Raw genomic sequence first — 55315 nt, 5'->3', positions numbered from 1 at the left:
GTCATCATCAGTTCCATGAGCCGTTTGGATTTGGGCATGCTGTCCTCCTGAACAAAATAAAATGATAATGGTGACAAAATCTGTCACTATTATACGTTACACTTCCTCCTATAGCGGACTTTTTCAGACATAGACATTGATGTAAAAATACGATTACCGATGGGAGGAAGAAAAATGAACGCAGTGAACGAGATCAAGGGACTGTTATTCGAGGAATTGGAGCTGATCGTCAGAACGACTTCAAATCTCATCCGCCGCATCGAACAAGATCAATGGGAGTACAAGCCAACTGATCAGATGAGGACATTAAGGGAGCTGGTTGAACATCTGGTAGCGATCCCCTCTGTCGATCTGCTCATTCTCAAAGAAAATCCCCAAGAAGTTATTCGCCAGCTGGAATCGGAAATATCCGCGCTTTCTGCTCCTGAAGAGCTGATTGAACAAATGACGAGCGGCTTGGATGATCTGAAGGATTACATGCAAGGGCTGTCAGACGAGGATTTTTTGCAGAAAAAGACGACGCCGTTTTACCTGGAGCACGGCTCTGTTCAAGCAAAATGGCTGATTGAAATTGCAACTCACGCACAACACCATCGAAGTCAGCTATTCACTTATCTGAAGCTGCTTGGACATGACGTCAATATGTTTGACTTGTACTAACCGGATCGACGGGCTAATAATCGCCCTTCGTGTGCTCCGCTGATTGAAATAAACAGCCCATGACGACTCATAGTGACTGGATATTGGGATTGGTCGAGGTTGAACAAAAGGCTTGATATATGGACATAGAAAAAGACCGGGGCATAATGAATATGCACTCCGGTCTTTTCGTGTTTGTTTCTGAGTATGTTACTTTTTGGTTGCTGCTTCAATATCCTTGTATGCCCAATGAGTTGGAGGTACATCTGGCCAGCTTTGTCCACTTACGGCGCTTAATTGTGTACCGTTCACCAAGCGATTGATGATAGTAACCGTTTCTGCTCGCGTCAAGGTCTTTTCAGGATGGAATGTACCATCTGGGTACCCCGTCATCAAACCTGCTTTGCTTACCGCAGCGATGATCTGTGTAGCCCAGTGATCTGCCGAAACATCCATGGCTGGGTCGAATTTTCCGATTGGAAAGCCTTTCAGTAGCCTGTGCGGTCGCCAGTTACTTCACCCTTGGTCGGGCTGGTTGGCTCGCTAGGCTTTACTTCCGTTTGACCGGAGTTGCTACCCGTGAAGAAGCCGAAGTGACCTTCATCCGTTTTATCACGGCCATTATCGCGGTCTTTATCACGGTCTCCGCCGCGTTTTGTAACAATTCCCAAATATTTACTGACTCTTTTCAGATCAAGCCGTTTTACTAATAAAAAAGCATAAAACAGCCATTGCGACCATTTTATGCTTTCCTTCTATAACAATCGATCCATCGACCGATTCAAAGTCATTATTAAGGCGGAGAGAGTGGGATTCGAACCCACGCACGCCTCACGACGCCTAACGCATTTCGAGTGCGTCCCCTTATGACCACTTGGGTATCTCTCCACTATGTCAGGAAACAAAAATAAATATAGCAGAAATTTTTTTGTTGTGCAAGAGTAAATCATTGGCACCCCTTGATTTGCTGAGGTCATTGGGCCAATATAAGAAAAGCACAGTTGATCACGAACAGAAACGGGGAATTCGCATGAAGCGAGAACGTTTAGATAAGGTACTGGCCAACATGGGCATTGGTACCCGCAAGGAAGTCAAGCAATTGGTCAAACAAAAGCTCGTTGTCGTCGACGGCACCGTTGCGACCGATCCCGGCATGCATGTCGTACCGGAGGAACAGGAGATCATCGTAGACGGCGAACCCATCAACTACAAGCGTTGGCTCTACATCATGCTGAACAAGCCGCCAGGCGTCGTCTCCGCAACGGAAGACAATCTGCATGAGACGGTTGTCGATCTGCTTCCTTATGAATGGGCGATCAAGGTTTTCCCGGTAGGCCGTCTGGACATCGATACGGAAGGCTTGCTGCTGCTTACCAACGACGGGCAGCTCTCTCATAATCTGCTCTCGCCGAAAAAGAAGGTGGACAAGGAGTACTTTGCCCGCATCCAAGGACGTGTGACCGAGACCCATGTCCAGGAATTCGCCCGCGGTGTAGATCTGGAGGATTTTACGACCCTTCCCGCCAAGCTGGAGGTGCTCTCCTCCGGGGAAATTTCCGAAATCCGCGTCACGATCATGGAGGGAAAATTCCATCAGGTGAAACGGATGTTTGCCGCCTTTGACCTGGAGGTTATTTACCTGCAGCGCATTCGCATGGGCCCCATCCGGCTGGATGAATCACTCAAGCCAGGCGAGTACCGCGAATTAACCGATGAGGAAATGGAATTCCTGAAAGCCTATACACAAAAAGAGGGGCCCGCTCAATCCTGAGGGAGCCCCCTTTTTTTGCGCAATCCACGGAAAAAGCTCTTGAGCATTTGGCCGCACTCCTCAGCCAGTACTCCTTCAATCACAGGCACCTGATGGTTGAACCTTTGCTCGTCGAGGAGGTTCATCAACGTCCCCGCGCAGCCCGCTTTGGGGTCCCTTGCTCCGTATACGACCTGCTCGATCCGGCTTTGGACAATCGCTCCCGCACACATCGGGCACGGCTCCAGCGTGACGTACAGCGTACATCCGATAAGCCGCCATCCTCCCAAGCGGGCACTCGCCTCCCGGATCGCGATCATCTCAGCGTGAAGTGTCGGGTCCTTTTTGGTCTCGCGCAAATTAAAGCCCCGTCCGACAATTTCTCCATCCCGGACGATGACCGCCCCGATTGGCACCTCTCCCAGTGCTGCCGCTTTCTCCGCTTCTTGCATTGCGGCTCTCATGTATTTTTCATGATCGCCTTCGTGTATGCTTTGCTCTTTATTCACTTTTCTTCAAATACTCCTTCAAATACGGTTTGCGACAGTTCCCGGCGGCCAGACGGCTTTTCCCGCTCCTGCAGCTGCTCAGGCAGCGCTTCTTTTTCCCCCTGATACCCGATGGCGATCACGGCATGAAGCTCGTAGTCATCCGGAACTCCCAGTACCTCTTTCGCTTTTTCCGGGTCAAAGCCGCCCATGGCATGGGTGATCAGGCCTAGTTTGGTTGCTTGCAGCGCCAGATAGCCCCAGGCTGCTCCCGCATCGAAAGCATGGGCGCGATTGAAAGTACCCCGTCCGCTTACAGTCTTGGACAGAATCAAAGCCAATACAGGAGCCTTTTCGCACCAGATGCGGTTCCCTTCGGCGATGAACGGATAAAACCGCTGTTTGTCTTCCGCTGTCCGGGCAACGATAAATCGCCACGGCTGCTCATTGCTCGCGGACGGTGCCCAGCGCGCTGCTTCAAACAGGCTGAACAAAACGTCATCCGGCACCTGATCTTCCTTGAAAGACCGCGGAGACCATCTGTTAAGGAAAACAGGGTCAATTTCATACGCCGCACTTCGGTTTTCGGCGACCTCAGGGAAATGAGATTTCGTCATTTTCTGTCCCTCCATACTTTATTTTTGATGATCCATGACAGTTTGGTCTTCCTCACTCACATACTCTCCGCATGATTACATACATTAACAGTGTAAGCGAACGAATGTAATCATACCTCTACCGAGGGGGGATGTGAGTGGGATTAACCTATGAAAGCCCCGTTCTGTTTGACCGATTTCACAGTCCATCGCGGGGGCTTCTGGACAAGGCTGACGTGTTTTCCAACATCGAGCAAACCGTATCCACAAATAGCGGAACCTACGAATTGATTGTCGGAGCGGACTCCCAGTTGCGCAGCCGGGGGACGTTTTTTGCGATTGTCATTACGCTGATTCAACAAGGGCGCGGCGGCATGTTTTTTTACCACAAATTTCAGGAGCGACGGTATACGTCACTGCAGCAGCGCATTTTTCAGGAAGCGATGTACGCGGTAAACCTCGCCTCCGAGCTGCGCCAATACTTGCGTGAGCACGAAATCGACTTACCGATTCGCCTCCATTTTGACATTGGAAAAAACGGCCCTACCCGAAAGTTTATCCAACAACTGCTAAGCCTAGCGGAAACCAATCACTTCCGGGCCGAAATCAAGCCGTACTCGTTTTGCGCCTCAACGATTGCCGACAAGTTTACCAAGTAGGATGAGCTACTCAATCTCCATGCGGTTCGCTCTGATGCGTTCCGCTTTTTTTACGGAAAGAATGAGGCCCTCCCTGTTTGACATATTCGTTTATCCGCCCATTCATTCCTGCCGCGGCTCCTTTCCCGGAGCGCATTTGCAAATGAATTGACATTCGTTTTTTCGTGCATTATGATAATGATTAATTGAAGCGTTTTCAAAAGGCGTGTTACTGGTCATGCAGGCATGAGCCGAGAAGATCTTTTTTACACAAAAAGGTTTTTTCGGCTCTTTTTTGTCTTATAAGGTAGGTGGTGGATGTTGACCCGTGAACAGGAAAAACCTCATACAATCACGCGCGTTTTGAATCATAACGTCGTGCTTGCCGAAGAGCCTGTTTCCAGACAGGAAATTGTCTTGTTCGGCAAAGGGATCGGATTTGGCGCCAAACCCGGGAACACCATTCTTCCCCATGACGCACGTGTGGAAAAACGCTTCCGCTTGGAAAATGAAAGTCACCAGCAGCAATACCATACGGTGCTGAGTCAGGTAGACCCGGCTGTCGTCGGCATTGCCGAAGAAATCATCGCGCTGATCGCCAAGGAAATTACTCCGAAGCTGAACGAGCATATCCATGTCGCCTTGCCCGACCACATCCAGTTTGCCATCTACCGCCTGCGCAACGGCATGGAAATCGTCAACCCGTTTTTATTTGAAATCCAAACGCTATACAGCAAAGAGTTTGCGCTGGCCAAAAGGGCAGCCGACATGATCAAATCCTCCTTCTCGCTGGATATTCCCGAGAGCGAGATCGGCTTTTTGGCCTTGCACATTCACTCTGCGATCAGTTATATGCCGGTTAATAAAGCCGTCCAGTTTACCAATCTGATTACGGAGCTCGTCGGCATTATCGAAGAGCGTACGGGAAAAACGATTGAGCGAAGTACAGTGGATTACGTCCGCTTGATCACACATCTGCGTTATGCTTGTGAACGCATCCGCCAGCAAAAATCCATTCAAAACCCCCTGCTGGATCGGGTCAAAGCCACCATTCCCGATTCCTACGAGCTGGCGGAAGAGCTGGCCCGGCACATTGCTTCCCGGTTGGATTCCCCCGTGCCGGATGACGAAGTGGGGTACATGGCCATGCATGTATTCCGGCTGACCAATCAGCCGACCGAATAAGCCTTCGTCTTTAAGAAAAGCAAAATAGCATGAAAAACCAGCGTGTTACTAGTTCGACTAGGCATGAGCGGTGATATCGTACGGCATAGTAAGGATGCCGTATGTTTCCCGACTCATGCCTTTTTTCGTACTCTCAGACGCAAAAGGAGGAGCTTATGTTACGCGGTTTGTTCTCTCGTAAAAAACAGCAGCAGGAAGTGACGCTACTGGCCCCCTTGACTGGCGAGGTCGTTGCTTTGACCGAAGTGCCCGATCCCGTTTTTGCCCAGAAGGTGGTGGGTGACGGTGCAGCCATTATTCCGACTGAAGGCGTGTTGGTATCGCCTTTGGCAGGAAGTGTCACTCACTTGTTCCCGACTCATCATGCCATCGCGCTGACAAGCGAAAGCGGCTTGGAAATTTTGCTTCATATCGGCATCGATACCGTCAAGCTGAAAGGAGAGGGATTTACTCCCCATGTCAAAGCCGGAGATCAGGTAAAACCGGGCGACAAGCTGATCAGCTTTGACCTGGATGTCCTCCAGAAAGCGGGCTGCCTGATCGTTACTCCGGTCGTGATTACCAACGGCGATCTGGTCGCCGAGAAAAAAGTCGTGTCAACCGGTAGCGTGCGGGCAGGCCAGGAGCCTCTCATGCAGGTGATCGTCAAAGGAGGAGCATCATGATTCGTTTTGACGTACATGTCACAGCCGCGGGTGGCCTGCACGCTCGTCCTGCAGCCCTCTTGGTCAACAAAGCAGGACAGTTTCAATCCAAAGTCACGGTGATCAAAGATCAAAAGAAGGCGGACGGGAAAAGCATTCTCGGCATCATGACGTTGGGTGCTTCCCTGGGAGACCGGCTGACATTTGAAATTGAAGGTGCGGACGAAAAGCAAGCCGCTGCCGCGCTCAAGGAACTGTTCGATAAGCAATTCGAAAGCTAATTGATGAGCCAGGACGGTGAACCATTATGTTTAAAGGAATCCCGGTCTCGGCCGGCATCTCGATAGCTCCGATCGCCAAACTGACGGCCCAGTCTACGGTCGCGACAAACGATGAAAAAATTGATTCAAACCGTAAAACGGAAGAATTGCAATGCCTAGAGCAAAGTATCGAGCTGGCCAAAGAACAGCTTTCCCAGCTGAAGGAAAAAGCGTTGGATCAGCTGGGGCCTGAGAAGGCGGAGATCCTGTCAGCCCATATCGCCTTCTTGGATGATCCGTCATTTACAGGCGAAATGAAAGCTCGCATCGAGAACCAACTCTGTTCGGCCCAGGCCGCAGTCCAGCAGGTCGCCGGGGAGTTTGTCGCTTTGTTTGAGGGCATGGACAACGACTATATGAAAGAACGGGCGGATGACATTCGCGACGTCAGCCGCCGCCTGCTGAAAAACTTGTCGGGCGGTGACAGCCATTCCATCGGTTATCCTGAAGAACCGTTCATCCTGGTTGCCGAGGATGTCACCCCTTCGGAAACGCTTCAGCTCCCGCTCAGCCTTGTCAAAGGCATCGCCACTGCAAAAGGCGGCCCCACTTCTCACGCCGCGATCCTGGCCCGCTCGCTTGGCATTCCTGCCGTAATGGGCGGCGGAGAGGCATTTTTGACTGCTGCGGAAACAGGCAAGCTGATGATTCTCGACGGCGCTACAGGGGAGTTGTTTCTCGATCCCGATGAGGGACAGCTCGCCTCTTTCCGGGAAAGGGCGGAACAGGAAGCGGCCGACCGGGAAACGCTGGAGGCATTGAAGGATTTGCCGGCTGTCACACTGGACGGTCATCGCGTGCATGTCGTGGCCAACATGGCGGTTCCCGAGGAAACAGAGGCACTGGTCGCGTCCGGTCTCGATGGTGTCGGACTGTTCCGCTCCGAGTTCCTGTTTATGGACCGGTCCAATCTGCCGGATGAAGAAGAGCAATTTACCGCTTATCAGCGCGTGGTCTCCGCGTTTCAAGGAAAGCCTGTCATTATTCGGACGCTGGATGTAGGGGGAGACAAACATCTGCCTGCACTGGCTCTGCCCCGGGAGGACAATCCTTTTCTCGGTTTCCGGGCTATCCGCATCTCGCTTGCTCGGCCGGAGCTGTTCCGCACCCAGCTAAGAGCCTTGCTTCGGGCGAGCGCGTACGGCCGCCTCCTGATCATGTTCCCGATGATTTCTCATCTGGAACAGCTTCGCGAAGCCAAGCGGCTCCTGGAGGAGGTCAAAGCAGAACTGCGGACGAGTGGAACCCCGTTTGACGAGGAGATCGCCATCGGGATGATGATGGAAATTCCCGGCGCTTGCCTTCAGGCGGACGCCTTTGCCAAAGAGGTGCAGTTTTTCAGTATCGGAACCAATGATCTTGTCCAATACACACTGGCTGTAGACCGCATGAATGAGAACATCGCCCACCTGTACAGCTACTACCATCCGGCGGTTCTGAGACTGATCTCACACGTCATCAACGCCTCCCACCGGGCAGGGATCTGGACCGGGCTTTGCGGGGAAATGGCCAGTGATCCGCTGGCAACCGAGCTGTTGTTGGGAATGGGGCTGAATGAGTTTAGTGGAGCAGCAGCCGTCATGCCGAAGGTAAAGGCGCGCATCCGCAGCACCACGATGGATCAGGCTAAACAGGTAGCACGGCACGTACTCTCGCTTTCCAGCACAGAGGAGGTCTACTCCTATCTACGCGACAAAACAGAATAACCTGTTTTGTCCCTGTCTCTTGTAAGCGCTTGCAGTCATATGCATTTTCCTGTAGCTGTCTTTTTAGTCTCGTCAGGCAGTCCGATTCTCCGGTACGCCCTGCTTTTGTCCATCCATTATCACTTTCTCACCGGAGAACGGCTTTCTGATATACAACATTCAACAAGGAGGTATTATTATGCTAGCTTTTCTGCAACGGATTGGGAAAGCGCTCATGCTCCCAGTCGCGGCATTGCCGGCGGCCGCACTTCTGGTTTCCTTCGGGCTTCTCGACTACGAGAAGAACATTCCGCTCGGTGCGACGGTGGGAGGCTTCCTCAATCAATACGTAGCTCCGTTTCTCCATGCGGGAGGTTTGGCCATCCTCGACAACCTGGCCCTGATATTCGCTGTGGGTGTCGCCATCGGTCTGGCAGGCGATGCGGTCGCGGCATTGGCGGCGGTCATGGCCTATCAGGTGCTGGTCGGCATTTTGGCTAAAGTGCCGGCTGCGATGCCTTTCATCGACGATAACGTCGTGCTGAAAATGGGCGTTCTCGGCGGTATTTTGGCCGGTGCGATTGCGGCATTCTTCTACAACAGGTATCACGACATCAAGATGCCGGATTGGCTCGGGTTTTTCAGCGGCAAACGCTTTGTGCCAATCATCACCTCGCTCAGCATGGTCGTGATCGGCCTCGTTCTCGGGATGATCTGGGCTCCGATCCAGAACGTTCTCGATATGTTTGGAAACTGGGTGGTCAGTCTGGGTGCGATCGGGTCCGGAATCTTCATGTTCTTCAACCGCCTGCTTATCCCGTTTGGCCTGCATCACGTACTCAACGCGATTGCCTGGTTCCAGATCGGCTCGTTTACCGATGCGGCCGGCAACGTGGCTCACGGGGACTTGCACCGCTATTTTGCCGGTGACAAAACAGCCGGGATGTTTATGGCCGGTTTCTTTCCGATCATGATGTTTGCTCTTCCCGGCGCAGCATTTGCCATTATTCATACGGCTAAAAAAGAGAAGCGCAAAATGATCGCCTCGGTTTTCATGAGTGCGGCGCTCGCTTCTTTTCTCACAGGAATCACGGAACCGCTTGAATTTGCTTTCATGTTCGCGGCACCATTGCTGTACCTGGTGCATGCTGTTTTGACCGGACTCTCCGGTTTCATCGTGACGTCTCTGGGCATCAAGCACGGATTCGGCTTCTCGGCCGGTCTCATTGACTATCTGGTCAATTTCCACTTCTCTACAAACGCGTGGCTGATCATCCCGATCGGTCTTGCCTTTGCGGTCGTCTACTACTTCCTGTTCCGCTTCATCATCGTCAAATTCAACCTGAAAACGCCGGGACGGGAAGATGATGAGGAAGAGACTGAGAAAAAGGCGGGGAATACGTCCATGCATGAGAAAGCCCAGGCCGTTCTCTCTCTGATCGGCGGCAAGGAAAACGTAGTCAGCGTCGACGCGTGCATAACACGTCTGCGTCTGGTGCTGAAGGATGACAAGATCGTCAATGAAAAGGGATTGAAGGATCTGGGGGCTGCCGGTGTCATGAAGCTGGGACAGGGCAGCGTGCAAGTGGTTTTTGGCACTCAGTCCGAGGTGCTGAAGGACGAAATCAAGAAACTGTAAAACAGATGAAGGGCTGGAAGAATGCCAATGAAACGTTTGTTGGATTGCACGGCGTCCGACTTTGCGCGGATGTCGGGACAGGATTTGAAGCAGTCGATCAAAGCCTCTGAAGGCCGTGTCCTGGTAGCCGAGGTCATTTCCGCCTTCACTCCGCTGTATCCGAGCGTGAGCAATGCTGAGCTGGCAGCTTCTTTTGGGGCCGACATGATCCTGCTCAATTTCTTTGACGTCTTTTCTCCTCATGTCGAGGGATTGACAAGCGCAAAGCCTGAAGAAATAGTCCAGGACCTCAAGCGGCTGATCGGAAGGCCTGTGGGGCTGAATCTGGAGCCGGTCGACCCAGACGCCAGACAAGCGGAGCAGCTCCACTCCCTGCCTCCTGGCAGACTTGCTTCTGCCAAAACGTTTGCCGCTGCCAAAGATCTCGGTTTTGACTTCATCTGCTTGACCGGAAACCCCAAGACAGGGGTTACCAACCGGGAAATCCGGGAGGCAATTCAAACAGCCCGGACAGTGATGGGAGCAGAGATGCTGATTATCGCGGGAAAAATGCATGGAGCCGGCGTGGAAGGGGAAGCTGGCGGTGATTTGGTCGCAAAGCAGACGATCATCGATTTTATCGAAGCAGGAGCGGACATTATCCTGCTGCCTTCCCCCGGCACAATTCCCGGCATCACTCTCGACTCGGCAAAGGCCATGGTCGATACAGTTCATGCCCACGGAGCTTTGGCTCTGCTCGCGACAGGAACCAGCCAGGAAGGCTCCGATGAGGCCACGATCCGGCAGATCGCGCTTGCCAGCAAGATGGCAGGTGCCGACCTATACCATATCGGGGATGCCGGGTACAACGGAATCGCCATCCCGGAAAATATCATGCACTACTCGATTACCGTGCGCGGCAAGCGCCACACTTACGTCCGTATGGCTTCTTCTGTATTGCGGTAACTCGGCTTTCGGCTAAACGATATGGGCCCAGCGTATGAAAGCTTGCTAAAAACAGATGCAAGACGACAGGCAGCGATTGATCACGCCGAAGCATGCCGAAGCGGTTCTTTCACGGGGAGAACCGCTTTTTTCTGTAAACTGACATCCATTCTATGTTCGGATACACTCTCTTTTCCGCTCGATGTTTGGACAATCTGCAGGTCCTCCTGTTATCTGCTTTTCAAACCGCTCCAGACGGCTTAGAAATTCTCCGCAGGCAGATTCACTCCTCGGTGCCATCATGGCCAGCTCATACGCAATTGTTCGTTTCCATATATCCAGCTGCTTCCGATTCGCTTCGTGAACGTCCACCTCTCCCACCCCTCGCTACATCGTTAACGAAATCTCTTTCCTGCAATCGCCACTCCATTTTGCTATAACAGCAAAGTCAGACAGATAAATAAATCTCGCAGCTGGCATTTCAACATACGTGTCAGCACGGGAAGGTGATTGGCTTTAAAATCGTACTCCCCCTTTTCGTACTTGAGGTACGTAGACGCATTCTTGAACCCTAAAGCGGCAGCCATTTCCTTTAGGGTAATGCCGATTTCCATCCTTCTTCGTGCAATGAAATTCAGGTTTATCCTCTCCAACGGTAAACCCCCTTTTTTTGCCAAATAAGCAAAATGTTATTATCCATATCTTACCTTTTCATTTTCAGCAAAGTCAAGCATATCCTTGTCATTTCAACAAACCGCTATTTTCCATTATGGAAAATTGGTAGAATAGTATTGCTATGATGGAAAGGTTGTGACACTATGTCAATCGTCGGTCAACGGATCAGATACCTTCGGGAAAAACATAAATGGTCCCAAATCCAATTGGCCGAAAAATTGGGCATTCACAATACCGTTCTTTCCCGCATCGAATCGGGCGAGAAAAAAAGCGTGGATAATCACCTGATATCCAAGGCTGCTGACGTATTTTCGGTTACGACTGATTTTCTGCTCGGAAAAACGGAAAACCCTACTCGCAATGGGACATCGCAAACAACCGGGTCAGATGAGCACATCTCCTTTTTTGACCTGGAGGGGCTATCCGAAACGGAAATTGATGAAGTGAAGAAGCATATCGAGTACCTCAGGTGGAAGGCGCTGCACGGTAACAAAGGAACAAACAAGTAGCAGGTCATCCACAATTGTCCTGCTCTGCTCGAATATAAAGCTGGAAAAAGCCGCAAGCATTTTTCGTTGTGATGGCCGCCTTATTTCTGTGCCAGGCAACATTGCACCCTGCGGCATTTTTTACACCATAAAAAGGAACATACGTTCTCTGTTGTTTCGGAAGGGGGAATCACCACATGCTCTCTCATTACCGGCAAACGGATTTGGAACGCTGGTTGACCCAAATATATGCGGATGTTGGCATCAGTCATTGTGGCGACCTGCAAGAAAGGCCGCTGGCCGAGATGCTTGGCATCGAATTGTACTACCGTCCCTGCCCCTCGATGCGTTATGAATCCGGCAATTACCGCAGCATTACGGTCAATTCAACCCTGCCAAGGCCTGTTCAGCGCGAACATTTTTTTCATGAGCTGGGCCATATTTTACGGGGGCATACCGGGAAGCAGCACCAGATGAATCCCGCTTTTCGTCAGTTGCAGGAGGCGCAAGCCGAGCAATTTGTTCTCTATGCGGCCATGCCTTTCTTTCTCCTGGCGCCCCTGCTTCTCGCCTACCGTGAATGGGTACCGTCCTCGGTCTTGTCGATGGAATTTGGCGTGACAAGGGAACTGGCTGACAAGCGTATTGCCCAGATTAAACGGCGAATTATTTCTGAGGGAATACGAAGGGGAGGAAAAACGAGGAAAAGGAAAAGTGCTCAATGAGAAACCGCGATGTATGCAAACAAATAAAAAGTGCCGGAGAAAATAATCCGACACTTTTTTTATGTTAATTCGATCCAGGCCTGCGACCATTTCTCGATCCCCAGTATGACCGGTTCCAAAGCAAGCCCTTTTTCCGTTAGCGAATATTCCACCCGTACCGGGGCAGAATCTGTATACACGTGACGATGTACCAAGCCTTCTTTCTCCAAATCCTTCAGCCGCTCAGACAAAAGCCTTCCGCTGATCGGAAGCGCCTCTTCGATGGCACAGAATCGCTGCGGTCCGGAAAGCAACTGATACAAGATCAAACCAGTCCACCGCTTGCCCAAGAGCTGCATTCCTTTTTCAAACTTCGGACAGAGAGAGGACTGCTTCATAGTAATCACCTCGATTCAATTCCAGTATAACGCTCTTTTGAAAATCCTTCAAAGTGTTGACGTGTTATAATTATTAATTTATACTTACTAACGAAATGTAACCTAATTACTATATTCAATAACCGTAGGAGGTCACTTTATGGAAAGACAATTTGATCAACGTACCGAGTGGGGGCTTTTGCTCTTGCGCGTGGTTGCAGGTATAGCGTTTGTCATGCACGGAATGTCAAAATTCCAAATGGGACTCGATCAGGTTGCCGGTTGGTTTGGCAGCATGGGTATTCCCGGCTTTTTCGCTTATGTCGTCGCGTTTCTTGAGCTCTTGGGCGGAATTGGCTTGATTTTGGGCATTGGCACCCGAATTTTGGCAGCTCTGTTGGCAGTCGTGATGGCCGTCGCTACGATCAAGGTGAAAATTGCAATGGGCTTCCTCGGTGGGGAAAGTGGTCCTGGATATGAGTTGGATCTGCTTCTATTCTTTATCCTGCTGCTTTTCGTTCTCTCCGGACCGTCCTTCTATTCCCTCGACCGCCTTTTGTTTCAACGCCGTTCAAGCAAATAAAGACCGCAGCATATTGCAAAAACCGAATGGTGCCGGGACAATCCGGTGCATTCGGTTTTTTTGCGCTCAGTCACCAACTTTTGACCGGAACTTCTCTGCAGGCGGCATGTTCTTGGGCCCGGGTACACATGATAGTAACGATGAGGAGGTGAGTCTTTGATGTCAAACCAAAACAAGCGCAGCAACATTATCTACCACCCTGAAACCGAGGTGCCCGCAGGTTCGATTGACAAGCGGAAAGTGGTCAGATCCCAACCAGACGAGCAGTATCCGATTCCCCGCGCACATCCGGTTCCTTGGCAAGAGGATTGAGGAGCTTTACATACCGTTTTAAGGATGCGATCAAATCCCTACCCGATGTTCAGGCAATCCCATCAACAATAGGAGGACTTTTCGCTGTGAAACGCATAACCTTTCTCACCGTTTTTGTCCTGATTTTGTCCCTGTTCACTGTCCATGCCGCAGCCAACCAGGATGTCCCCTACCACTTTGGATTCAAGAAGAGCAAGGGTGGACAGCTTCCCTCGATTGACCAGGAGGGCTTTAAAGGCATCGTCGATAAGCACGAAGCCATTTTTCTCGGGGATACCTCCAAAAAAGAGCTGTTTCTTACGTTTGACAATGGCTATGAAAACGGGTTCACCCCTCGTATTCTGGATATCTTGAAAGAAAAAAAGGTACCCGCCACTTTTTTTGTTACCGGGCATTATGTAAAGGATCAGCCGGAGCTGTTAAAACGGATGACCGCTGAGGGGCATATCATCGGGAACCACTCCTGGAGCCATCCGGATATGACACAGATATCCAATGAGCGGATCAAGGAAGAATTGGATAAGGTAAAACAAGCTGTAGCCGAAGTTACCGGGCAAAAAGAGATGGCCTTCTTGCGTCCGCCGCGAGGAATTTTCAGTGATCGTACACTGGCGGTCAGCAAGAAACTGGGGTATACGAATGTTTTTTGGTCGATAGCCTACAAGGACTGGGATACGAAAGCGCAAAAGGGCTGGAAGTACGCCTATGACAGTGTCCTCGCCCAGCTTCATCCCGGAGCGGTTATTTTGTTGCACTCGGTTTCAAGAGATAACGCCGAGGCGCTTGGCAAGATTATTGACGCCGCACGAGCGCAAGGGTACGAATTCAAAAGTCTGGACCTCCTGCGCCCGACTCTCCCGCATCCTGCTCCGTGATCTCCCATCTTTCCCGGTTTTACCGGATTCATCACAGCCAAAACAGGAACCTGCCGCTACGCTTTGCACGGCAGGTTTTTTGTGTGGATCGCCACATGCAGTGGGGGACCCGCTTTTTCCCAACCGCATACGATGCAATAGAAGCACAATCCCGGTTCTTTAAAAAGGGAGGTGATTTTCATCCCGGCATACCGCATACGCATCTCGATCAATAAACTCCGCCTCTATCTCTTTGACGGCAATCGCCTCATCCGTTCTTATCCCGTCGGTCTGGGTAAAATTGCGACCTCTACCCCGCGCGGCAACTTCACGATCATCAACAAGGTTCCCTACCCCAATTCTTACCGCGGAGGTCCATTGTCCGTTTTCGGCACCTATTGGATGGGGCTGAGCAAGCCTCATTACGGCATTCACGGCACCAATAATCCATCATCGATCGGCCATTACGTCTCACGCGGCTGTATACGCATGCATAACCGAGATGTAGAGAGCTTGGCCAAGCTGGTTCCCATTGGTACGCCAGTGCAGATTCGTCAGGAATAGGCTGAGGTAGATCAACAAAGGCAAACTCATTCAATATCGAATCGATGGCTGGGGACCATACTCGAAGCCGAGAATAATTGTGGGAAAAAAAGTGATTTATCCAATAAATTTGCTTGGAAGACAAGGGAAATGGTATTATATGTAAAATATTATTTGAAAGGAGTTTATGATTTGCGGAATTTGTTCCTATTTTTCATACTTACCTGCTTATTCTTGACGGCTGGATGTGTTAAAAACGACAACTTATTACCCGATGACTCAATAAAAGAGCAAACGTTAAAAATTGGAGTCATTGGACAGTCTCCCGCCGTTACTGAAACAAATATTGTTTTCACAGAAACAACATTTGAAAAGCTGAGTAACGCCACTGATACGGATTTCGTTGCTCTATTTATCATGCCGGAGAAACTTGAAGAAGCATCACATGGGCAATATGCCAAACTCTACAAAAGTGTAAAATACCCCGTATTCTTTATCGGATCTACAAAGTCATATTACCCATTCACAGAGGAAACTTTAACTTATTCCAACGCTCCCTCAACACATTCAGGTATGTATGCAACTGGGATGATTTATGAGGATGGACAGATTAAAATATTTGAGTATGGTTTAAAAAATGGAGAGAAGACAGAGGAGAATCTTAAAGGTTTGTACACAAATATTTTTAAGACCATTATAAATGAATTTGTCTTGAGAAAAACGAACTAGCTTATAAAAATGTTTAATAACTACGCAGAAAAAGGGGCTATTCCTCGTCATTCTTATGACTTTGGAATTCCCCTTTGTTTCATTTAATTTCCGGTCACAGAAAGATACTTGTATCCGCTATAGAAGTATCGGTAATGTTTTGAAGCATTTGCGACACACTGCCATCTCTGCATTTGTTTACAATAGCAATAAATCTGGGTCGATAAGTATCCGAGACTTTTAACCTTTGGGACACTTCACCGTATCCACATGCAGCGCTTAAAGCGTCTAAAGACTGCAGTTTTTGAGGATGTTCTTTTTTCACTTCTTCCAACGGCCTTCCACTATATTTGGCAATACGTTGTGTTGCTTCTTCGTAAGTTAGGTCCTCAACAACAACTTTCTCTTCTTCCGTTGAAGCATGGGTACCTTCGGTTTGAGCGGAGGCAAAACCACCAAGGCTAAGAACGACGAACAGCATACTCAATACAGCAAAAAACGACTTTTTCATTTCTTCCTCCCTATGGGCTAACCATATTCGTTAACAAAAAGAAATGGTTTCCCAAGTATTGCAAAAAATATTATCAAATTCCTTTCCGAATAGTTGTATGATGGAAAAGAAATCCTACCATTCCGGAAGGGGCAATTTCGAATGAGCACACAAACGGCACTGATTATTGTCGATGTTCAATCCTCGATCGTGGAATACTGCTATCAGGGAAATGAAGTGGTGGAACGGATTCAAACGCTTCTCGAAAAAGCACGGCATGCGAACATTCCCGTCCTTTTTGTCCAGCATAACGAGCCTGAAGGCAGCCCGCTCGCCCCTGGCACCCCCGGATGGCAGATACATCCCACCCTTTGCCCGCATCCGGATGAACCGATCATTCAAAAAACGGCATGCGACTCGTTCTTCGAAACTTCCTTGCAAGACGAATTAAAGGCTCGCAACATCGATCATTTGGTGATCGTCGGCTTTCAGACCGAGTACTGTTGATACGACATGCAGAACGGCAGTCTCGCACGGCTACGAAGTCACCCTTGCCGGTGATTGTCACTCTACGACCGATGACGCCGTCCTGAAGGCGGCGGATATCATTGCCCATCACAATGCGAATTTGAATGGATTGGGTACTCCGAAAAACATTATTACCGTAAAAGAGTCTCGTGAGATTTTTGAATAAAGAAAATCCCCCGAGGAGTCTGTGGTCAAGACCCCATTTAGTGGACAGTAAGAAAAAACCCGACCGTTAGACCGACAGCTGACGTCTGAATTCAACAGGCGTCAGCCTTTTTAATTTTCGTTGTGGTCGACTTTGGTTGTAGAATTGAATATATTCCTCAATTCGCCTTTGTGCCTCATCCACACTTCGGATATCATAAGGGTAGAGCCCTTCCGTTTTGAGATGCGAGAAGAAGCTCTCCATCGAGGCATTATCATAACAGTTGCCTCTCCGAGACATGCTGATTTGGGCGCCAACCTTCGGCAACATGTCGTGGTAAGCGTAGGACGTGTACTGGAATCCCTGATCGCTGTGAACGATCAGTCCAGTCACGTCTTTCGTCTTTTTAAAGGCTTTCTCAAAGGTCCGTAGGACCAACTGATTGTCGTTGCGAACTCCAATGTGGTAAGCCACAATCTCATTATTAAACAAATCCTTAATAGCAGACAGGTAGAGCCACGTATCCGCGACACGATACTGTGTGACATCGGTTACCCATTTTCGATTAGGTGCATCCGCTTTGAAATTCCGCTGCATCACATTCTCAGCGACTCGTCCACCTTCGGTTGAAGCATAGTGACCTCGATATTTGCGGCGTATTCGAGAACGGAGCTTCATTTCTTGCATCAGACGTAGTACCTTCTTATGGTTGACCCATACCCCGTGATCTCGTAAGAGAAACAGCTGGGTTTGTCGATACCCATATTTACCATCATACTTCTTATAAACTACTTTGATGAGGTCTTTCACGGGCTTGTCCCGGTCCGCTTGTTGCCGTTTCAAGTATGCATAGTATCCACTTCTTGAGACTCCAAACAGCTTGCAAAGTTCACTAGTCGTATACTCACCAGCTACTTGCTTGATCGCCTCATACTTATGGGCTGCACCTCCCGCATCCAGATTTTCAAACACTTTTTTAGCATCGAGTTCTCTCGTTTTAGCTTTTTAACATATCGATCTTGATCAACATATTCTTCACGTCTACCTCGTTGATCCATCAACCCAAATTCGCCTAACTGTTTATATTTTTTCATCCATACTTTAAGCCGGTGGCGGTCCGGAATCCCCAGATGCTCCATGATTCGACGGTATGTCCATCCTTCTTCGATATGCAGTCGTATGGCTTCCACCTTTAATTCGTGAGAATAACTTCTAAACGTTTGCCCCTTTTTCACCATAAAAAATGCACCCCTTAAATTTCATCGGATTTACCAGTTTAATCCAATGTCCATTCTAAGGGGTGCACTTCACTGCCTCCAAGGGGGATTTTGATTATAGGAATTAGAGCATTACTAATGCTACTTCTGACAAAGAAAATGACCAATTATTATTTTGCCAAAAAACTTACAAGCTCCCGATTAAACTTCTCTAACTCGTCATAAAACAACCCATGCCCGCTGTACAAAAATGGGACCAGCTCCGAGCCCTGGATACCGGCATGCATAAATTCGGCAAAGGGGTACGGACATACTTTGTCCTGAACGCCATGAAAAATAGCGGTTGGAACGGAAACAGCGGACAAATCCCGGCGCAGGTCCTCATCTCGCAGAGAGACGGCGCACATTGCCGTTGCGTGACCAGATGCCTCCATACCCAGTCCGTGCATCCAGTCTTTGATACCCTCCGTCACGTAGCTCGCAAAAAACATGTCCCCAAAGTCATTCAGCATTTTCGGCCGATCTGTATAGGTTGCCTGGATGAGACTGTTGACCTGCTCCTTTGTCATTCCGTACGGGTAATCCGGACGTCTGGTAAACAGAGGGGCTGCCGCCGCAAAAAGAGCCAGCTTGGAAACCTTATCTGCTCCGTATCGGGCCATGTATCTGATCGCGATGGCTCCTCCCATGGAAAATCCGGCGAGAGTGATATTCTCCAGCTCCAGGGTGTCTATGACCACCCGAATATCATCTGCCAATCGATCGTAGGAATACCCTCTCCAGGGACGGTCCGACTTTCCAAATCCGCGCAGGTCGACTCCAATGCATCTGTACCCCATTTGGGGAAGCTGGTTGAACTGATATTCATACATTTTGTGATTAACAGGCCATCCGTGGATAAACAGCACTGGTTTTCCATTGCCCGGGTCGAGATCCTCCACGTAAAGATTTACATTTTGTTCAACCGCAACGTAATAGCCCATCAAAATTACTCCCCTTCTGGATGATTGCCTATGCATACCTTATGTGGGGAAGAGCAGGATAGATACTTGTCTTGCAACAAAGCATGTAGTCCGACCACCGCCGTGCAGCGCCGCAATGTGTTCGCGAAAGGCGCGCGTCCGGCCGCTGCCTCGATATAGCGGCAGGCTAGCCATCATCGCAAACGAACCGCCATTGACTTTTTCATTAACACGCTAGGCCAACATTTGCGTCTTGCGGGAAAAGACCTCAATTTGTTGCTTTATAACGATCAAAAAATGAACACCCGGTTCTCCAAAAACGTAGAGAACCGGGTTCGTCCATAACATAAAAGCTTGAACACTGTTTGGGGAGACGAAGCCGACATCAGACCCCGATTAATTCTTAGACGCTGGGGCAGGGGCAGGGCCGGCTTTTTCTGTTTGCGTCATACTGTCCCCTTTTGATTTTGCCATATCGATTTCTTCTTGCGTAGGCGGCGCTCCAACCGCAAAGCCCTTGATTATTTTTCCGAGCGTTGCAGTGTCAAAATCATCACGAGTGTACAATTCTACCGTGAATCCCTCATGCTCCCAAATCACGATACCGTTCGCGAAATAGACCTTGGCCCCTTCAATAACCTCAGTCTTGACCGGGTCAGTAGTGCCGATGCCATTTTCACCGCCCTGAGAGATCAAGAAATCAGCCGTTTTCTCGCCGTGACTGTATTGTACTTCCACCATGGTTTTTCCGTGAATGACAGTGTTGACGTATTCATAATCTGCGATCCAGGAGGGCGCGGGGAAATTCATGCCTGTTGCCAAGCGAGCTTCCTGCAGAGTCAGCTTTGGAGATGCCGGCCATTCTGTCACTGCGGAATCCGCTCCCCTATCCTGCCCGGCCGATACACTCTTTTCAGAAACCGGCAGTTCCTTGTATTGGACAATTTCCATATTCCCAACTTGAAAACGTGCCAGGATTGACTGGATCATGCCTTGCGCGTAGGAGGTCGTCGAAAGCGCACCGCCAATGAGAACTATAACAGCAGCAGCCGCAGCGGCCGTTTTCCATTTTCTATTCATCAGAGCTTTCCCACCCTTTTTCGTATTTTGGAGTTGAATGGTTCCCGTCTCGATTTTGTTTACCAGACGCTTGTAAATGCGCTCCTTGGCCAAGCTGTTATTGATCTCCGCCTTTTCAAGCAATTCAACGACGTTTCCATATGTCTTCGGATCATGTTTTTCACTCATCCTTGAACCTACCTGCCTCCAAGATTTTGTGTAGCTTTTTTAAACTCCTGTAGACCACGACACCGATATTGGACTCGCTTACACCCATTAGCTCGGCTATTTCTGAATTTTTCAGACCGGCAGCGAATTTCATTGCGATAATATTGCGTTCTTTATCGCGCAGCTTTGCCAGTGCTTTAAACAGTGCCTGATGATCATCGTCCCGGATTGCCAGCTCTTCGGGAGACGGCTTGGGCATGATCAGCTCTGTTATGGAATCCAGCGAAAAGTGGAATCTTTTTTTCCGGGCGCGATAGTAATCTGTCACAGTGTTTCTGACAATCGCGAACAGCCATACATCAAATTTTGCTTTTTCCTCCGAGAAACTGTGGTATTTGGAGATGACCGTTTCAAAAACTTGACTGCAAATATCTTCTGCCTCGTACTGATTGTGAATCCGGTAGCAGATATACTTGTACACGCGATCGAAGTATATTTCGTAAATTTGAGAAAACTGCTCTGTAGATAAAACACCCTCACGGAGCCTGTCTTTTTGATCGTGGCAGATTTCCATATGTACTCTGGCACTTTCCAACTCCTTTCCTCCTTTCTGCCTTTCTCCCTTCCCATTTGTCCATCTTGTATAGGGAAGTTTTACGTATGTTAATACGTCGCCTCGCCAAAAGCATTAACAAATCGTTTTGAAATTGTTGTTTTTGAAAGGCGGGTGGTTTAGAAGGAGCCAGTTTAGAACGTACGCGGCTTTACGACAAGCCGAGCAAGCAGCTGCCACGGCAAAAAGCCCTCCCCGGATGGCTCTGAAGTGCACCCCTTAGAATGGACATTGGATTAAACCCCTGGTAAATCCGATGAAATTTAAGGGGTGCATTTTTTATGGTGAAAAAGGGGCAAACGTTTAGAAGTTATTCTCACGAATTAAAGGTGGAAGCCATACGACTGCATATCGAAGAAGGATGGACATACCGTCGAATCATGGAGCATCTGGGGATTCCGGACCGCCACCGGCTTAAAGTATGGATGAAAAAATATAAACAGTTAGGCGAATTTGGGTTGATGGATCAACGAGGTAGACGTGAAGAATATGTTGATCAAGATCGATATGTTAAAAAGCTAAAACGAGAGAACTCGATGCTAAAAAAGTGTTTGAAAATCTGGATGCGGGAGGTGCAGCCCATAAGTATGAGGCGATCAAGCAAGTAGCTGGTGAGTATACGACTAGTGAACTTTGCAAGCTGTTTGGAGTCTCAAGAAGTGGATACTATGCATACTTGAAACGGCAACAAGCGGACCGGGACAAGCCCGTGAAAGACCTCATCAAAGTAGTTTATAAGAAGTATGATGGTAAATATGGGTATCGACAAACCCAGCTGTTTCTCTTACGAGATCACGGGGTATGGGTCAACCATAAGAAGGTACTACGTCTGATGCAAGAAATGAAGCTCCGTTCTCGAATACGCCGCAAATATCGAGGTCACTATGCTTCAACCGAAGGTGGACGAGTCGCTGAGAATGTGATGCAGCGGAATTTCAAAGCGGATGCACCTAATCGAAAATGGGTAACCGATGTCACACAGTATCGTGTCGCGGATACGTGGCTCTACCTGTCTGCTATTAAGGATTTGTTTAATAATGAGATTGTGGCTTACCACATTGGAGTTCGCAACGACAATCAGTTGGTCCTACGGACCTTTGAGAAAGCCTTTAAAAAGACGAAAGACGTGACTGGACTGATCGTTCACAGCGATCAGGGATTCCAGTACACGTCCTACGCTTACCACGACATGTTGCCGAAGGTTGGCGCCCAAATCAGCATGTCTCGGAGAGGCAACTGTTATGATAATGCCTCGATGGAGAGCTTCTTCTCGCATCTCAAAACGGAAGGGCTCTACCCTTATGATATCCGAAGTGTGGATGAGGCACAAAGGCGAATTGAGGAATATATTCAATTCTACAACCAAAGTCGACCACAACGAAAATTAAAAAGGCTGACGCCTGTTGAATTCAGACGTCAGCTGTCGGTCTAACGGTCGGGTTTTTTCTTACTGTCCACTAAATGGGGTCTTGACCACTCCGCAGGAGGGCTCTTCTCATTTTTTCATCGACATATGCAGCTTTTCGACAGTTTTACAGTTTTTGTGGCTCCGTCCCATTCCACCTTCAAGCCAAGTGCCGAGGCGAGCTCTCGAGCGGGAGCATATGCCGTCCCGGACTCAATCGTTCCGTTCAAAGCAAGCCCATTTACGCTGACCTGCTTCGCCGCTGGATTCCATGCAGGAACCACTCCAACCGCTTCCGCAACCGCTCGAACAGGCAGGAGGGAAACTCCGTTTTGGAGATACCCCTGAGCCGAAAGCTGAACTCCGTTTATTTCAATCGTTACCTTCTGAGGCAGCGTACCTGCAGCGATTGCCCTTTTCAACCCATAAACTTCAGCAAGCCCGGTTACTATCGCTCTTGCACACGCACGCCGGTACGTATCGCTCTTCAACAGCTCAGCTTCTTCCCTATTGGTCATAAACCCGCACTCCGCGAGGATCGCGGTCATGTTTGTTTCCCTCAGCACATGGAAATTCTCTGCTTTGACCCCGCGGTTCTTCCGGCCGGTAGCGAGGACAAGCGCACGCTGAACGGCTTCGGCCAGCTTTACGGCTGCGGGAGGCCGCGATGTGTAGACAAACGTCTCGATGCCGTTTGCGTCGTTCCAATCATTCCCGAAGGCATTTGCGTGAATGGAGACGAATGCATCTGCCCTCCAGGCGTTGGCCTTGTCTGTGCGTTCCTGTAACGGCACGTCCCGGCTGCCGTCGTCAGCGTGGGTAAACAGCGTCTCTACCCCATCGTATTGTTTCAATTCATCACGGACATAACGGGCGACCACGCTGTTGAAGTGGAACTCCCGCATGCTGTCGTCCGGCGTTCGCTTTCCCGGTGTTTCCGGGCCGTGTCCTGCATCTATCGCTATCTTCACGACATATCACCATCCCCATGCTTTTCCTTCTCCTGTCTCCGCTTGATGGCTCTGGCCAGCTTGTGTTCGATCTCATCCGAAACGGCATTCATCGCCCACTCCGGTACCCACTTTTCCCAACCAGCTCGAACCACATTGGCCGTCATGCTTTTCCAAATGTGCAAGCCGAATGCCGCAATCAGAAAACCAAAGCCAATCCCCGGTGTTCCGATTACCGTATCGATCAGGTGACCTACTGCCGGCATGAAGAGCAGGAATGCTGTCCGAAAAGCCCCGTTGATTCCGTATTCGGATGCGTAAGAACCATCAATTTTGGAGGCCCTGTATCCCGCTATCCAGTCCATGGCGATCAGAAAGACGTACCATGTCATGATTAACATCCTCACGGGATTTTCTCCGTATAAAAAATGAAAAGCCGAGATACAAGCGGCGCCAGCTGCACCAGATATGATTGAGTCTTTCATGCTTATCATCCCTCCCTTAGGAAAAAAAGTCGGGGAGCCGCAGCTCCCCATAAAAAAACGCCTTCACTCGTAGTTGAGGAATGGCGTCCGCTATTGTTGTTCAACTTGTGCGGCTAAAAGCTCGGCAACCGGAGCTTGATATTCTTCCGGAAGCGTCTCAATCTCGCGGCGTCCGGCTTTGATCAAATAGGCGAATACTTTTACCATGTAAGTCGCAACCATCGTTACATCCCTTCCTTCGTCGTCTTGAGTTCTTCCCGTAATGCTGCCAGTTCCTTTTGCTGCAAAAGTGTCTGCTCGTATAAAGCGGCAATCGCTTCATAAGCATCAGTCAAATCAGGATTCGTCTCGACCTGCTGCCGAAACCGAAGCTCGGCAAGATCCGTTTGCTTAATGTGCTTTCCCATCGGCTTCCTCCCTATTCGTAGCTTATACCAAATCCGTCAATTTCAACGGGACTGAATGAGCCGTTCGCTTCGATGGTAACCTTGATGTTCAGCCCCCACTGTATAGCCGTCTTGGCCTTGTTGACAAAGTCATAATACGAGCCTTTGAGGAAATAGGACGTGATATCTTCCCATTGCGGGAGAGCATCCATTCCATTGTTGGTCGCTTCGACCTTGAGTTTCGCCGGTGTCTCTGTCGTCACTGCCTCAAAGTAGTCAAGTGAAATAACGGTTCCGGACGATTCTTTATTTTTCTCCATAAGGGCCTGAATTTTGATGTTGTGCGTGCCATACGGAAGGTCCAGTTTTTCGTATAACGTTCCGTATTCCGGATCGATGCTGGCTGTGTACAAATCAACATCTCTTACTGGAATGCCGTTGATATAAACTCTGGCAATCCCGCAATTGCCATGCTTCGCCCCAACCCACCTGATGCCATTTCCGGTAAATGTAAACTCAACCGTCCCCGCAGCTGTGACACCGGTGTGACGTCCGCCAATGTCGTAGCCAGGAAGAGGCGAATCCTCCCAAACTCCCGTGTAGCTCAGCCGAACGTCATTCTGTTGTATGCGTTCTACGATCGAAGAGGTCAAAGGAACGGTACGCACAGCGTTGAGCACCAAACGCTTGACAACATCACTGGTTACAATTGGCTTCTTTAACTCGAATTGAAGCCTGTCCCCAATCCGGACAGTACTGGGCGTGTTAATCGTAGCCTCTCCACTGCGATACGGAAATTTCAAGGCCAGATTTTCCCCTGTCCATCCCGGATCTTTCCCGATTTGCTTGTATTCCTCCTCGGGAACCTCATAAACGCGTATTCCATCAAAGAATGCGTACTGCCCACCGATGCCTTCAACCATCAATTCCAGATCAACCGTGGTGTCGTAAGCAGGTTTTGCTTTAAACCACTCGAACTTGTAATGGACCTGGTCCGTAACACCAGCCGACTCCCCGACGCCATACATTTTCAGGCATGCCTTTTTGGCATTGCCGTTTTTCACGTAGCCTCCGACAAAATAACAGCTTCCGCCGCGAAGCGACACTCGTTTGTAAATGGACCCGGATGACTTTCCTGCAGCTATGGAAACCTTCATGCTGTTAATGCCGACGACTTTGCCGTTTGCATCCAGAAGATGCGATGCATCCTTGACGCCCCAATCAGTCGTATTCGGCATGCTGCCTGAAGTCCCTAATTCATTTTTGAGCTTGCGTTGGTTCGACCAGTCCCCCATCGTACCTGTGGTAGCATCGATCCCCGCTACTCGCCAGTAGTACTTTTTGCCTTCGACAAGATCGTGTTGCGGCGTAAAGCGAACGGTGGTATAAGTTGCTGGTGAAACAATATCGACAGTAATTTGATCAACCCAAAACTCAGTATTGGCCGTATTGGCTCCGCTCGTATATGCCCGTACATACAGGACGTCGCAATCCTGTGGAACTGTCACTTCATCCATATACGTTTCATACTTGGTCGTAGCCCCACTGAGAACGATCCCGTTGGTGTTCATCACAATCGTCGAATCCTTCTTTACGCCGAGAAGATCAATGTGGATTTGGGCACCAGAGTGTAAACGAATGGCGAAAACCGTTGCCTGCAATTTCAGTCTATCTCCCGGTTTCCATCCCTTCAATTCCTGCAAAACGCCAAGAGGAGCAGCACCACTATTGTTAATGACCCGCAGTGCATTATTTCCGGTCTTTGGTGTTGCGGCCATGTCGACGTAGTCATTGACTCCCTTCGTTCCCTGCAAGCGCCAAAATGCACTCGGAACATTTCCGCGATCCCCCGCGAATGAAGAGTCCACTACCAGTTGTTTTCGATAGCGGACACCCTCCGCTGGGAAAGCTGTCCATGACTCACCGTCGTACACCTCCCAGCCAGTCCGATCAACCGATGTGTCGAATAACAGCGTTCCTACCGTAAAAGCTGCATCCTCAGCGATTTGCAGTTGATAGTGCTGCTTGTCTCCTTCGCGGTCATTGTTGATCGCCATTTCAAAAACAGGGCGTTTTCCCTCTCGTACATTTTCCGTCGGTCCTGTAATCATGGGCGGTTTCGGAGGTATGTTTGTGATCAGGAAGTTTTCTGCTGACATGTCACTCCACATGACGGTGGAGTCGCTGCCGTTCATATACCATCCGTACACTTTGCCCGGCTCAAGGATGCCTTCGGGAACATCATAGCGGTTTGCTGTCCCCATAATTTCCCCTGAGTCATGAACGACCCCATTGGTTGCAACATCGCGAATATAGATGCGGAAAGAGCGCTGCCCGTGCCCCTCAGGATCACTGTACGTCCATTCGAGCCGCGGCGTTTCGTTTGTTCCGTATGGGAAGGTCCTTGTACCAATAGGAGACTTTGGCGTAAATACCGGTTTTTTCGTCGTCCGGAAATATTGATAGTTGGTGAAAGGACCGACGGCACCATAACGGTCCCATGTCCTCACACGCCATGCATACAGTTTGTCTGGAGACAGTTTGCCCGTCGGTACGATTACGCTTTGGGCTCCGCCTGCGACCTTTCCGCTGTTCCACACCGCGATGCCCGTATTGGTCCCATCCATCAGGTTTATCTCGTACGCCGATTGGGAATCGCCTGTCCCGTCAGGATCGCTGAATACCCAGCTAAGCGTTGGCGTGAGGGTTGATTGGACGGAAGGCGAAGCAGATGTGCCGGCTGGAGTCATGCCCGTTGAGCCGTTTGGCGATCGATTTAGTTTGAAAAAGTAATAGTTTGACCAGTCGCTCGATGCCCCGTAACGGTCATAGGTCCGTACACGGTATTTGTATAAAATGTTGTACGAGAGATTATCGGCTGATAAAACGTTGTAATACTGATAACCTGATGATTGGTACTTTGAAACAACGACCGCGTTGGTCGAAGAATTCACAATTTCAATATCAAAGGCAGACTGATAATCGCCTGTATTGCCATCACTGAACGTCCATGCCAGTTTTGGCAACAGCGTATTTGACACGACGGCAGGGGAGGAAGCGGATGTTGAGGCACTCGTTCCGTTTACGGTAAAGCCGGACGATGGTCTGTTTGGGTTAACATTTAGGCTGATCGTAAACAGCTTTTTTGTGCTTGGCGATGTTGACATCGTGTCTTTTGTAGCGGTAGCAACCCCTCCCGCCGAGGTCGATTCTGCCAAAGAAGGTACAGCAAATGCGGTTAAAGGAGTTGTGGTAACGGAACAATTGGTATAAATATCAAACGCCTTTGCGTCAAGGTTGATATCATAGACTTTTTCATGCCAAAAGGTACTGCCAGAATACGCTTGCGAATAGAGATAAATGACGATTCTCCGGGTGTTTGCCCGCACGGCAAGCTTACTGTACGAATCGCCGCTATGGGGCTCTGTAAAAATAATCGCCCGAGGTACATAATCGTAGTATCCGTTTGTGCGTTTAGGCACCGAAATGCCGGTACCGCCGTCACTGACGGCGGTTCCAATATTTCTTGTGCTTCTTGAGGAGTAGCCCCCGTTTACTACCACAGCTCTCGAACCGTCACCTTGCAAATCAATTACTTGGCCATTCGCCCAGCCGGTATACGTAGATTTCCAGACAGTTTCAGAAGTAATGTTGTGGACATTCTCCAAGAAGTTAATGGAATCGTAATCCCAATGAAAGTCCTTATACTTTACATTTCCAAGCTGAAATTCGACGGGGGAAATAAAATATTTGCATGCACTATCATTCAAACTTGCATTGTCATACAACAGAGGAACTGTAGTTGCTGCGTCAAAGTATTGCCTAAGGGTTCCATTCGCATAATTATGCGAACTCTCTGTATACTCCGCTTGCAAGAAGCCTACTGCTAAAGTCGGCATATCCCTTACTCTCCTTTCCTGACTATTTCAGCACCACTCTTTTTGCCGTTGAATCAAACACCCCGCTCCACAGCCTGATATCGCTGATTTCACGAAAGGTTTCGATGTATATATTCGCATTCACATTGTTCAGAGTGGCTCCCTTGAGGGTCTCCAGCTCGATGGCCAGGTCGACGATATTGCGTTCATCGTGCACAGCTCGTGTATTCAAGCTGAAAATATTTGCTTGGACATTGGCAAATTCCGAATCGATTAAGTCAAAGTTTCTGTTGATTTTGCCAGCCCCCGACATCAGGCTATCGGGAGCGGCTGGGTCAAGAGAAATTCGTCCATTGGTTACCGGCATGTACACATCCTCCTTATGATGTATGAACCATCAGATTTCGCGCTTTGGGCGTCACGACCGGCACGGTCGAGCTTTGTTTGATCCGTACGCGAAGCTTGGTGGAAGAGGCAACCGTTTTTTCAAACTTCAATTGCGTAAAATCGGCGTCAATCGGTGTCTGTGCAACTGCGCTGCCCATACTCGTCCATGTTTTGCCGGCATCCAGGGAATATTCGACTGTCTGACTCGTACCGCTTGGCGTACTCAGTTCCACATAAACGGTAATTCTCGTAAACGGTGCACTCGTAGTAATCTCCCGGCTTACATACATTCCTTCCGGCTTGTATCCAAGAGCGATAGCGCCGACATTCTGTTGAACGACTGGAGAAGAGCCCTTTGATTTCAATAAAGCCCGGACGTGAATCATGTCAGTCGGTTGCCCAAGCTTGGTGACATCGATCTCGTCCAGCGCGTACCACGACATCTCATCAGTTGAGTATTGCCATTGCAGTTCAGCCTTTTGCGGAACGAGCTGGCTGCTGGCAAGCACGAGCTGAGTAGCCTGGGATACTTCCATCGGACGGAACCGCAAAATGCCGTCACTGGTAAACTTCGCGCCATACAGCCGAAATTTCAAATCCATATCCTGGTGGGCTGTCCACGCCGAACCATTGGACGAGGAAAACAGCAATCCAACATCATATGGCTGACGTGCTACTGGTTTCTGTGTTATGAGGTCTTTTGCTCCCATTCGGGCGACAAAAGCTCTGTACTGCGAGGAAGGGGTCAGCAGGACGATGGCATATTCCGTGTTAGCTTGCAGCAGGACGGGGTCGGGGAAGGTTACCTTCGTTGCCGTGGTGCCGTTGTTGGAGATGTTCACCTGATCGGGATTCAACGCGACGGATGTCAGAACAGTCATGGACGGATAACCGTTTACGACTGTTCGCAGCTGCACCGTCAGATCGGCTGCCGGATCCTTTGTTGCCAAAAACAGGTCCACAGCAGTGATATATCGCTCCTCCGTCAGGATAAACGTCTGCGCCAGCGGGTCCGTCAAACGCCAGGATGGTATCTGCCAAAATGTCTGTTCAATGACCTGTTTGCGGCCTATTCCGACATAGGATGCCTTTGCTTCGTTTTGCTTGGTAAACATGTTCTACACCTCGTTCCATAGATAGACTTCACGTGTTCCCGTACGGACATTAGGAGGAATCATGAACTTGCATGTGAACCGGCCATTCTTGTCCGCCCGGATAGTATTTGGCAACGTCCCTGCCAATGTTCCGTTCAACGGAACCAAGTGGACCGGGATTCCGTCAAATGTCCCTTTGATATTGTCGCTGAACGGCTCAAAGCCCTCGCCAGATACCGTAATCTCTCGCTGCCTGATGTATGGCACGTTCTCGTCCAAAATCATTTTTGTTTCCGTTCGTGTCGTTCCGGTAGTCCGCCAGTCGGCCCACCATCCCCACACCTTCTTGGTTACGATAGATTCTTCGACCCATGTATCGTGAGAGGGGGTCAGACGGATCGTCGCCAAATTTCCAAACACCTGGTAAGGGTTCACGTTCATGGCCTCGGTCGCATACGTCTGATCGATCAGCACTTCCTCCTTGTAAGGCAGTGTCACCAGCCTTTCATGGAATCGAACCGTAGATGCCTGCTGCTCGACTTGCAGTTCAACAAACGTCTGCTCAAGCGGCAACTGCACCACCTTCTCCCTCGGATTCAACATGGCATCAAAAAGGGGGTGCGTCACATCCGCCCGTTCAAAGTTTGTAAAGTTATCAGTGAAAATTCCTTTTTTCAGGAGAGTGGGGTCGGAAATCTGGGCTTGTCTGTCCAAGTCGGCGATGGCTTGGTTGTACTCCGCCCGCTCCAGACGATCCAATAACGATCGGAGCTCCAACATGGTTAACCGTTTCGGCTTCCGGTTGGTCACTACGACCGCATCGGAGTTGGGAGGCAGATATATTTCTCCCAGCTCCAGGACATCAGGGGGCGACGATGGCGGATAAGGAGAGATGTCTGACTGACCGTGAATTACCTTCACTTCGCCCTCAAATGTTAGATAGTAAACGTCCTTGCGAGCCAAGTAAAACTCATACGTCGTCTGGAATGTCGTCCCTACGACCGGTTTGTCTCCGCTTAGCCATTTGATGCCGTCGTTCTCCAATTCCACATCGGTTCCTTCGACCATTACTTTCGTATACCGATACGTAACCGTGTAGGAGGTGCCTCCGGCTGGTTCGGCGCCAGCCAGGGACCAGTCCACTGTATCTCCGGAGAGTTGAAAGTCAACGCTCTTCTTGTACTCGGTGCTTCCCGCCCTCACGGAAACGATGTCGACGACAGGCGTTTTCGGCAACATATCGGAAGTGCCCGCCACGTTGCCGCGTGTGATCGTATCGGTTCGCTCAACTGTCGCAGTCACCTGGCGAATAGCCTTCACCGGCTTGGTATTAAGCGGATAATAGCTTGTTCCAGCGAGGTACGTCTTCGTTTCATTGACCACCATTCTCGTATCCAACGCCTTCGGTATGGATACTCGAATCGGAACGAGCTTGTCAATCTGATAGCCGAGAACATATGCCCGTCCGGCATCGACCACCAGCGTCACATTTTCAGCATCCTTCGGCTCGATATAACCATCCATGCCGGATACCAAAAAGGAACCGTTCGTATCATAGGTACGGCGTGCAAAGACCGGTGTAAAGCCTTCTAACTCCGGCGGAAGTTTCGCTGTCACCAACTCCCCGTCCACCAGTCGAAACATCGGCGTCGCCGCTTCATCGTTTAGTGTCCACGCCGGTTCAATGATAGTTCGCTGTCCACCGGGCATTCCGTAATTGGAAAACCCAACCGCTGGATCGTACAGGGTTGGGTCATCTTCGTAAGTGAGGCTTCGTGTTTCGACTCGAAGGCCGATGCTCTCCTCTCCCGCCCCGCTGATGGTCAGCGTTGTTTCCGGCAGATCATGGATGATGCCGTCCAAATACACGCGGGCGGGAGAGATGCGCAAAAGTGTTTTGTCTGCACTAATATAAAGTTGACCGCCGTCGATAATATGGCCGGCACCAAAAATCACATCGCCAATCTGCTTGTCCCTGAACAGCGACATAGCCTGCAGTTCATTCAGTTCGGCGGTTTGAATCCGTCTGCCACCGACAAAATCGATAGACTTCCATCGTTTCGAAGGATCAAAGCGATTATAAACCTGTTTCATGATAAACCTCCTTTACAGCTCCAGAATGTACTCGATGCTTTCCCGGTTTGTCGCTTCTCGCTCAACAGGCGATTGATTGGTAACTGTTAACAAAAAGCCCAAGTCAACGATTTCATCCATGGTTGCAACCTGTTTGTTTACCGGCAATCCTTGAGCGAGGAGTGTCCCTGCATACACCCCTGTTTGACGGTATGTGCAAAGCGGAAACTCGTCGTATCGAAGCCACGCCTGAATATAAACCCACCGGCAATCGGTGGCCCGCGCTTCCTCCTCGTCGATGATTCGCCATTTCTGCCCAACCTGTTCGATTGTCCCGTTTGTGTCGTCAGGCAAGACGAATCTCACCTGGTCGGCTCGTTTGAGAGCCACAATTTCGGAGATCGTTTGACCGTACTGCACATCTGGAACAATCTCGGGCGAATGGCTGTCCCAAGACGAAGTTCTTCCTACCGCTATAAAGACTTGACCGTTTCTGACCAGGTTAAAGGCCTGGAACGTTTTCATCCCTTTTACATCGCTTGTTTTCGTAGCTATGGGAAACACCCCCTAAGTCGTTATCGATACATTGCTTTTTTGTATCCGTAATGTTTGAGTCAAATAGGTCGCCTGTTCAAGAAACGTGATATTTGGCGACCACCAGCTTTTCCGGTCGCACCCGGCAGTATGGAGGGCGTACTGTTCGACGTGATGACTCGACTGCTTTTCATTGCCGCTCAAGTCATCGTCGGTCCTGTCTGGCATCGTAACGGCGGTGTACAGGTTCATGCCTGCCCGAGAAGTTCCACGTTGATACTCTACGTGATGGGACAATGAAACGGAAAACAGGTAACGAAATCCGGCCAGACCCATCAGTGCGACAAGACCACGGGCAATAGCCAGTGTTTCCGGTGTCGTATAGATAACAGACGACAACGGAGAAAACTCCCAACCGTCTGCAAGCACTCCCGATTCCGACAGTTCTACCCCCGCCTCCGGCATCAGCCTATACGATTCCTGCAAGCCGAAGCCTTGCGTCTTGAGTGTCTCGACGCTCATCGTTCCGTTTGACCGCAGCTTGGCAAGCAACTCTTCATCGTCTTTGGCGTCTAATTCTTTTCTCCATAACTCACGTGACGCATCTGATTGCAGATGGACAAAAAACGCCTTCCACAGTTCGCCGTCAACGTCCGGAAGCTCTTTTCCCGCTGCATCCATGATTGCCCGGATATGACGACTCTTTCGGTAGTATCCGGGCAAATAGACCATTAATTTGTCACCTGGTGTGCTCATTCGATCGTCACCACCGGATCTATTTGAGCATCAGGGAAAAGAATCACGTTTTCGGTCGGCGTGACCATGGATGCGTCCGCTGCTCCTGCGTTGATAACTGCCGACAAAATTCTGGCTGCGTAAAGTGTTCCGCCTACGCCGATTGTTCGGGTATAATCCAAAATCGCTTGTTTCGCTTTCTCGGCTTCAATCCCAATCGCCTGAACAATGATCGGTACCGTTTGCATGCGAACGCGGCGTACAACTGCATCCACTCCGCTTGGCTTGCGCCGATTGATCTCTTCCTGCACTCGCTCCACCAGATCGGGGATTGTGCCGCCCACGACGACGTCCACTGTGCCAATACCTCTTGCCATGTCTATTGCCTTGGCGTAAGTCGTACCCGTCACTTTGAGGGCCCACCGAACATAATCAGCTTCCGCTCCGCCACGCTCCGGGTTTCTCTTCTGCTGAAGGATCCGCTCACGCAAAGATTCGTCCGATTCTCCCGGCGCCCGCTTTAGACCATGATCTTCCGCAATCTGGTCCAGATACTCTCCTTTGGCAGTTACGGCAAAGGCTTGTTCCAATATCTCCCGGAACTTTTCCTGTTGAATGAACAATTCAAGGGCAATGGGGGCCAGTGCATCGTAAATGATCGATCCTTCGCTTTTATCCAGATCATCCGGGGCTGCTTGCAGCAAGCGATACAAGATTTCTTCAAAAGATTCCGACTCGATTCCCTTTACTGCTTTTACTGTTTCAGACATCGATCACCATCTCCACCGTTCCGTCTTCCACAATCAATAAAAAAAAGATTTGTAACGTATTGCCGCTCCACCGGAATGAAAACTTCTCGCACCGCTCTACCCCAAACAGATACTCAACTGCCTCCCGGACCAACCGTTTGGCTTCCGCCTGCTTCCATTCCCTTGTGCCATCGCCGCGGATTAGCGTTTTTAGCTCATTGCCGTAGTCCGATGAGTAGATCGGGAAGGTGTAGCGGTCAGTCATGAGCGCTTTTTTTACGTTTTGTATCAACGCGGCCTCCCCCTCAATAATGGAAGGCTTCCCTCCTGGACGGAGCACAAAATCTCCTGCATCAAAGTCAAACGCATATGTTCGCAATACAGGGACAATCGGCTTTTTTCCTTCTGTTCCCGGGTTTTCTACCCGGGTCATTTCCGGGAATATACTCATAACCCCACCACCCGGTCCATAATGTAGTAAGCTGAATTGACGGAAAGAACGAGGACCTTATCATCCGGCTTCAGAACGTCCTCAAACTGCATCTCTACATAGCTGTGCTTGTACGATGTGAAAGGGGCAGCCAGATCGTCCGTATCCAAAAAGTCCTCCCGTTTCGCATCTCCCAGGTCTCGCTCGGCCATCTCTTGATGGCTGATGGTCACAATGCGTTTGTGGCGTGTCAAATGTTCCGCCACCGTGAGGAATTCCTTCCCGAGTGGAACAGACATGCCGTCAATCAAGATTTTCAAATCGGGTGGAGGTGTTAATACCGTAGCCAGTTCGATCCTGATCTCTTTCGGAGCTGTTTTGAATGTTTTGCTTCCTTGGTCTTGACCAAGATTCGATAAGGCATACGCCAGCTTTTGGAATCCATTCACCTGCCGCTCACCTCCATCTGCAAATCCAATTTCATTTCATGATAGCCAGGCCGTATCGTATGGCTGTCGCCAAAAACAGTGAAGATCCCGGAAAGCTTGGTCAGCTCCTCGTATATCTCGATCCGCGTACCCGCGATAACATCATCGATCCCGAGCGCTGTCACGGAAGCCTGCTCCTTCACGCGGCTCAGATTCTCCAGCTCTTGTTTGGCTATCGAGATTTTGTTGTCGCGATCTTCGTCTTGTAATTCGATTACTTTTACGAGGTGACCATACCGCTTGGCTTTGGCGGAGTCTACTTCATCGTGAAGAACAGAAACGTATTCACTGTCACTTCCGATGACTCTCACGACCGTTCTCATTTCTGCTATCGATCGTTTCCGTTCTGCGCTTAGCAGGTTGCTGCCTTGCTGCAATGTCCATTGCTTGGTTTGGCCGCGCTGTGTACCCACAAATGCTTTTCCCTGATCAATCCAGCACCAGTAGCGGATTCCCGATGAACGGTACACCTGATTCAAAATGTCCGTTACCGCATCCCATACGGTTTTTCCGCGAATCGTTTGCTTTTCGACCGGAGGCATCTTGCCGATCCCTCCCACCGGTATCCCGCGCTGCTCAAAAATACGAAGGAGAAGCTGATCGGCTGGTTCTCCTGTGGTCACGACAACGACATCGTTGTTTAACAAGAAGAAACCGAAGTCATAGGCAACCGGATTCAGATCACCCTTGGACGTGATCCCCAAATCAACAACCATACCCGTAAACAGAGTGCGTGGCGAACCTGATACGTACGATATCAATTCCATTAGGTCGCCTTCTTCGATAGCTGCGTCTGGCCAAAACCGGTCTCGTCCGTTATTTGTTTTGACCGCGAGCGTTCTTTTTGCCTCCTGACGGCTTCCAGACCAAGTTGCTTCCGTAAAAGGGAGTCGAACCGCCTGTTGGCCAGGCTTTTGAAATTGGATTTCATAATGGTACCTGGGCAGCATCCGGATCTACTCCTTTCCCTTTGACTTCGATCTCGAGAGATATTTTTCAACGAGAGTTTGCTTCTCATCACTCGTTTTTTTTGTAGAGGAAACTTTGGCTTTTTTCGTATCCGGGCGTTTGCCTTTCCCTGTCGTTTGGAAAGGGATATTCACGGAGCGGCTCTCCAGCGTAACGAACCGATACTCTTTCAGCGTTAAGCTGAATTCAATATCAAAGCCATTCCACTCGTAACTGAAATCTCGGATGGTGACAGGGACATTGATGTCGCTCCCGGTCACCGTAAAACGAATCGGGTATCCGGTGTTCTTCCAGCGCTTGATGGTCGACACGAACTCTTCTGGCGAGGGGAAGCCGTCGTAGTCACAAAATCCCGGATCGTATTGATCAGGCCAGATTGTCGAGAATGAATACTCCTCCAATTTTGGCTCACCAATGATCGTGGCTTCTCCAATAGCTACAAGGTCGATATCTGTAAAACCGTGTCCGGTCTTTACCGATATAGTCGCCGGAATGACGGGCAGCCGAAGCTTTTCCGTGTTGTTGTTCCAAGTGAGCCAAAACTCAAGATGCTTGGTTTTCATCTCACCTACCTCCAATGAAAAAGACGCCCCTCGCATGAAGAGCGTCTTTTGGTATTTACTTGTATTTTACTGCGGTGCCGTAGCCAGTGTGCAAAGCCCCATTTAAACTATACCGAAAACAAATGACGGCATCTGCTCCTTGCTCTTTGGCCTTCTCCCCAATTAAATCAAGAATAAAATTAAAATCGTTTGTAACTTTTGGGGACGTTACAATTACTGTCCCTAGTGGCTCATAGTCCCGATTTAATTTATCCGAGGTTATGACCAAGATACGAGACTCATTGTTCGGTTCTTTTTTTCCGCCAAAAATACCCATATCAATACCCTCCTTAGCAGAAGATATTCTATGGTAGGTAAAATTTTACCTTCTAACCAATAACACTGTACATGTTTCTATTGAATGACCTTCATTACAAGCCATTTTGGATCGCGATTGATTATGATAACCATTTTTCAAAATCTTACTCAAGGGCGACCGTACCGGTTCCTGATAAAACATGGTTCAATCGATTAGCAATGGTTTCGGCCAATCTCTCAGCGAGCTGATTCAAATCGTCTCTATTGTTTAAGTTGTCGGTTTTCAATGAAACCTGGATTGTTGGACGGAAATCAACATAGGTCTGATTTTTACCAGGTTGACTTACTCCATCCTGGGCAATCGCACTGCTGTTAGTCAAAGAAGGTGTGTAACTTGGAACTTGACTGAAGCTTCCTTCCAAAGCCTGAATCAAAGAATCATTGCCTGCCTCCACACCTATCGCCATAGTCTCGGGGATTGCCATACCGCTTTCAGTCAAACGCGAGAACGGTCCCAGCTCCGCATCAGAGTGAGGAAGGTATTGATCTGCTCCTCCAAACACTGCGACGAGAGCACTAGTAACAGTACCTCCAACCGACAATATACCGTCTACAAGTGTGGTAATGATACTCTGACCACTCCCAAACAATTTGCTGATCCAGCCGTCAAACCAGCCGTCTATCGTAGTAAATGTGTTGAAGAACGTCGTTTTGATCGTATCCCAGGCACCTGACCAATCCCCGGTTATGAACTGGACGAAAGCTGTAAATAATCCTCTCCAGAATTCAAATAGCGTTCTGAAGTAAGCAGATAATCCTTCCCAAATCGCAAAACCGACACTGCTGATCCATTGCCAAGTCGAAGCCAAATAGGCGCTGACCGTCCCCCAGTTATCATACAGCCACCAACCTGCGGCAATCAGCGCGATGACAGCAGCGGTAACCAAAAGAATCGGCCACAGCGCAGTCAAGGAAGCGAGTCCAAAACCGCTCATAACCCCAATCATTGCTGCGAACCCTTGCGTCAATGGTAGCCAAATTGTAGCCAAGAACATCAACGGGCCAGCAAGCAGACCCAAGACAGAAAGAAGCATCAGAAAAGACACCGCTACCTTCGTGATAAATGGATGTTCTTTCGCAAAAGACCCAATGCCTTTCGCTATCTCTGTTAGCACCCCGACAATTGGCTTTACAATATTCAATACGGTATCGCCAATTGGTTGGATGGCGAGCCTCATTTCATTTGCCATAGCTTTCCAATCATCCTTCACTTGGTCAACGATTGCCCCTGTTTTCCCAGCGAACTCCTCCAAAGGTCCAGCATTTAGCATAGCAAAAGTAGCTTCACGCCCAAGGTCGGCGTACTGTCCTTTAAAAATAGCAGACATGATGTTATCCTGTGCAGCCTGATCTTCTAACGACATAATCCCTTTTATAATGTCGGAAACGGCTGCCTCAGCCTCTTTTCCTCCCGCTTTTAGTTGATCCAGCATGGCAAACAGCTTTTCTTCCCCAAATATCGGCTCAAGTGCTTTCAAAGCCCCTTCGTCCAGTGCTTTGTTCAGGTTTTTACTAAACCCCTGTTTGAACACTTCTCCCAGACCGCCGAAGCTGGACGCCCCTGCTTCTGTACCTGCTACAAACATGCCCATCATTTTTTCCGCGCTAATCCCGGCTTCTTTAAAATACGGGGAATACTTCCCGATGCTCTCTAGGATGTCACCCGCTTTCGTGCCGACTCTATCGTAAGCCGCAGTGATCAAATCGAGGCCTTTTACCGGGTCTGTTCCCCACTGTTCTTGCATCATATCCAGTGCTTTGGCTATATTGTCTTGATCAAGCTTGCCGAAAGAGATCTTTTCCAAAGCCAGCGCTCCCTCGGCCGCCTTTTCGATATCCTGGTGGGTGCCCGTCAACAGTTGGCGAAATCTACCGAAAGACTCTGTTGCCTGTCTTGGAACGTCTACCAAGCCCGAGGTGTACAACCCATGAACAGATTTGGACATGGAGATCATCTCCGCATCTGTTGCACCTACTTTAGCCTGAAGGATGTCCATGGATTGTTCCATGTCATAGGCCGATGTCGCTGCAAAGGATAAACCATCCTTTACCATTTGTCCACCGGACGAAAGAATGTTCCCCAATTCTTGCATTTGACCGACAGCTTTCTCTACAGACTCTATAGATTTAGCTGCATTTTCTCCTGCCTTCCCTGAATTCCGCAAAGCCCGATTCAAATGATCAATATTGCTGCTGTCAACTGAATCGACTGCTTGTTCAACCTGGGCTATCTTATTGGCTGCTTTGGCCGCGTCAAAATAAACCTCTGTGAAGGCTACACTTACATTCACAATGGAAATGTTGGTAATGCGATTGATCGTTCTTGCTAAATCAGAAATGGCATCGTCGATTTTTTCCAATACGTCAAGAACGCTGTTCAAGCTTTTCATGAGAGAGGAGAGCTGCTTGGACATGTTCCCTTGAATTTCAGGATTTGTACTGTTTCCCACCGGCTACCTCCTCCTCCCTTTCATACGTCGTCCTTTCGTTCGCTCCATTTTCTTGGTTTGCTCCGCTTTCCTCTCAATCTCCATCGCTGTCGAAACTAAGATGAACTGTCTCTCCCGCTCTGTGAGCTGCATAATCTCGTGCGGGAAAATATTCTTTTCTTGCCAAATATACGAATAGAGAGCCAGCTCAGGGCTCTCTTTTATGAGTTTTTTACCTCTTCCTCTGCCTCCTCGTCGTCGGCAAAATCGCTGATTCGGGCAATGGCCTCGTACAGCGAATCAATCTCACTTGGTCGGAAGATGCAAGGAATGACGTCAACAGCTGCAATTTTGCCGAATTTGGCGAGTACCTGCGGAGAGTCAATGCGGAAGTCGGTACGCTCTGTATCGATGCCGGCAATAATAATCTCCGCCTTCTGACGCAGGTCGTCAAACTCGACTTTGCGCTCCGCTTTGCCCTTTTTGCCCAACACGGATACCTTCAGAGCCGCCTTTCTTGCCTTGAAATATACCTCGCCAGATACGGAGCGGATGGGAAGCGCAACCTCTCTGCGCTTCCACAACCATACATCCTTTACGTGCTCCTGGGTGTCCATACTCAAAAATTCTTCCATCGTCAAAAATTCACTCACGGTTGTTTCCTCCTCTTCCCCTATTTTTAAATAAACTCGTAGTCGTCGACTGTGCCTTCCAGAGTCGTGTCTTCATCCAGCTCGCCATGCCCCCATTTGGCCAAAACGAGGGAGTCGGGAGAAAAGCCAGTAACAGCGACACGATACTTCCCAGCGACCGGATCATTTAGTTCGCCGATAAAATTGACCTTCTTTTCCGGATTAGCGGCGATTTCCTTAATAATTTCCTGGACGTCTGCCGTCCGTTCAAAAGTAGCAGTCATGCTGACCGAAGAAGACAATACGCGGTGACTTTTGCGGAGTCGACCCGCACGCTTGCTTTCTCCTTTTTCAAATTCCTCGGTAAGCTCAAATCCGATGCATTCCGGAAGCTCTTTGCCGTTTTGGTTGTAAAAATGCCCATGGGTACCCGAAAAAGTTGCTGCCATGTCACTTCACCTCAATTCGATTTGTTGTAAATATAGATTTTTTCGAGCGCATCTTGGTGCCGGAAGCCGGCGATAAAATGTCCAGCGTTGCGAGCCGGCGTATAAATGGCGTTATCCCCGTGGTAATCCGGGTCCTCGATGTACTCGTAGTCATCAGCGATTACCTCAAGCATTGCCAGAGGCTTGAACACTTCCCGTTTCATCATCTGACAAAAAGCCGCACGCCGTGCAGGACTGTTGCTATTGGGCTGCTGACGAATCCATTCCTTTCCTGCCTTCTCTTCCGCGTGCAAAATGGTATGGAATGTATCAGCTACTCGGATTTTTCCGTAGTCTTTTGACTGGTTGGGCCCCGGAATCGTCAGCGTGTTTACAGGCTCCTGAATGATCACCCGGTTGTTGTCCGTGTTCAGCATGAGAGCGCCAGCTTGTACCATTTCAATCAAGTCTGTAGCTTCATCCCACTCCACAGTCAGAGACTCAAATGGTGTGATGTACAGAGCCATCGTATAATTGAGCGGCATGGATGCCATGAGTGAGGCAATATAGATAGCAAGCTTGGCACTGTGATAGGTTTTTCCTCTCCAGTGAACCCCGCTCCCCACATTGACAACGGCCATATGGTTGGCATCCGTAGATGCTTTCATGGTCGCCTTCTTGTCTTTATCCCTGTTGCTGTCGCCGCCAAAAACAAACTTGACGTAGTTTCCGATCTCACATTGCTGCTTCGTCCAGTCCTCTGCAGCAGCGTTCAAAGCCGGGTCGGCGATTCCCAATGTAAACACACCGAATTTGCCTTTCTGTGTAGCCAAAGCGTTTTGATAGGCGGTATACTTTGTGGCCTCCACGCTTGTTCCGCTGTTTCCGCCAGACAGGATGACCCCCGCCGTTGGATCAGGCAGCCCATCGGCCAGCTTTTTGAGTACAACAAATTCACTGCCTTGGAAAGCTTCGACCAGCTCGTCGACGGTCCCGCCTGTCTGATTGTCTACCAACTCCGCACCTCGATAAACGAGTACATCGATTTTCGTATGGTCGATGAGATTAGGCTGTACGACAACTTTCAGGCTGTTGCCCAACTCGCCTTTGTGCTTTGCTTCCACCTTCAAAACTTCGGTGGCAGCGCCCTTCAATGTTGCGCTTGCGGCAGCAGCGCTCTCACCAGCCACCCGATAGAGCAAAACTTCTGTCGGATGCGGATCGGACGCCCAAATCAACTCAAATTCTTCCGTCGCACCAAAAATTTTCTGAGCAGAGGCTTTTGTACGGACGGTTACAAACTCCCCGATCGGCCCCCAATGAGCCACGATAGGAAGAGCCAGCTTCCCGCGAATCCCCATTGTTGTCTGCTCTTTGATAAACGACTTTAAAAAAGAGTACACGCCGGACAGCGCTTTTTCTTCTCCCGGTTGATATAGTCCCGCCATTTAAACCGCCTTCCTTTCCTTAAACTTCTGAATCCATTGCTCTGCCTCGGCGACCGTCATCTCCGCCGGTGCATCAAAAAAGGCGGCAATTGCTTCGGTTCGGTTTACCCCAAACTTTTGCTCAGCCACCTTCATGATTTGGTCTTTCGCATACGTTACCGATGCTTGGTCCATGTCAATTTCCTTTGATTTTGCGCGAGCCATACATCTTGTCTCCTTTTCTTAATGTCTCATCGTACCGTCGATGAATCACTTCCAATGGATCGTATTCCATCGGGGTATACGGGATATATGCCGTATACACAAGCTCGATTGATCGGTCAAAGCCATTTGGTTTGTACATCGTCAATCGACATTCCCGCAGAAACCCTACCTGCTGCTTGTCTGCACTGTAGAGCGGGAGGATCCAGCCCCGGTCTGCAAGACTCTGTCTAATCAGCAGAGACACATCCGTAAGCTGTTTATCATCCATTGCCATCAGGACAACATTCATTGTCGCCTTTTCCCGATAGACATCTGCCCTACGTGGTTCCGCGGTGCGCGAGGGCTCCTCGACGATCCACAATGGGCGTTGAAACTCATCTGGAGCCCTGAATGTTTCGGTTGGAATGCCCGTTGCGAGATTCAGCCAGCTGCATACCGAGAATACATCATCGCCCATGTTTCCCACTCGGAACAAACCTCCTTGCTAATTGGTTGAACTTCACTGTTACCAACTCATCCATGGTTGACTGCTCTACGTTGCTTCCCGTATTAACCACCTTTGAAAGCACCACCACCCCATTGAATCGTTATAAGCCAGAAAGCCGGACATCCATGGTAAGAAAACAGAAAAGCCACTCGGATTGATTCCGGGTGGCTTTCCATATTTGCTTACAGTACAAGATTATCATGGGTTTGGGAAAAAGGTTTCTCAGTTCTGTTTCAAAAGTAGATCAAGATTATATCGTCGGTGGGTCGGCTAAAACCGTAGGGAAGCTGCTTTTTATCAAGGGGGAGCAGATGTTTCGCCGAATATCCGACAGGTGGGGCAGTAAAAATTACTGTAAACAGCCCTTCTGATATCAAAACAGAGCGTTGGATTTGATAATCGACAGCAGTTTAAAAGACTCGAACTTTGATTTGTTTCTCCGCTCTTGTTCCCCCCATTACAAATCGATTGCTTTGTTAAATCAGCCTTCCGGTGGTTCGCACGCTACCTTCTCGGCAGGTAGGGGAGCATCACGCTCGGAATAATAAATGATTTTGTTAAATAGACCCTCCACTTGCTAACTGACTTCGTGTCCTATACCCTTGTTTATGTCGAAGAAGGGAGGGCAAAATAAATCATGTATGCTCAGGTTGTACGGTACTATCAATTTGGCGATCCCCAAAACGTGTTGAAAGTAGAACAGCGAATTATTGAACCTTTGAAACAAGATGAAATCTTGGTAAAAATGGATGCTCGGCCTATTAATCCTTCTGATTTAATTCCAATTCGTGGTGCATATAGGCATCGAATATGTCTGCCCGCAGTACCAGGATATGAAGGGGTAGGTACCGTTGTAGAAACAGGTCCCTTAGCTTCCTCCACTTTAATAGGGAAACGTGTTCTGCCCTTACGAGGTGAGGGGACATGGCAAGATTACGTCATATCAAGAGCGGTTTTAGCGATTGAGGTTCCTGACCAAATCAACGATGATGCAGCCAGCCGCTTGTACATAAATCCAATAACTGCGTGGGTTATTTGCACGGAGACGTTAAAGATTACTTCTGATCAGGTTTTGCTAGTCAATGCCGCTAACTCATCAATTGGCCGTCTATTCATTCAATTATCCTCTCTATTTGGGTTCAGAGTTATCGCGATCATCCGTCATACACGATATGCAGAGGAGTTGCTTAATCTTGGAGCGTGGCATGTAATCGATAGCTCAAGAATGTCTATTTACGATGCAACGATGAGTGTTACAAATGGACAAGGCGCTGATGCCTCTATTGATTCGATCGGTGGTTTAGATGGTTTTGAGTTGGCTCGGTCAACACGTCCCGGGGGGACTTTCTTGGCTTTGGGTCTTTTATCCGGGACTCAAGTAGATTGGGCGAGAATTTCAAAAGAACTTAGCGTTCATCCACAATTATTCTTGTTGCGACACTGGATTCAACAAATTTCCTTGTCTAGATGGCACGACACTTTTGAGAAGGTCATCGAACTTGTACAAAATGGTCAACTTAATTTCACAGCACCTACCGAAAGATTTGCTTTGCATTACGTAAAAGAAGCAGTGCAGTTTGCTGAAAGCAATAAACGGACCGGAAAAATATTATTAGTTTAAAAGTATTCAATAAGCGCCCGAAATTTCGACGTTTGCAAAATGTTTGCAAACAGACATTAACAAAAGAATGGCGCGGGTAGCTATCCAGCTGAAACCCGCGCCATTTCTACTTTTCCAATGGCGTCCCCGAGAGGATTCGAACCTCCGACCTACAGTTTAGGAAACTGACGCTCTATCCTGCTGAGCTACGGGGACATATTCGTTTACACTCCTTCTATTATAGGGCGATTTCGCGCATTTTGCAAACGAAGGACCAGAGAGCTTATCCCTGGTCCTTTCCCTTTTTATTTACTTTAATTAAACACCTTAATGGTGAGTAAACTGCTCTTCCTCAGTAGAACCAGTCAATGCCGTCGTCGACGATGTGCCTCCTGCAATTACCTGCGCGACCTCATCAAAATACCCGGTGCCTACCTCCCGCTGGTGGCGCGTAGCCGTGTAGCCGTACGCCTCGCTCGCAAACTCCGCTTGCTGCAGCTCAGAGTAAGCAGCCATGCCGCGGTCGCGATAGCCCCGTGCCAGTTCAAACATGCTGTAGTTGAGGGCGTGGAAGCCGGCCAGCGTGACAAACTGGAACTTGTAGCCCATATCGCCCAGCTCGTTTTGGAAACGGGCGATGTCTGCTTCATCCAGCTTCTTCTTCCAGTTGAAGGACGGCGAGCAGTTGTAAGCCAGCAATTTGCCAGGGTATTTGGCGTGAATCGCTTCGGCAAAACGGCGTGCTTCCTCGAGGTTCGGCTCAGACGTTTCGCACCAGATCAAATCGGCGTATGGAGCATAGCTGAGTCCGCGGGCGATCGCGGCATCGAGTCCGCCTCTCATGCGGAAGAAGCCCTCTGGTGTCCGCTCCCCGGTCAAAAACGGCTTGTCGCTGTCGTCGATGTCACTTGTGATCAAAAACGCTCCGTTTGCATCGGTCCGGGCTACGATCACAGTCGGCACACCCATGACATCTGCCGCGAAACGGGCCGCTACCAGGTTGCGAATGGCCGCCTGTGTCGGGATCAATACCTTGCCGCCCATATGGCCGCATTTTTTCTCTGATGCGAGCTGATCCTCAAAGTGTACACCCGATGCTCCCGCTTCGATCATGCCTTTCATCAGCTCAAAGACGTTGAGCGGTCCGCCAAAGCCGGCTTCCGCATCTGCCACGATGGGTGCAAACCAATAGGTGTCGCCCGTCCCTTCGGACTGTTGGATCTGATCTGCCCGCTGCAGTGCCTGATTGATCCGTTTGACCACCTGTGGGACACTGTTTGCCGGGTACAGGCTCTGGTCCGGGTACATCTGTCCGGCCAGATTGGCGTCGGCGGCTACTTGCCAGCCGCTTAGATAGATGGCTTTCAATCCCGCTTTTACTTGCTGGATCGCCTGATTCCCGGTCAAAGCGCCAAGCGCCTTGATGTGATGCTCCGTGTTGAGCAACTGCCACAGCCGCTCTGCCCCGATCCGGGCAAGCGTATGCTCGATTTGGACCGAGCCCCGCAGTCTGACTACATCTTCCGCCGTATACGGACGCTGCACCCCTTTAAACCGGTCTGTCTTCCAGCTTTCCTCTAATTGTCGAACAGCCTCTTGTTTGTTCATTTCTCCCACTCCCTTTTTTAATCAAGATAGGCATAGCCTGGAACGGTCAAAAACTCGGAAAACTCGTCGGCCGTCACCAGCTGGAGGAACAATTCCCCTGCCAGCTTGTATTTGCCGGTTTCGTACCGCTCCTGGCCGATTTGCTGTTTCAAGGTTTGCAGCTCTTCGCTCAGCCACTGGGTGACCAAAGCAGTCGTAATCTTGCGGCCATCCGGCAAAACACCCCGGCGGTGCTTGATCCATTGCCACACCTGAGCGCGGGAAATTTCCGCTGTTGCGGCGTCTTCCATCAGGTTGTTGATCGGCACGGCGCCATAGCCGCGAAGCCATGCCTCGATGTACTGAATCCCTACCCTGATGTTGGTGCGGACTCCTTCTTCGGTGATCTGGCCTTCCGGTACGGCCAGCAGGTCAGCGGCAGTTACATGGACGTCCTCGCGCTTATACCAGATCTGGTTTGCTTCCGGCATCAGGCGATTAAAGACTTCCATCGCCACCGGAACCAGTCCGGGGTGGGCCACCCAGCTTCCATCGTGTCCGTCGTACGCCTCCCGCTCTTTGTCTGCTTTCACTTTTGCCAGCGCTTCCTCGTTTTTTGCCGGGTCGTTTTTTACCGGAATTTGTGCGGCCATCCCGCCGATGCATGGTGCTCCCCGCCTGTGGCAGGTCTTGACCGCCAGTGTCGTGTACGCCCGCATAAAGGGCACCGTCATAGTCACCGTTGACCGGTCAGGCACAATCACATCGGGCCGGTTCCGCAGCTTTTTGATGTAGCTGAAGATGTAATCCCAGCGGCCGCAGTTTAGCCCTGCACTGTGTTCTCTCAGCTCGTACAGGATTTCTTCCATTTCAAAGGCGGCCAAAATCGTCTCGATCAAAACCGTTGCCTTGATAGTGCCTCGCGGTATGCCCAACTCATCCTGGGCAAAGCAAAAGACGTCGTTCCAGAGCCTCGCTTCCAGATGATTTTCCAGCTTGGGCAGATAAAAATAGGGGCCGCTTCCCGAATCGAGCAATATCCGGGCATTATGGAAGAAATAAAGGCCAAAATCGAACAAGCTGCCGGACATCGGGTTTCCGTGAAGCCTTATGTGCTTTTCATCCAAATGCCAACCGCGCGGCCTTACAATCAGTACGGCTGTTTTCTCCTTGAGGGCGTACTGTTTTCCCTCAGGGCTGGTATAGGAAATCGTTCTCCTTACGGCATCCCGCATGTTGATCTGGCCTTCGATCGTATTGGCCCATGTGGGAGAATTGGCGTCTTCAAAATCAGCCATGAATACCCGAGCTCCGGAATTGCACGCATTGATGACCATTTTTCGGTCTCCGGCAGGACCGGTAATCTCCACTCTCCGGTCCTGGAGATCGGTCGGCAAATCGTTCACTTTCCAATCGCCGTTGCGAATATGGGCTGTTTCAGGCAAAAAATCAGGAAGCTGCCCTGAGTCGATGAACTCCTGCTTCTTTCTGCGCAGCTCCAAGAGCTCACTCCTCCTGCCGCCAAAGGCGCTCTCCAGCTTGATCAGAAACGAGATCGCTTCCGGCGTAAGTATATCGGCGTACTGCGGCGGCATTTCGCCTGTAATCAAAACATCTGCCGGGTACTGATTGGTTTGAATCGCAGTCAATATGATCTCCTCCTCTCCTTGTGCAGGAAACGTTATAATACAGGTAAATTAATCTTTGTGTATTATAGTACAGTAGGTTCAAAAAAAATGGCTTTAATCCAATAGCCCGCTTCCACTGCAATGACTGCAGGAGATACATCCGTCACCATGGCAGTGATGGCATGCTGACCCGTGATCATCGCGCCCGGCGCCGCCGCACTGGGGACAATTCTGCTCACCGTTTCCTTCACAACGATAACAATTCATCCTTAACTCCTCCCATCAACTGTAGTAATACAATATTCGTAATGTTTGAAGTTATTATATAACAGTCATTTCTGTTGTGCAACACATTTTCTAAAAATTCCGCCACTCATTTAACTCTTTGTTTTTGCAGACAAAAAAGCAGCTTTCTGTATTAGAACAGAAAACTGCTTTTCTAGATAGCCAGAAATCATTTTGATCTGCATTATTTGGGAGCGATTTTCTCCAGACCACCCATATATGGACGAAGCACTTCCGGAATCAGGATGGTGCCGTCCTCCTGCTGATAGTTCTCCATCAGCGCGGCAACTGTCCGGCCAATCGCCAGTCCCGATCCATTCAATGTGTGCACGAACTCCGGCTTCGATTTGCTGTCGCGGCGGAAACGAATGTTGGCCCGACGCGCCTGGAAATCCTCAAAGTTGGAACAGGACGAGATCTCCCGGTACGTATTGTAGCTCGGAATCCACACTTCCAGGTCGTACTTTTTCGCCGCTGTAAACCCGAGGTCGCCGGTGCACATGCTCATGACACGGTAAGGCAGACCGAGCAGCTGCAGGATCTTCTCCGCATTTTTCACCAGCTTTTCCAGTTCCTCATAGGAATCTTCCGGCTTGACGAACTTCACCATCTCGACCTTGTTGAATTGATGCTGGCGAATCAGTCCGCGCGTATCGCGGCCTGCCGATCCCGCTTCCGAACGGAAACAAGCGCTGTATGCCGCATAGTAGCGAGGCAGCTCTGCACCATCCATGATCTCGTCGCGGTGCATGTTGGTTACCGGCACCTCTGCTGTCGGGATCAGGAAGTAATCTGGTCCTTCCAGCTTAAATGCGTCTTCCTCGAATTTTGGCAATTGACCTGTTCCCGTCATGCTTGTCCGGTTCACGATATACGGCGGCAGAAGCTCTTCATAGCCGTGCTCCGTCGTATGCAGATCGAGCATAAAGTTCATCAGCGCGCGCTCCAGACGGGCACCCAGTCCTTTGTAGAAAACAAATCGGCTGCCGGTCACCTTTGCCGCTGTTTCGAAGTCGATGATGCCCAGTTCTTGACCAAGCTCCCAGTGCGGTTTGGGCTCAAAAGAAAACTTTCTTGGCTCGCCCCACGTCCAGGCAACGACGTTGTCATCCTCCGACGTGCCTACCGGAACGCTCTCATGAGGAAGGTTGGGCAAGCTCAGCAGAATTTGCTCAAGCTGTTCATCGAGCTGGCGCAGTTCTTCGTCCAGCACCTTGATTCGGTCGCTTACTTCCTTCATCTCTGCGATCAGATGGTCAGCGTTCTCTTTGTTGCGCTTCAATACCGCTACCTGTTCGGATACAGTATTTCGTTTGTTCTTCAAGCCTTCCGCTTCCTGGATCAACTGGCGGCGCTTTTCATCCACCTCGGCAAACTGATCCAGTGCAGAAATATCCTCATTGCGATCCGCCAAACGGCGTCTTACTCCGTCTAAATCGTTGCGCAACACTTTTACGTCTAACATAGATACCCCTCCAACATCGTTGATTCTTCTTGCACGCAATGAAAAAACACCCGTCCCCTATGGTAAGGGACGAGTGTTGGTAACCCGCGTTGCCACCCTTGTTGATATATGCCTGCTTCCGTTTCCCGGCATATACCCGCTTGAATCCGCCGTAACGGGGCGGTGCCGGGCAAAGTTGATCCTTTGCCACTCAGAGATGGATTCCCTTGCAGACTGGGTCGGTTTTCACCTGCCACCGACTCTCTGGGCCAAGCGCTTGCAAAGTACTAGTCTCTTCATCGCGTTCCTTGTTTGTTATCTTCTATTGTTAACTGTACTACAGGTTCTATACCTGTGTAAAGATCGTGAAAAAAACCGGCACCATTATCGGTACCGGTTTTGGACATGCATCTTTTACGGACAATCAGCCACGGTATTCCTTCACCATGTCGACGAAGTATTGATGCAGCCGTGCATCCTCCGTCAACTCCGGATGGAATGCTGCCGCCAAATAATGTCCTTGCCGAGCAGCCACGATCTTTTCTTCATACTTGGCAAGTACCTGACCGGCTTCGCCTACTTCCATGATATACGGCGCCCGGATGAAAACGGCTGGATAATCCGCCGCTACTCCTGCGACCGGAAGCTCGACCTCAAAGCTTTCCTTTTGGCGGCCAAAGGCATTGCGCTCCACCTTGATATCCATCAATCCGAGATGGCAGTCGTCTTGGCCGTTTATGCGTTTGGCGAGCAAAATCGCTCCCGCACATGTACCGAATATCGGTTTTCTGGCTTGGCCAAACTCGCGCAGCGCTTCGATAAAACCGTATTTATGCATCAGCTTGCTGATGGTCGTGCTCTCTCCGCCGGGAATGACCAATCCGTCCAGATCTTCAAGCTCGTCCACTTTTTTAACTGCGACTGCTGTCGCACCTGCTGCCTCCAGCATGCGGATATGCTCAGCGACAGCTCCCTGCAAGGAAAGAACGCCAATTTTCATGATCGGTCACCTTACCATCCGCGCTCTTGCATGCGGTCTGCTTCACGCAGCTTGGAGATTTCCAGACCCGGCATAGCTGTACCCAGTCCTTTGGAGACGCGGGCAATCAGTTCATAGTCAGTGTAGTGTGTGGTTGCTTCTACGATCGCGCGAGCAAATTTCTCCGGATTTTCCGATTTGAAAATACCGGAACCTACGAATACGCCATCAGCGCCGAGCTGCATCATCAGAGCCGCATCGGAAGGGGTCGCTACACCGCCGGCTGCGAAGTTGACCACTGGCAGCTTGCCGTTTTTGTGTACGTATTCCAGCAGATCGTAAGGAGCACCGAGGTTTTTCGCTTCTGCCATCAATTCATCGTAGGACATGCTTTGCACTTTGCGAATTTGCGACTGCATGGTGCGCATGTGACGAACAGCTTCCACGATGTTTCCTGTACCTGGCTCACCTTTGGTACGGATCATGGACGCGCCTTCACCGATGCGGCGAAGAGCTTCGCCGAGGTCGCGTGCGCCACAGACAAACGGGACAGTGAATTCTTTTTTATTGATATGGTACATGTCATCAGCAGGAGTCAGGACTTCGCTCTCGTCGAGGTAGTCAACACCCATGGATTCGAGAACGCGAGCTTCGACGAAATGTCCGATCCGAGCTTTTGCCATAACCGGAATCGATACAGCATTCAATACTTCTTCCACGATACCCAGATCAGCCATCCGGGCTACCCCGCCTGCTGCACGAATATCAGACGGTACGCGCTCCAGTGCCATAACGGCAACAGCGCCGGCTGCTTCTGCAATTTTTGCCTGTTCCGCATTGACAACGTCCATGATGACGCCGCCTTTTTGCATTTCCGCCATACCTCTTTTAACGCGGGAAGTTCCTACTTGTACCATTTCTAAGCCCCCTACCCAATTGTCTTGTAATGCCTGCATCACATTGTAATGGTTGTCTTAATATTCACCATTGTAATCCAAGTTTGATTTTGGGTACAACCTTATTTGCCGGTTAAGCTGCTGAAAATATTGCTAAAGAACTGGATGATGCTGCGGAAGAACAGGCGGATCCAGCTGCCTTCCTCGACTTCTTGTCCAGCTACGAGGTCGACTCCGGCCTTGGCCATGTCCTCTGGCTGCAGGTAGTCGGTTTCTTTTGTTCCCTCTTCTACAAAGGCTACCTTTCCGATTACCTGATCTTTTTTCAATGGAGCAGTGAGCTCCTGGAACGTGACGGTTGGGGTGAATTTGCTCTCTGACCCGATTTTTGTCAGAGTCATTACCGCATTGCTTGTAACTGCCGGCACAGTCAGCTCCACGCCGTTTTTCACAGGAGCGGTTTCATACCCCTTGATTGGCACGCCTTTGTCGAGTTGTTTGGTTAGCTTGAAGTTGCTGAAGCCGTAATCAAGCAGTTTTTTCGTTTCGACAAAACGCTTGGTTATTTCTGCGTTTTTACCCCCAGCTCCCATTACAACACTGATGACACGCATATTGTCTCGTACTGCTGTACCTGTAAAGCAATAACCCGCAGCGGCAGTATACCCTGTCTTTAAACCGTCTACACCTTCATAATAGTTGGGAAGGCCGGGAAGCATCCAGTTGTAGTTTGCCTTTTTTATTTCATTTGGCATACCTGCCCGGAATGTTAAACGAGGAATTTTTGCTATTTCCAGTGCTTCTGGGAAGTCCCGGATCAACGCTCTAGCCAAAATAGCCGAATCCCGTGCAGACATCAGGTTTTCTTTTTGGTCGCTTTGAATGGAGTAGGGACCTAATTCATCAGCCGGCAATCCTGTTGAAGTTAGAAACTTTGTGTTCTTCATCCCCAGTTCTTGGGCTTTTTTATTCATCATAGCTACAAAGTTTTGTTCACTGCCTGCTATTTTTTCAGCCAGCAAGACAGTTGCATCATTTGCTGACAACACCGCCATTGCCTTATACAGTTCTTTTACGGTATGTGATTCGCCCAAATTTAAGTAAACACCCGACGAATCTGACATTTTAGCAATAAAAAACGCATATTCACTTACCGGAACTTTCTCGTCCCAGGTAATCTTTTTTTGTTTTACCGCTTCATTGACCAGATACTCCGTCATCATTTTACTCATGCTGGCAGGTGGCAGTGGTTGGTCAGGGTTGAGGCTATATAATACCTTACCTGTAGAAACCTCCACTAAAATCGCCGAACTGGCAACCAACTGCAAGTCAGCCTGCGGGGCAGCTCCTGCATTTGCTGTCATGGAACCCCACGCAGTGATAAAAACAGCGACAGAAAGGAACAGACCCGTCAATCGCTTCGTCCATGTTCTCGGTTTCATTTGAATCTCTCACCCTCCCACTTCTGTCGGTCTTGGCCACTAAAGGCACGGACACACATTTGTAAGTGTACCATAGAAAGCAACCCCACTTGAAGCTTGTTTCCACTAGTTTCCCGGTAGGAATGGCTAGAAAAAAACCCCTTTCGCAAATGGTCAAGACCCCATTTAGTGGACAGTAAGAAAAAACCCGACCGTTAGACCGACAGCTGACGTCTGAATTCAACAGGCGTCAGCCTTTTTAATTTTCGTTGTGGTCGACTTTGGTTGTAGAATTGAATATATTCCTCAATTCGCCTTTGTGCCTCATCCACACTTCGGATATCATAAGGGTAGAGCCCTTCCGTTTTGAGATGCGAGAAGAAGCTCTCCATCGAGGCATTATCATAACAGTTGCCTCTCCGAGACATGCTGATTTGGGCGCCAACCTTCGGCAACATGTCGTGGTAAGCGTAGGACGTGTACTGGAATCCCTGATCGCTGTGAACGATCAGTCCAGTCACGTCTTTCGTCTTTTTAAAGGCTTTCTCAAAGGTCCGTAGGACCAACTGATTGTCGTTGCGAACTCCAATGTGGTAAGCCACAATCTCATTATTAAACAAATCCTTAATAGCAGACAGGTAGAGCCACGTATCCGCGACACGATACTGTGTGACATCGGTTACCCATTTTCGATTAGGTGCATCCGCTTTGAAATTCCGCTGCATCACATTCTCAGCGACTCGTCCACCTTCGGTTGAAGCATAGTGACCTCGATATTTGCGGCGTATTCGAGAACGGAGCTTCATTTCTTGCATCAGACGTAGTACCTTCTTATGGTTGACCCATACCCCGTGATCTCGTAAGAGAAACAGCTGGGTTTGTCGATACCCATATTTACCATCATACTTCTTATAAACTACTTTGATGAGGTCTTTCACGGGCTTGTCCCGGTCCGCTTGTTGCCGTTTCAAGTATGCATAGTATCCACTTCTTGAGACTCCAAACAGCTTGCAAAGTTCACTAGTCGTATACTCACCAGCTACTTGCTTGATCGCCTCATACTTATGGGCTGCACCTCCCGCATCCAGATTTTCAAACACTTTTTTAGCATCGAGTTCTCTCGTTTTAGCTTTTTAACATATCGATCTTGATCAACATATTCTTCACGTCTACCTCGTTGATCCATCAACCCAAATTCGCCTAACTGTTTATATTTTTTCATCCATACTTTAAGCCGGTGGCGGTCCGGAATCCCCAGATGCTCCATGATTCGACGGTATGTCCATCCTTCTTCGATATGCAGTCGTATGGCTTCCACCTTTAATTCGTGAGAATAACTTCTAAACGTTTGCCCCTTTTTCACCATAAAAAATGCACCCCTTAAATTTCATCGGATTTACCAGGGGTTTAATCCAATGTCCATTCTAAGGGGTGCACTTCAAAACGGAAAGGGGTTTTTGATTCGATAGTCCTACGAAATAGAGTAGTTTGGCGCTTCTTTTGTAATTTGAACATCGTGCGGATGACTCTCGCGCAAACCAGCTCCGGTAATCCGGATGAACCGGGAATTGTCGATGAGCTCCTGAATGTTTTTCGTACCACAGTAGCCCATACCTGCGCGGAGGCCACCGATCAGTTGATAGACGACATCGGCCAATGGTCCTTTGTAAGGTACGCGGCCTTCGATACCCTCAGGAACGAGCTTTTGCGCGTTTTCCTGGAAGTAGCGATCCTTGCTGCCGGCTTTCATCGCACCGATGGAGCCCATGCCGCGGTATACCTTGAAGCGGCGGCCTTGGAAGATCTCGAATTCGCCCGGGCTTTCTTCTGTTCCGGCAAACAGGCTGCCGATCATGATCGCTGATGCGCCTGCACCGATTGCTTTTGGCAAATCACCGGAGTATTTAATCCCGCCATCGGCAATAATTGGAATATTGTATTCCCTGGCTACGCGGGCGCAGTCGTAAATGGCTGTAATTTGCGGTACCCCAATCCCCGCCACAACGCGCGTCGTACAGATTGATCCGGGTCCGATCCCTACTTTTACGACAGACGCACCGGCTTCGATCAAATCGCGAGTGGCTTCGCCAGTCGCTACGTTACCGGCTACGATGGTGAGATCCGGGTATGCTTGTCTCAGTTTTTTCACTGCGTTGCTGACGTTGATGTGGTGTCCGTGCGCTGTATCCACGACCAGAACGTCAACGCCCGCCTTCACCAATGCTTCTGCGCGTTCGAAAGTATCGGCGGATACACCTACAGCCGCGCCGCACAGCAGACGTCCCTGCTGGTCTTTGGCTGCATTTGGGTACTGAATCGCTTTTTCGATGTCCTTGATGGTGATCAGGCCCTTTAGCACATTATGCTCGTCCACCAACGGGAGCTTCTCGATCTTGTATTTTTGCAAAATGGCTTCAGCCTGCTGCAGGGTAGTCCCTACTGGAGCTGTCACCAGATTTTCCTTCGTCATTACATCTTTAATCGGAATCGAAAAGTCATGAACGAAACGAAGGTCGCGGTTGGTAAGAATTCCGACCAGATGATTTTGGCTGTCGACAATAGGAACCCCGGAGATGCGGTACTTGCCCATCAACGCGTCCGCGTCTGCGACGGTGTGCTCCGAACTGAGGGAAAACGGGTTGGTGATGACTCCGCTTTCAGAGCGTTTTACCCGGTCAACCTCACTGGCTTGCTGCTCGATTGTCATGTTTTTATGGATAATCCCGATTCCGCCTTGTCTGGCCATTGCAATCGCTAGTGCAGACTCCGTTACCGTGTCCATTCCCGCGCTGATCAGCGGAATGTTCAAGACGACCTTTTCGCTCAATCTTGTCGATGTATCTACATCACGAGGCAAAATTTCTGATTTTCCTGGAACAAGGAGAACGTCATCAAACGTTAAGCCCTCTTTTACGAATTTGTCTTCCCGCACAGGTATGAGCTCCTTTCGCCAAAATGTTTTATGCAAGTGTAACAAACGGCTTAATTTACTGTCAAGGTAACCTTTTAATGTTCGGTTATCTAAGCAATTATCCAGATAAATCAAAAAAAATAACAAGAGAGCGCTCTCATACACGAATGTTAGAAAGGTGATGGAAATGGATGCCTGGTCCTCTTTGCGCTTGCTGGAAACAGAACCGGCGGCACGCGCTTTTTTATACAAACACTATCACAGCAAAGGTATCGTGCAGGCTGAGCGACTCGCTTTTCAACAAAGCACGCGTTTTCTATACACATGGAAACAAGCACGCTTGTTTTATGAATCGGCCGCGAAGACACCCCTGTCCATTAAGCCCTTGCTGCTGTTCTACGGCTGTATTCATCTGTTGAAGGGATGGCTCATCGTCATCGATCCTGACTATCCGCAGAACAGCAAGGTTCTTCAACACGGTGTGACTACGAGGAAAGTCAAAAAGAACGGTTATCAATT

The 55315-nt window shown here is 49.5% G+C and carries 67 protein-coding genes, 2 tRNA genes and 1 other annotated feature (2 of these 70 running past the window's edge); of the genes, 21 read left to right on the top strand and 48 right to left on the bottom strand.

All coding sequences use genetic code 11. The features are described 5' to 3' along the window. Window positions 1–38 carry the 5' portion of a YafY family protein gene (locus tag NST37_RS00430; RefSeq protein WP_024985344.1) on the bottom strand. It extends 922 nt beyond the left edge of the window, so 38 of the gene's 960 nt are visible here — the first part of the coding sequence; the start codon lies at window positions 36–38; its stop codon lies off the left edge, out of view. Between the two features lie 136 nt (window positions 39–174). On the opposite strand from NST37_RS00430, the gene NST37_RS00425 reads away from it, so the two are divergent. Continuing rightward, window positions 175–660 (top strand): DinB family protein, encoded by a 486-nt coding sequence (locus NST37_RS00425; protein WP_003393390.1) that lies wholly within the window; start codon window positions 175–177, stop codon window positions 658–660. A gap of 189 nt (window positions 661–849) precedes the next feature. Here the strand turns inward: NST37_RS00425 and NST37_RS00420 are convergent, their stop codons facing one another. The 3 genes from NST37_RS00420 to NST37_RS00410 all read right to left on the bottom strand — a co-directional run bounded on the left by NST37_RS00420 (window position 850) and on the right by NST37_RS00410 (window position 1527). After that, the gene (locus NST37_RS00420; protein ID WP_024985345.1) at window positions 850–1095 is read right to left on the bottom strand and encodes an S-layer homology domain-containing protein; all 246 of its coding nucleotides are present in this window, start codon (window positions 1093–1095) and stop codon (window positions 850–852) included. Window positions 1096–1127: 32 nt separating this feature from the next. After that, window positions 1128–1310 (bottom strand): hypothetical protein, encoded by a 183-nt coding sequence (locus NST37_RS00415; protein WP_141334249.1) that lies wholly within the window; start codon window positions 1308–1310, stop codon window positions 1128–1130. Window positions 1311–1438: 128 nt separating this feature from the next. Next, window positions 1439–1527 (bottom strand) — tRNA-Ser (locus NST37_RS00410). Between the two features lie 142 nt (window positions 1528–1669). On the opposite strand from NST37_RS00410, the gene NST37_RS00405 reads away from it, so the two are divergent. Next, window positions 1670–2410, top strand: coding sequence for a pseudouridine synthase (locus NST37_RS00405; protein WP_339186084.1), 741 nt, complete (start codon window positions 1670–1672; stop codon window positions 2408–2410). Here NST37_RS00405 and tadA read toward each other — a convergent pair. After that, the gene (tadA, locus tag NST37_RS00400; RefSeq protein WP_003392733.1) at window positions 2401–2898 is read right to left on the bottom strand and encodes a tRNA adenosine(34) deaminase TadA; all 498 of its coding nucleotides are present in this window, start codon (window positions 2896–2898) and stop codon (window positions 2401–2403) included. The two genes, NST37_RS00405 and tadA, sit on opposite strands and share 10 nt — an antisense overlap. Next, window positions 2895–3494 (bottom strand): nitroreductase family protein, encoded by a 600-nt coding sequence (locus NST37_RS00395; RefSeq protein WP_024985347.1) that lies wholly within the window; start codon window positions 3492–3494, stop codon window positions 2895–2897. Before NST37_RS00395 ends, tadA begins: the two co-directional genes overlap by 4 nt. A gap of 137 nt (window positions 3495–3631) precedes the next feature. On the opposite strand from NST37_RS00395, the gene NST37_RS00390 reads away from it, so the two are divergent. The 7 genes from NST37_RS00390 to NST37_RS00360 all read left to right on the top strand — a co-directional run bounded on the left by NST37_RS00390 (window position 3632) and on the right by NST37_RS00360 (window position 10529). Then, the gene (locus NST37_RS00390) at window positions 3632–4132 is read left to right on the top strand and encodes a ribonuclease H-like YkuK family protein (protein ID WP_024985348.1); all 501 of its coding nucleotides are present in this window, start codon (window positions 3632–3634) and stop codon (window positions 4130–4132) included. A 300-nt stretch (window positions 4133–4432) separates the two neighbouring features. Continuing rightward, entirely contained in the window at window positions 4433–5296 is an 864-nt protein-coding gene (locus NST37_RS00385; RefSeq protein ID WP_319800745.1) for a transcription antiterminator, read from the top strand. Window positions 5297–5451: 155 nt separating this feature from the next. Then, window positions 5452–5961: a PTS glucose transporter subunit IIA gene (locus tag NST37_RS00380; protein WP_339186082.1), complete on the top strand. Its 510-nt coding sequence runs from the start codon at window positions 5452–5454 to the stop codon at window positions 5959–5961. Next, window positions 5958–6221 (top strand): HPr family phosphocarrier protein, encoded by a 264-nt coding sequence (locus NST37_RS00375; RefSeq protein ID WP_227278267.1) that lies wholly within the window; start codon window positions 5958–5960, stop codon window positions 6219–6221. Before NST37_RS00380 ends, NST37_RS00375 begins: the two co-directional genes overlap by 4 nt. 26 nt (window positions 6222–6247) lie before the next feature. After that, window positions 6248–7966 (top strand): phosphoenolpyruvate--protein phosphotransferase, encoded by a 1719-nt coding sequence (gene ptsP / locus NST37_RS00370; RefSeq protein ID WP_339186079.1) that lies wholly within the window; start codon window positions 6248–6250, stop codon window positions 7964–7966. A gap of 178 nt (window positions 7967–8144) precedes the next feature. Further along, the gene (gene nagE, locus NST37_RS00365) at window positions 8145–9584 is read left to right on the top strand and encodes an N-acetylglucosamine-specific PTS transporter subunit IIBC (protein WP_251247565.1); all 1440 of its coding nucleotides are present in this window, start codon (window positions 8145–8147) and stop codon (window positions 9582–9584) included. Between the two features lie 27 nt (window positions 9585–9611). Then, the gene (locus NST37_RS00360; RefSeq protein WP_003392717.1) at window positions 9612–10529 is read left to right on the top strand and encodes a hypothetical protein; all 918 of its coding nucleotides are present in this window, start codon (window positions 9612–9614) and stop codon (window positions 10527–10529) included. Window positions 10530–10679: 150 nt separating this feature from the next. Here NST37_RS00360 and NST37_RS00355 read toward each other — a convergent pair whose 3' ends face one another. Further along, window positions 10680–10880 carry a hypothetical protein gene (locus NST37_RS00355; RefSeq protein ID WP_003392715.1) on the bottom strand — a complete coding sequence of 67 codons (201 nt, stop codon included), beginning with the start codon at window positions 10878–10880 and terminating at the stop codon, window positions 10680–10682. Between the two features lie 62 nt (window positions 10881–10942). After that, a complete protein-coding gene (locus NST37_RS00350; protein WP_003392713.1) occupies window positions 10943–11161 on the bottom strand; it encodes a helix-turn-helix transcriptional regulator in 219 nt (72 codons plus the stop codon). A 165-nt stretch (window positions 11162–11326) separates the two neighbouring features. On the opposite strand from NST37_RS00350, the gene NST37_RS00345 reads away from it, so the two are divergent. Both NST37_RS00345 and NST37_RS00340 read left to right on the top strand, forming a co-directional pair. After that, window positions 11327–11692, top strand: a complete 366-nt coding sequence (locus tag NST37_RS00345) for a helix-turn-helix transcriptional regulator (protein WP_003392711.1) — start codon at window positions 11327–11329, stop codon at window positions 11690–11692. A 176-nt stretch (window positions 11693–11868) separates the two neighbouring features. After that, a complete protein-coding gene (locus NST37_RS00340) occupies window positions 11869–12396 on the top strand; it encodes an ImmA/IrrE family metallo-endopeptidase (protein ID WP_003392709.1) in 528 nt (175 codons plus the stop codon). 59 nt (window positions 12397–12455) lie between these two features. Here NST37_RS00340 and NST37_RS00335 read toward each other — a convergent pair whose 3' ends face one another. Further along, window positions 12456–12773 (bottom strand): helix-turn-helix domain-containing protein, encoded by a 318-nt coding sequence (locus NST37_RS00335; RefSeq protein ID WP_003392707.1) that lies wholly within the window; start codon window positions 12771–12773, stop codon window positions 12456–12458. 139 nt (window positions 12774–12912) lie between these two features. Here NST37_RS00335 and NST37_RS00330 point away from each other — a divergent pair, with 139 nt between their 5' ends. The 5 genes from NST37_RS00330 to NST37_RS00310 all read left to right on the top strand — a co-directional run bounded on the left by NST37_RS00330 (window position 12913) and on the right by NST37_RS00310 (window position 15773). Continuing rightward, window positions 12913–13335: a DoxX family protein gene (locus NST37_RS00330; RefSeq protein ID WP_024985353.1), complete on the top strand. Its 423-nt coding sequence runs from the start codon at window positions 12913–12915 to the stop codon at window positions 13333–13335. A gap of 159 nt (window positions 13336–13494) precedes the next feature. Then, the gene (locus NST37_RS00325; RefSeq protein ID WP_155808055.1) at window positions 13495–13647 is read left to right on the top strand and encodes a hypothetical protein; all 153 of its coding nucleotides are present in this window, start codon (window positions 13495–13497) and stop codon (window positions 13645–13647) included. Between the two features lie 95 nt (window positions 13648–13742). Next, a complete protein-coding gene (gene pdaA, locus NST37_RS00320; RefSeq protein WP_227278274.1) occupies window positions 13743–14522 on the top strand; it encodes a delta-lactam-biosynthetic de-N-acetylase in 780 nt (259 codons plus the stop codon). Between the two features lie 171 nt (window positions 14523–14693). Further along, window positions 14694–15065: a L,D-transpeptidase gene (locus NST37_RS00315; protein WP_003392701.1), complete on the top strand. Its 372-nt coding sequence runs from the start codon at window positions 14694–14696 to the stop codon at window positions 15063–15065. A gap of 129 nt (window positions 15066–15194) precedes the next feature. Then, the gene (locus NST37_RS00310; RefSeq protein WP_339186076.1) at window positions 15195–15773 is read left to right on the top strand and encodes a hypothetical protein; all 579 of its coding nucleotides are present in this window, start codon (window positions 15195–15197) and stop codon (window positions 15771–15773) included. Between the two features lie 94 nt (window positions 15774–15867). Here the strand turns inward: NST37_RS00310 and NST37_RS00305 are convergent, their stop codons facing one another. Next, window positions 15868–16263 carry a hypothetical protein gene (locus NST37_RS00305; RefSeq protein WP_339186074.1) on the bottom strand — a complete coding sequence of 132 codons (396 nt, stop codon included), beginning with the start codon at window positions 16261–16263 and terminating at the stop codon, window positions 15868–15870. 141 nt (window positions 16264–16404) lie between these two features. On the opposite strand from NST37_RS00305, the gene NST37_RS00300 reads away from it, so the two are divergent. Next, a complete protein-coding gene (locus tag NST37_RS00300) occupies window positions 16405–16749 on the top strand; it encodes an isochorismatase family protein (protein WP_327956139.1) in 345 nt (114 codons plus the stop codon). A 253-nt stretch (window positions 16750–17002) separates the two neighbouring features. Here NST37_RS00300 and NST37_RS00295 read toward each other — a convergent pair whose 3' ends face one another. From NST37_RS00295 to NST37_RS00275, 5 genes are all read right to left on the bottom strand, one after another. After that, on the bottom strand, window positions 17003–17887 hold the full coding sequence (locus NST37_RS00295) for an IS3 family transposase (protein WP_155808033.1): 885 nt from the start codon (window positions 17885–17887) through the stop codon (window positions 17003–17005). Further along, window positions 17827–18153 (bottom strand): helix-turn-helix domain-containing protein, encoded by a 327-nt coding sequence (locus tag NST37_RS00290; RefSeq protein ID WP_024985204.1) that lies wholly within the window; start codon window positions 18151–18153, stop codon window positions 17827–17829. The genes NST37_RS00295 and NST37_RS00290 overlap by 61 nt, the downstream gene beginning before the upstream one ends. A gap of 149 nt (window positions 18154–18302) precedes the next feature. Next, the gene (locus NST37_RS00285) at window positions 18303–19115 is read right to left on the bottom strand and encodes an alpha/beta hydrolase (RefSeq protein WP_003392693.1); all 813 of its coding nucleotides are present in this window, start codon (window positions 19113–19115) and stop codon (window positions 18303–18305) included. A 375-nt stretch (window positions 19116–19490) separates the two neighbouring features. Next, window positions 19491–20267, bottom strand: coding sequence for a hypothetical protein (locus NST37_RS00280; RefSeq protein ID WP_251255499.1), 777 nt, complete (start codon window positions 20265–20267; stop codon window positions 19491–19493). Between the two features lie 67 nt (window positions 20268–20334). Next, window positions 20335–20916: a sigma-70 family RNA polymerase sigma factor gene (locus NST37_RS00275; protein ID WP_003392689.1), complete on the bottom strand. Its 582-nt coding sequence runs from the start codon at window positions 20914–20916 to the stop codon at window positions 20335–20337. Between the two features lie 299 nt (window positions 20917–21215). Here NST37_RS00275 and NST37_RS00270 point away from each other — a divergent pair, with 299 nt between their 5' ends. Together NST37_RS00270 and NST37_RS00265 are read left to right on the top strand one after the other, a co-directional pair. Continuing rightward, window positions 21216–21542: a helix-turn-helix domain-containing protein gene (locus tag NST37_RS00270; protein WP_024985204.1), complete on the top strand. Its 327-nt coding sequence runs from the start codon at window positions 21216–21218 to the stop codon at window positions 21540–21542. Then, entirely contained in the window at window positions 21482–22366 is an 885-nt protein-coding gene (locus tag NST37_RS00265) for an IS3 family transposase (RefSeq protein ID WP_155808033.1), read from the top strand. Before NST37_RS00270 ends, NST37_RS00265 begins: the two co-directional genes overlap by 61 nt. Window positions 22367–22437: 71 nt before the next feature. On the opposite strand, the gene NST37_RS00260 is transcribed toward NST37_RS00265, so the two are convergent. The 22 genes from NST37_RS00260 to NST37_RS00155 all read right to left on the bottom strand — a co-directional run bounded on the left by NST37_RS00260 (window position 22438) and on the right by NST37_RS00155 (window position 42015). Then, on the bottom strand, window positions 22438–23310 hold the full coding sequence (locus NST37_RS00260; RefSeq protein WP_081924492.1) for an N-acetylmuramoyl-L-alanine amidase: 873 nt from the start codon (window positions 23308–23310) through the stop codon (window positions 22438–22440). Then, entirely contained in the window at window positions 23307–23681 is a 375-nt protein-coding gene (locus NST37_RS00255) for a phage holin family protein (RefSeq protein ID WP_161785234.1), read from the bottom strand. The genes NST37_RS00260 and NST37_RS00255 overlap by 4 nt, the downstream gene beginning before the upstream one ends. 183 nt (window positions 23682–23864) lie before the next feature. Further along, entirely contained in the window at window positions 23865–23996 is a 132-nt protein-coding gene (locus tag NST37_RS00250) for a CD1375 family protein (RefSeq protein ID WP_255320353.1), read from the bottom strand. 2 nt (window positions 23997–23998) lie between these two features. After that, the gene (locus NST37_RS00245; RefSeq protein WP_122959012.1) at window positions 23999–24181 is read right to left on the bottom strand and encodes a hypothetical protein; all 183 of its coding nucleotides are present in this window, start codon (window positions 24179–24181) and stop codon (window positions 23999–24001) included. Window positions 24182–24192: 11 nt separating this feature from the next. Continuing rightward, entirely contained in the window at window positions 24193–28059 is a 3867-nt protein-coding gene (locus NST37_RS00240; protein ID WP_339186071.1) for a hypothetical protein, read from the bottom strand. 22 nt (window positions 28060–28081) lie between these two features. After that, window positions 28082–28405, bottom strand: a complete 324-nt coding sequence (locus NST37_RS00235) for a hypothetical protein (RefSeq protein WP_122959010.1) — start codon at window positions 28403–28405, stop codon at window positions 28082–28084. Window positions 28406–28418: 13 nt separating this feature from the next. Further along, window positions 28419–29540: a choice-of-anchor R domain-containing protein gene (locus tag NST37_RS00230; RefSeq protein ID WP_243014947.1), complete on the bottom strand. Its 1122-nt coding sequence runs from the start codon at window positions 29538–29540 to the stop codon at window positions 28419–28421. Between the two features lie 3 nt (window positions 29541–29543). Beyond that, window positions 29544–31613 carry a DUF4815 domain-containing protein gene (locus NST37_RS00225; RefSeq protein WP_243014948.1) on the bottom strand — a complete coding sequence of 690 codons (2070 nt, stop codon included), beginning with the start codon at window positions 31611–31613 and terminating at the stop codon, window positions 29544–29546. 12 nt (window positions 31614–31625) lie between these two features. Next, window positions 31626–32117 (bottom strand): hypothetical protein, encoded by a 492-nt coding sequence (locus NST37_RS00220; protein ID WP_243014949.1) that lies wholly within the window; start codon window positions 32115–32117, stop codon window positions 31626–31628. Between the two features lie 42 nt (window positions 32118–32159). Next, a complete protein-coding gene (locus NST37_RS00215; RefSeq protein ID WP_122959006.1) occupies window positions 32160–32882 on the bottom strand; it encodes a hypothetical protein in 723 nt (240 codons plus the stop codon). Beyond that, on the bottom strand, window positions 32879–33631 hold the full coding sequence (locus NST37_RS00210) for a baseplate J/gp47 family protein (protein ID WP_122959005.1): 753 nt from the start codon (window positions 33629–33631) through the stop codon (window positions 32879–32881). The genes NST37_RS00215 and NST37_RS00210 overlap by 4 nt, the downstream gene beginning before the upstream one ends. Next, entirely contained in the window at window positions 33624–34061 is a 438-nt protein-coding gene (locus tag NST37_RS00205) for a DUF2634 domain-containing protein (protein ID WP_122959004.1), read from the bottom strand. The genes NST37_RS00210 and NST37_RS00205 overlap by 8 nt, the downstream gene beginning before the upstream one ends. Continuing rightward, window positions 34058–34489 carry a DUF2577 domain-containing protein gene (locus NST37_RS00200; RefSeq protein ID WP_243014950.1) on the bottom strand — a complete coding sequence of 144 codons (432 nt, stop codon included), beginning with the start codon at window positions 34487–34489 and terminating at the stop codon, window positions 34058–34060. Before NST37_RS00200 ends, NST37_RS00205 begins: the two co-directional genes overlap by 4 nt. After that, the gene (locus NST37_RS00195; protein WP_339186069.1) at window positions 34486–35295 is read right to left on the bottom strand and encodes a hypothetical protein; all 810 of its coding nucleotides are present in this window, start codon (window positions 35293–35295) and stop codon (window positions 34486–34488) included. The genes NST37_RS00200 and NST37_RS00195 overlap by 4 nt, the downstream gene beginning before the upstream one ends. Before the next feature lie 189 nt (window positions 35296–35484). After that, window positions 35485–36060, bottom strand: a complete 576-nt coding sequence (locus NST37_RS00190) for a hypothetical protein (protein ID WP_243014952.1) — start codon at window positions 36058–36060, stop codon at window positions 35485–35487. Window positions 36061–36115: 55 nt separating this feature from the next. After that, window positions 36116–36376: a YbjQ family protein gene (locus NST37_RS00185; RefSeq protein WP_243014953.1), complete on the bottom strand. Its 261-nt coding sequence runs from the start codon at window positions 36374–36376 to the stop codon at window positions 36116–36118. Between the two features lie 145 nt (window positions 36377–36521). Beyond that, window positions 36522–38867, bottom strand: a complete 2346-nt coding sequence (locus tag NST37_RS00180) for a phage tail tape measure protein (protein ID WP_279041555.1) — start codon at window positions 38865–38867, stop codon at window positions 36522–36524. A 200-nt stretch (window positions 38868–39067) separates the two neighbouring features. Beyond that, window positions 39068–39499, bottom strand: a complete 432-nt coding sequence (locus NST37_RS00175; protein WP_122958998.1) for a hypothetical protein — start codon at window positions 39497–39499, stop codon at window positions 39068–39070. A 26-nt stretch (window positions 39500–39525) separates the two neighbouring features. Continuing rightward, entirely contained in the window at window positions 39526–39927 is a 402-nt protein-coding gene (locus NST37_RS00170) for a phage tail tube protein (RefSeq protein ID WP_122958997.1), read from the bottom strand. Between the two features lie 11 nt (window positions 39928–39938). Then, complete coding sequence (locus NST37_RS00165) at window positions 39939–41354, bottom strand: phage tail sheath N-terminal beta-sandwich domain-containing protein (protein WP_122958996.1); 1416 nt, start codon at window positions 41352–41354, stop codon at window positions 39939–39941. Further along, complete coding sequence (locus tag NST37_RS00160) at window positions 41355–41558, bottom strand: hypothetical protein (RefSeq protein ID WP_122958995.1); 204 nt, start codon at window positions 41556–41558, stop codon at window positions 41355–41357. Further along, window positions 41530–42015 (bottom strand): hypothetical protein, encoded by a 486-nt coding sequence (locus NST37_RS00155; protein WP_122959015.1) that lies wholly within the window; start codon window positions 42013–42015, stop codon window positions 41530–41532. Before NST37_RS00155 ends, NST37_RS00160 begins: the two co-directional genes overlap by 29 nt. A gap of 667 nt (window positions 42016–42682) precedes the next feature. Between NST37_RS00155 and NST37_RS00150 the strand changes: the two genes are divergently transcribed. Further along, on the top strand, window positions 42683–43666 hold the full coding sequence (locus NST37_RS00150) for a zinc-dependent alcohol dehydrogenase family protein (RefSeq protein ID WP_327956148.1): 984 nt from the start codon (window positions 42683–42685) through the stop codon (window positions 43664–43666). Between the two features lie 118 nt (window positions 43667–43784). Here the strand turns inward: NST37_RS00150 and NST37_RS00145 are convergent. The 11 genes from NST37_RS00145 to guaB form a co-directional block, all read right to left on the bottom strand. Then, a tRNA-Arg gene (locus NST37_RS00145) sits at window positions 43785–43861 on the bottom strand. A gap of 111 nt (window positions 43862–43972) precedes the next feature. Beyond that, window positions 43973–45253 carry an isocitrate lyase gene (gene aceA / locus NST37_RS00140; RefSeq protein ID WP_311067901.1) on the bottom strand — a complete coding sequence of 427 codons (1281 nt, stop codon included), beginning with the start codon at window positions 45251–45253 and terminating at the stop codon, window positions 43973–43975. Between the two features lie 17 nt (window positions 45254–45270). Next, window positions 45271–46881 (bottom strand): malate synthase A, encoded by a 1611-nt coding sequence (gene aceB, locus NST37_RS00135; protein ID WP_031933540.1) that lies wholly within the window; start codon window positions 46879–46881, stop codon window positions 45271–45273. Window positions 46882–46943: 62 nt separating this feature from the next. Beyond that, window positions 46944–47099, bottom strand: coding sequence for a hypothetical protein (locus NST37_RS00130; protein ID WP_172920533.1), 156 nt, complete (start codon window positions 47097–47099; stop codon window positions 46944–46946). A 230-nt stretch (window positions 47100–47329) separates the two neighbouring features. Next, window positions 47330–48610, bottom strand: a complete 1281-nt coding sequence (gene serS, locus NST37_RS00125; RefSeq protein ID WP_003392668.1) for a serine--tRNA ligase — start codon at window positions 48608–48610, stop codon at window positions 47330–47332. 62 nt (window positions 48611–48672) lie between these two features. After that, window positions 48673–48898 (bottom strand) — a binding site (T-box leader). Between the two features lie 115 nt (window positions 48899–49013). Then, on the bottom strand, window positions 49014–49592 hold the full coding sequence (gene pdxT, locus NST37_RS00120) for a pyridoxal 5'-phosphate synthase glutaminase subunit PdxT (RefSeq protein WP_171505955.1): 579 nt from the start codon (window positions 49590–49592) through the stop codon (window positions 49014–49016). A gap of 8 nt (window positions 49593–49600) precedes the next feature. Next, window positions 49601–50485 carry a pyridoxal 5'-phosphate synthase lyase subunit PdxS gene (gene pdxS, locus NST37_RS00115; RefSeq protein ID WP_003392664.1) on the bottom strand — a complete coding sequence of 295 codons (885 nt, stop codon included), beginning with the start codon at window positions 50483–50485 and terminating at the stop codon, window positions 49601–49603. A gap of 101 nt (window positions 50486–50586) precedes the next feature. Beyond that, window positions 50587–51906 (bottom strand): D-alanyl-D-alanine carboxypeptidase family protein, encoded by a 1320-nt coding sequence (locus tag NST37_RS00110; RefSeq protein WP_024984188.1) that lies wholly within the window; start codon window positions 51904–51906, stop codon window positions 50587–50589. Window positions 51907–52100: 194 nt separating this feature from the next. Next, the gene (locus NST37_RS00105) at window positions 52101–52985 is read right to left on the bottom strand and encodes an IS3 family transposase (protein WP_155808033.1); all 885 of its coding nucleotides are present in this window, start codon (window positions 52983–52985) and stop codon (window positions 52101–52103) included. Further along, window positions 52925–53251 carry a helix-turn-helix domain-containing protein gene (locus NST37_RS00100; protein WP_024985204.1) on the bottom strand — a complete coding sequence of 109 codons (327 nt, stop codon included), beginning with the start codon at window positions 53249–53251 and terminating at the stop codon, window positions 52925–52927. The genes NST37_RS00105 and NST37_RS00100 overlap by 61 nt, the downstream gene beginning before the upstream one ends. Window positions 53252–53356: 105 nt before the next feature. Then, the gene (gene guaB / locus NST37_RS00095) at window positions 53357–54817 is read right to left on the bottom strand and encodes an IMP dehydrogenase (protein ID WP_003392661.1); all 1461 of its coding nucleotides are present in this window, start codon (window positions 54815–54817) and stop codon (window positions 53357–53359) included. A 166-nt stretch (window positions 54818–54983) separates the two neighbouring features. On the opposite strand from guaB, the gene NST37_RS00090 reads away from it, so the two are divergent. Then, window positions 54984–55315, top strand: partial view of a YaaC family protein gene (locus tag NST37_RS00090; RefSeq protein WP_141334284.1) — the start only. It continues 667 nt past the right edge of the window; 332 of the gene's 999 nt are visible here — the first part of the coding sequence; it begins with the start codon at window positions 54984–54986; its stop codon lies off the right edge, out of view.

The sequence above is a fragment of the Brevibacillus sp. FSL K6-6036 genome (assembly GCF_037964015.1).
GTDB lineage: Bacteria > Bacillota > Bacilli > Brevibacillales > Brevibacillaceae > Brevibacillus > Brevibacillus borstelensis.
This window is presented reverse-complemented; position numbering and strand designations above follow the sequence as displayed.

What these genes read in the sequence shown, in the direction of transcription:
- NST37_RS00190 (WP_243014952.1), bottom strand. Translation starts at nt 36,060, where the DNA reads ATGAAAACCAAGCATCTTGAGTTTTGGCTCACTTGGAACAACAACACG.
- NST37_RS00425 (WP_003393390.1), top strand. Translation starts at nt 175, where the DNA reads ATGAACGCAGTGAACGAGATCAAGGGACTGTTATTCGAGGAATTGGAG.
- NST37_RS00100 (WP_024985204.1), bottom strand. Translation starts at nt 53,251, where the DNA reads ATGGTGAAAAAGGGGCAAACGTTTAGAAGTTATTCTCACGAATTAAAG.
- NST37_RS00155 (WP_122959015.1), bottom strand. Translation starts at nt 42,015, where the DNA reads ATGGGCGATGATGTATTCTCGGTATGCAGCTGGCTGAATCTCGCAACG.
- NST37_RS00250 (WP_255320353.1), bottom strand. Translation starts at nt 23,996, where the DNA reads ATGGTTGCGACTTACATGGTAAAAGTATTCGCCTATTTGATCAAAGCC.
- NST37_RS00405 (WP_339186084.1), top strand. Translation starts at nt 1,670, where the DNA reads ATGAAGCGAGAACGTTTAGATAAGGTACTGGCCAACATGGGCATTGGT.
- NST37_RS00165 (WP_122958996.1), bottom strand. Translation starts at nt 41,354, where the DNA reads ATGGCGGGACTATATCAACCGGGAGAAGAAAAAGCGCTGTCCGGCGTG.
- NST37_RS00360 (WP_003392717.1), top strand. Translation starts at nt 9,612, where the DNA reads ATGAAACGTTTGTTGGATTGCACGGCGTCCGACTTTGCGCGGATGTCG.
- pdxS (WP_003392664.1), bottom strand. Translation starts at nt 50,485, where the DNA reads ATGGTACAAGTAGGAACTTCCCGCGTTAAAAGAGGTATGGCGGAAATG.
- NST37_RS00340 (WP_003392709.1), top strand. Translation starts at nt 11,869, where the DNA reads ATGCTCTCTCATTACCGGCAAACGGATTTGGAACGCTGGTTGACCCAA.
- NST37_RS00305 (WP_339186074.1), bottom strand. Translation starts at nt 16,263, where the DNA reads ATGAAAAAGTCGTTTTTTGCTGTATTGAGTATGCTGTTCGTCGTTCTT.
- NST37_RS00225 (WP_243014948.1), bottom strand. Translation starts at nt 31,613, where the DNA reads ATGAAACAGGTTTATAATCGCTTTGATCCTTCGAAACGATGGAAGTCT.
- NST37_RS00150 (WP_327956148.1), top strand. Translation starts at nt 42,683, where the DNA reads ATGTATGCTCAGGTTGTACGGTACTATCAATTTGGCGATCCCCAAAAC.
- NST37_RS00160 (WP_122958995.1), bottom strand. Translation starts at nt 41,558, where the DNA reads ATGGCTCGCGCAAAATCAAAGGAAATTGACATGGACCAAGCATCGGTA.
- NST37_RS00230 (WP_243014947.1), bottom strand. Translation starts at nt 29,540, where the DNA reads ATGTTTACCAAGCAAAACGAAGCAAAGGCATCCTATGTCGGAATAGGC.
- NST37_RS00195 (WP_339186069.1), bottom strand. Translation starts at nt 35,295, where the DNA reads ATGGAATTGATATCGTACGTATCAGGTTCGCCACGCACTCTGTTTACG.
- NST37_RS00310 (WP_339186076.1), top strand. Translation starts at nt 15,195, where the DNA reads ATGGTATTATATGTAAAATATTATTTGAAAGGAGTTTATGATTTGCGG.
- NST37_RS00235 (WP_122959010.1), bottom strand. Translation starts at nt 28,405, where the DNA reads ATGCCGGTAACCAATGGACGAATTTCTCTTGACCCAGCCGCTCCCGAT.
- NST37_RS00240 (WP_339186071.1), bottom strand. Translation starts at nt 28,059, where the DNA reads ATGCCGACTTTAGCAGTAGGCTTCTTGCAAGCGGAGTATACAGAGAGT.
- aceA (WP_311067901.1), bottom strand. Translation starts at nt 45,253, where the DNA reads ATGAACAAACAAGAGGCTGTTCGACAATTAGAGGAAAGCTGGAAGACA.
- NST37_RS00300 (WP_327956139.1), top strand. Translation starts at nt 16,405, where the DNA reads ATGAGCACACAAACGGCACTGATTATTGTCGATGTTCAATCCTCGATC.
- NST37_RS00270 (WP_024985204.1), top strand. Translation starts at nt 21,216, where the DNA reads ATGGTGAAAAAGGGGCAAACGTTTAGAAGTTATTCTCACGAATTAAAG.
- NST37_RS00420 (WP_024985345.1), bottom strand. Translation starts at nt 1,095, where the DNA reads ATGGATGTTTCGGCAGATCACTGGGCTACACAGATCATCGCTGCGGTA.
- NST37_RS00215 (WP_122959006.1), bottom strand. Translation starts at nt 32,882, where the DNA reads ATGAGCACACCAGGTGACAAATTAATGGTCTATTTGCCCGGATACTAC.
- NST37_RS00185 (WP_243014953.1), bottom strand. Translation starts at nt 36,376, where the DNA reads ATGGGTATTTTTGGCGGAAAAAAAGAACCGAACAATGAGTCTCGTATC.
- NST37_RS00330 (WP_024985353.1), top strand. Translation starts at nt 12,913, where the DNA reads ATGGAAAGACAATTTGATCAACGTACCGAGTGGGGGCTTTTGCTCTTG.
- serS (WP_003392668.1), bottom strand. Translation starts at nt 48,610, where the DNA reads ATGTTAGACGTAAAAGTGTTGCGCAACGATTTAGACGGAGTAAGACGC.
- ptsP (WP_339186079.1), top strand. Translation starts at nt 6,248, where the DNA reads ATGTTTAAAGGAATCCCGGTCTCGGCCGGCATCTCGATAGCTCCGATC.
- nagE (WP_251247565.1), top strand. Translation starts at nt 8,145, where the DNA reads ATGCTAGCTTTTCTGCAACGGATTGGGAAAGCGCTCATGCTCCCAGTC.
- NST37_RS00290 (WP_024985204.1), bottom strand. Translation starts at nt 18,153, where the DNA reads ATGGTGAAAAAGGGGCAAACGTTTAGAAGTTATTCTCACGAATTAAAG.
- NST37_RS00380 (WP_339186082.1), top strand. Translation starts at nt 5,452, where the DNA reads ATGTTACGCGGTTTGTTCTCTCGTAAAAAACAGCAGCAGGAAGTGACG.
- NST37_RS00335 (WP_003392707.1), bottom strand. Translation starts at nt 12,773, where the DNA reads ATGAAGCAGTCCTCTCTCTGTCCGAAGTTTGAAAAAGGAATGCAGCTC.
- NST37_RS00110 (WP_024984188.1), bottom strand. Translation starts at nt 51,906, where the DNA reads ATGAAACCGAGAACATGGACGAAGCGATTGACGGGTCTGTTCCTTTCT.
- NST37_RS00375 (WP_227278267.1), top strand. Translation starts at nt 5,958, where the DNA reads ATGATTCGTTTTGACGTACATGTCACAGCCGCGGGTGGCCTGCACGCT.
- NST37_RS00245 (WP_122959012.1), bottom strand. Translation starts at nt 24,181, where the DNA reads ATGGGAAAGCACATTAAGCAAACGGATCTTGCCGAGCTTCGGTTTCGG.
- NST37_RS00345 (WP_003392711.1), top strand. Translation starts at nt 11,327, where the DNA reads ATGTCAATCGTCGGTCAACGGATCAGATACCTTCGGGAAAAACATAAA.
- NST37_RS00205 (WP_122959004.1), bottom strand. Translation starts at nt 34,061, where the DNA reads ATGAGTATATTCCCGGAAATGACCCGGGTAGAAAACCCGGGAACAGAA.
- NST37_RS00325 (WP_155808055.1), top strand. Translation starts at nt 13,495, where the DNA reads ATGTCAAACCAAAACAAGCGCAGCAACATTATCTACCACCCTGAAACC.
- NST37_RS00170 (WP_122958997.1), bottom strand. Translation starts at nt 39,927, where the DNA reads ATGGCAGCAACTTTTTCGGGTACCCATGGGCATTTTTACAACCAAAAC.
- NST37_RS00210 (WP_122959005.1), bottom strand. Translation starts at nt 33,631, where the DNA reads ATGTCTGAAACAGTAAAAGCAGTAAAGGGAATCGAGTCGGAATCTTTT.
- NST37_RS00395 (WP_024985347.1), bottom strand. Translation starts at nt 3,494, where the DNA reads ATGACGAAATCTCATTTCCCTGAGGTCGCCGAAAACCGAAGTGCGGCG.
- NST37_RS00220 (WP_243014949.1), bottom strand. Translation starts at nt 32,117, where the DNA reads ATGAAAACGTTCCAGGCCTTTAACCTGGTCAGAAACGGTCAAGTCTTT.
- NST37_RS00285 (WP_003392693.1), bottom strand. Translation starts at nt 19,115, where the DNA reads ATGGGCTATTACGTTGCGGTTGAACAAAATGTAAATCTTTACGTGGAG.
- NST37_RS00255 (WP_161785234.1), bottom strand. Translation starts at nt 23,681, where the DNA reads ATGACATGGTACGTCTTTCTGATCGCCATGGACTGGATAGCGGGATAC.